Genomic DNA, 57,671 nt, shown 5'->3' on the forward strand with positions numbered 1-57,671 from the left:
AAACATCCCGAAGGGATGAAGAAACAAAATCGTTCCGGAGGAACGTCTCATGGGTAGAAAAAATAACGGCAATTTTCACGTTCCAGCGGAACGTTTTATGAAATCTGTCTAATGATAGGCTATTACTCTGTCAAGAGGGGAATCGCAAGATGCCTATGCTCAGAAAAAAAGAGAATAAAGTTTAACACATCTCCTAAATAACATGAAGAACACTCTAAAAATTTGGATCCTGGCTGCGGCAGCCACTTTTGGCTCGCAAGCGGCATCGGCACAAACAAAAGCGGGCTACACCAGCCTGTTTGATGGTAAAACCTTAAAAGGCTGGAAAAAACTGGCCGGCAACGCGGAATACAGTGCTGCCAATGGCGTAATTACCGGCACGGCGGTGCTCAACAGCGGCAATACTTTTTTGGTGACCGAAAAGCAATACGGCGATTTTGTATTGGAGTTGGATATCATGACCGAGAGCAACCTCACCAACTCGGGCGTACAATTGCGCAGCCATTACAACCCGGCCGGCCACGAAGGCAAAGGGCTTGTATACGGCAAGCAATGCGAAGTAGACCCCAGCGAACGCAGCTGGACAGGCGGCATCTATGATGAAGGCCGCCGCGACTGGCTATATCCTATGGGGCTGAACGCCAAAGCAAAAATGAACTGGAAACCCGGCGTATACAACCACATTAAAGTGGAGTGCATTGGCAACGCCACCAAAACCTGGATAAACGGAACTGCTACCGCCTACGTAGTAGATACGGTAGACGCTAAAGGTTTTATTGGTTTGCAGGTGCATGCCATCAGCGATGCGGGGCAGGCGGGCAAAAAGATCTTTTTTAAGAACATCAGGATAAAAACCACCAACCTGAAACCACAGCCATTTGCCAAAGATGTATATGTGGTTAACTTGGTGCCGAACCTATTATCTGCTTACGAAAAGCAGGAAGGCTGGAAACTGCTGTTTGATGGTAAAAGCAGTGCCGGATGGCGCAGCGCAAGCAGTATGAACTTCCCCGCTAAAGGCTGGGAAGTGAAGAACGGAATGATCAGCGTGCTTGGTTCGGCAGGCGGCGAGTCTACTAATGGCGGTGATATTATTACTAATGATCAGTTTAAAGCGTTCGATTTATCGTTTGAGTTTAGGATGTCGACAGGTGCTAACAGCGGGGTGAAATACTTTGTTACGCTGAGCGAAAAAACAACCGGCTCGGCCATTGGGCTGGAGTACCAGGTGCTGGATGATGCGGTACACCCCGACGCAAAACTGGGCCGCGATGGCAACCGTACCTTATCTTCGCTTTACGATCTGATCCCCGCCAAAAAACAACCCCGCTTTGTGCACCCCATTGGCGCCTGGAACACCGGTCGCATCATCGTTTATCCAAACAACCACGTAGAACATTACCTTAACGGCATTAAAGTGCTGGAGTACGACCGTGGCTCGCAAGCCTACCACGACCTGGTAGCCATCAGCAAATACAAGGTTTGGAAAAATTTCGGCGAAGCTGTGCAAGGTCATTTACTGCTGCAGGATCATGGTTTTGATGTGAATTACAGGAATATTAAGATAAAGGAATTGAAGAAGTAGGAGAAGAGAATCAAGAGGCAAGATACAAGAGGCAAGATACAAGAAACAAGAAATAGGGTAAAAGAACGGCCGTGGGGATGAACTCTCCACGGTCATTTTGCTAATAATAAGTTGCGCCCCCGCCTATAACCGAACACCGCACCGTCCGAATACGAACAACCGTTCACTTTTAAATCTATATAAACATTTGATTGTCAAGTAATTATATAATTGGCATACATCTTATACATTGATGCTATAGCAAGCTTGCTATTACTACAATCAGCGTAATCAAGAGAATCATTAAAATCAGCGGTCCATGATAAAGAACTATTTAAAAATTGCCTGGCGTAACCTTATCAAAAATAAGGTGCATTCCTTTATCAATATCGCCGGGCTTTCGGTTGGTATGGCGGTAGCCATGCTTATAGGCCTTTGGATGTGGGATGAGCTTTCCTTTGATAAGGTGCATCAAAATTATAGCAGCATTGCGCAGGTAAAACAAAACGTTACCAATAACGGCGAAGTGCAAACCTGGGACGGGCTGCCATACCCGCTTGCCGGCTCGCTGCGCAAAAATTACAGCGGCGATTTTAAATATGTGGTAATGGCCGCCGGATGGGGCGACCATCTGCTGGCCCTTGATAATAAAAAGATCAGCCGCTTTGGTTTATTTATGGAGGCCCAGGGCCCTGATATGTTTACGCTGGATATGGTAAAAGGTAGCCGCAACGCCCTGGCCGACCCATCATCTATCATCATCTCTGCGGCAACCGCCAAAGCGTATTTTGGCGATGCCGACCCGATGGGGCAAACGCTTAAAATTGATAACCAGATCAACGCCAAAGTGGCCGGTGTTTACCAGGACCTGCCGCAAAACTCCACTTTGGCCAATGTGGGTTTTATTGCGCCATGGCAAATGATGTACGTTGCCAACGATATGAAATCGATGACGGAACCCTGGAGGCCAAACTTCTGCACCGTATGGGTACAAATGGCAGATAACGCCAGTATAACCTCCGCATCACTAAAAATAAAAGACGAGAAACTGCGCAACGTAAGCGCTACACTGGCCAAAAAGAAGCCTGCGCTGTTTTTACAGCCCATGAGTCAGCTGCATTTATATGATGAGTTTAAAGACGGTAAAAACACCGGCGGCCGCATCCAGTATGTATGGATGTTTGGCATCATCGGCGTATTCGTGCTGTTACTGGCTTGTATCAATTTTATGAATTTAAGTACCGCCAGGTCGGAGAAGCGCGCCCGCGAAGTTGGGATCCGCAAGGCGATAGGTTCGTTGCGCGGGCAGCTCATTTACCAGTTCTTTAGCGAATCGCTGCTGTGCGTGGCGCTGGCATTTTTGGTGGCGTTGTTGTTTGTACAGCTTGGTTTGCCCTTCTTTAACGAAGTGGCCGATAAACAAATGGCCATACTTTGGAGCACGCCAATATTTTGGGTACTCACCCTCGGCTTTAGCCTGCTTACCGGGTTAATAGCCGGTAGCTATCCCGCGTTCTACCTATCTTCCTTCCAACCGGTAAAGGTGCTGAAGGGGACGTTCCGGGTGGGGCGTTTTGCAGCTATCCCGCGGAAGGTTTTGGTAGTGGTGCAGTTCGCGGTATCGGTGGTACTGATCATCGGTACCATCGTAGTTTTCCGCCAGATCGAGTTTGCTAAGGACCGCCCCGTTGGCTATACCCGCGACGGTTTGGTGGCAGTACAGATAGGCGGGGAGACCATTCATAAAAGCTTCGCCTCCGTAAAAGATGAATTGCTGAAAACCGGCACGGTGGTATCCCTGGCCGAAGGCGATGTGGCACCTACCGGCATGGCAGGGAGTACCAGCGCCATCGAGTGGAAAGAGAAAGACCCTAATCTGAGCGTGGATTTTCAGCAGGCGGGCGTATCCGCAGGCTATGGCGAAACAGTGGGCTGGCAATTTAAAGGCGGCAGGGATTTCTCTAATGCGTACCCCTCAGATTCGCTGGCCGTGGTCATCAACGAGGCAGCCGCCAAATTTATGGGGATGAAGAACCCTACCGATGAAAGCATCACCTTTTATGGTAATACTTTTAAGATCATCGGGCTGATCAAAGATATTGTGGTTAACTCGCCCTACGCTCCTGTAAAACCGGGCGTGTTCTTCCTCAACAAAGGCGCGGGCAGCACAGTCGTACTAAAAATAAACCCCAAAATAAGCGCGGGCACCGCGGTAGAGAAAATAGAGACCGTGTTTAAACAGTTCAATCCCGAGCAGCCTTTCCAATATAGTTTTGTAGATGAGGTTTACGCCCGCAAATTCGGCAACGAGCAGCGCGTAGGCAAACTGGCTGCATTTTTTGCCAGTCTGGCCATCTTTATCAGTTGCCTTGGCTTGTTTGGTATGGCATCGTTTATGGCCGAGCAGCGCGTAAAAGAGATAGGCGTGCGTAAAGTATTAGGCGCATCCATATTCAACCTGTGGCGATTGCTCTCCACCGATTTTATTATATTGGTAACCGCATCGCTGTTGATAGCCGCGCCAATTGCCTGGTACCTCATGAGCAACTGGCTGCAAAATTTTGAATACCGCTCCGGCATTTCCGTTTGGACGTTCATTATCACAGGCGCAGGTGCAATTACCATTACATTGTTAACCGTAAGCATCCAAACCATTAAAGCTGCTTTGATGAACCCGGTGAAGAGTTTGAAGAGTGAGTAGGGAGTAGTGAATGGTGAGTAGAGAGTGGTGGGTAGTTTTATTTCGAATTTCACCTTCTCATTTAGGATTTAGAATATAGAGTTAGAATTTAATCAGCATGATAAAGAATTACTTAAAAGTTGCCTGGCGCAACCTCATCAAAAATAAAATGCATACGTTCATTAACGTATCAGGGCTATCTGTGGGAATGGCGGTGGCCATGCTCATTGGGCTATGGATATGGGACGAGCTGTCGTACGACCGCTCCTTTGATAACCACAACAGTATTGTGCGGGTAATGCAGTACCAAACGTTCAATGGTAAAATTAACAGCCAGATCTCAATGCCTATCCCGCTGGGTACCGTATTGCGGAACGACTACAAAAGCGATTTTAAATACGTGGTGCTCTCCAGCTGGAATTACGACCATATACTGGCCGTTGGCGATAAAAAGATAAATCAGCAGGGCAGCTATATGCAGGCCGAAGCACCAGAGATGCTAACGCTCACCATGCTGAAGGGTACGCGCGCCGCTTTAAAAGATCAATCATCTATCATGTTATCTGCAAAGGTGGCCAAAGCCATGTTTGGCGATGCCGACCCCATGGATAAAACAATTAAGCTGGATAACAAAGTGTTGGTGAAAGTTACCGGTGTGTATGAGGATATCCCACATAACACCAGTTTTAGCGAGGTGAATTTTATTTTACCATGGGACCTTTACCCCAGCACTCAGGCATGGATAAAGCGCGCGGCAACGCAGTGGGGTAACAACTCTTTCCAGATATTTGCGCAGCTGAACCCGAAGGCGGATATAGCCAAGGTGGGTGCCCGCATCCGCGATTTGAAAAAGAAGAATATAGCCGCCCAGGGCGATAAAGTTGGCGCATCGTTTAACCCGCAGGTGTTTTTGCACCCCATGAACAAATGGCATTTATACGGGGAATTTAAAGATGGTATCAACACAGGCGGCGCTGTGCAATGGGTGTGGTTATTTGGCATCATTGGTGTTTTTGTGCTGCTGCTTGCCTGTATCAACTTTATGAATTTAAGTACAGCGCGATCTGAGAAGCGGGCGAAAGAAGTAGGTATCCGCAAGGCGGTGGGTTCGGTACGCGGGCAGCTTATCGCGCAGTTCTTCAGCGAATCGTTACTGGTGGTGGCCTTTGCCTTTGTATTTTGCGTGGTGTTGGTAATAGTAACCCTGCCCTGGTTTAACCAGGTGGCCGATAAAACTATGCATGTGCTTTGGGCAAACCCTGTTTTTTGGCTCATGGGTGTAGGCTTTAGCATTCTTACGGGTGTAGTGGCCGGTAGTTATCCGGCGTTTTACCTCTCGTCGTTCGAACCGGTGAAGGTTTTAAAAGGCACTTTTAAAGCGGGGCGATATGCTGCTTTGCCACGTAAAATATTGGTGGTGTTCCAGTTCTTCTTTTCGGCTACGCTTATCATCGGCACTATTATCGTTTTCAGGCAGGTGCAATTCACCAAAAACAGGCCCATAGGATACGAGCGTACCGGCCTGGTGCAGCTGAGCATGAAAACAGACGATATCCACAAAAATTTTACAGCCGTACGTACCGAACTGATGCAAAACGGCGCGATATTGGAAATGGCCGAATCGGGCAGCCCGCTAACGGATGTGTATTCTAACAACAGCGGCTACACCTGGAAAGATAAAGCGCCAGATCTGCAGGATGATTTTGCCTATATCCCCGTTACGCCCGAATTTGGTAAGACAGCCGGCTGGAAACTGATAGAGGGCCGCGATTTTTCGAGGGATATCCTGACGGATTCCTCGGCGATGATCCTGAACGAGGCATCGGTAAAATTCATGAATTTGAAACACCCGGTTGGCGAGATCGTAAAAAGCGGCGATTATAAATATACAGTAATAGGCGTGGTAAAGGACATGGTGATGTCGTCCCCGTACGAGCCGGTAAAAACCACCCTGTTTGTGCGCAAGACAGATGGAGGCGATATGGTAGATATCCGCCTGAACCCCAAATTAAGCACCTATGATGCTTTGGCCAAAGTGGAAGCCACCTTTAAACAATACGACCCGGGCAGTCCCTTCGATTATAAATTTACAGATGAGGAATACGCCCGCAAATTTGCCACAGAAGAGCGCGTAGGTAAGCTGGCTGGCTTTTTTACCCTGCTGGCCATCTTCATCAGTTGTATGGGTTTATTCGGCATGGCATCGTTTATGGCCGAGCAACGTACCAAGGAGATAGGCGTGCGCAAAGTGCTTGGTGCATCGGTATTCAGTTTATGGCAACTGATGTCGAAAGATTTTGTGATGCTGGTATGTATCTCGCTGATGTTCGCCATACCGGTGGCCTATTACTTCATGGGCGGCTGGCTTAAGGATTATAAGTACCACGCCGAGCTTTCCTGGTGGATATTTGGCGTTACAGCCTTGGGTGCTATAGGTATAACGATGCTTACCGTAAGCTACCAAAGTATAAAAGCGGCTATAAGTAATCCGGTGAAGAGTTTGAGAAGCGAGTAGATTATAGGCTGGAGATAGGAAATTAGATTCAGGAAGCTGGAGGGTCGTCCCTTTAGCTTCTTGTTAACTACTCGGTGGCTATTGAACTTTAAGTTCTACCGGTTTGATTTTACGAACATCAAAAAATACATTGTTAAGATGGTCGAAATCGCTATCGGTGGTAATCAGCGTTAACCCAAGCAATGCTGCAGTTGAAGCAATCCAAAGATCATTTTTGCCCATGTTTCTCGGTGTTTTATGTGGGAAAGTGGTAAATGATGGATTCCTGCATTGCGAGTAGGCATCGATTTGAGCATAAGTATCAATCAGATTTTCATTGATATCAACTACTACAATTTCCTCTAATAGTAAGTCGATAATGTCAAGCCTTCTAACATTCCAGTTGTTCTGCAAAGACAGCGATCTTAATTCTGCAATTGTCGCTATCGATATGAATACCTTATTACCCTCGGGGTTAATTTTTTGAAGTAGATTTGACCGTTGGTCTTTCGTAATATGAAACAGGATGTTCGTATCGAATAAGAATTTCATTTGTTATTCCTTAACATTTCCAACGCTGCGGTGGCTTCCTCCTCGGTTAAAAAAGCTTCTTTGGGAAGAGCTTTGAGACGGGCTATAAGCTTTTGAGGGTCTTTTCCCATTTTCGTGGCAAAAGCCATAGCACCTCCGGCAGCCATGATTTCTGAAACGGAATAAGATTTGATTTTGGAAAAGGAATTTTGTTCTTCTGTGCCTGTTTTGATAACTGCTTTATCCATTTCTTTTTCCTCCTTCTAACAAATTTACAATTTATTATTATAAATAACGCTGACCAATCCCCACCTAATATTGTTTAGTAAAGGCTGAGGCGATTTTATTTACGTAAAAAGCCCGGCGAAACCGGGCTTTTATAGTTTTTGACAGGGAGGGCAACTAATCTCTTACCTCTACCCTCTAATTAGCAATATTCGTCAAATGCACCCATAAGGTTATCAGCAATCATTTGTGCTGGGCGGCCTTCAATCTGGTGGCGCTCGATGATGTGCACCAGTTTACCATCTTTAAACAAAGCCATTGATGGCGATGATGGAGGGTAAGGCAGCATCAGGTTACGGGCGGCGTTAACAGCTTCGGTTTCCATGCCGGCAAAAACGGTCACCAGGCGGTCCGGGTGTTTTGCGTTGGTTGACGCCATACGTGCAGCAGGGCGTGCATTGGCCGCAGCGCAACCACAAACCGAGTTAACCATCACAAATACAGTGCCTTCGCTTTTTATGGCTTTGTTAACTGCATCGGCATCTTTTAATTCTTCAAAACCAACTCGGGTTAATTCTTCCCGCATTGGGGTAACTAAATATTCTGGGTACATATGTATGTTAGCTTAATTCTAAATTTTCATACAAAAATACCAAATCATTTAACAAAAAATATACGTACAAAGAATAAACCCGATTAATTGACGTTCGGGTTATAATAGCAGTGTTAACCGCCAATTAAAAATTATTTTTATATTGCGTTGTCGGTTTACGCTGACCCCTAACTAATTAACTAAAGAAAAAACTTAAAAACAGAACATTTAGGTAATGGGAATATTTACGCAAAAAAATCAAAACCAACCCCGGGTAGTACAGGTAAGAGCAAAACACTTTAACAGCCTTAAACTGGCCATGGCCGCAGGCTTTATCATTGTAATGGTGTTAATGACGGCCATTATGAGGCTTAACAGCCAGGTGGCTGAGCAAAGCCACGAAAACACAAGGTTACATTCACAAATAGCGACTCTACAAAACGAAGTAGATAAAACCACCGAGGATGCCTTGCTTGCCAACGCCGAAAAAGATGGTAACCGCAGCCAGGCGGTTGGGTATATAGAAAGCATCCAATCTAAATTAAAAAGCATTAATAACTACTTAAGCAAGCGCGGGTTGAGAAGCATTGGCTTTAAAACCGTGAACCTGAGCAGCAGCAAAGCGAAAAGCGACACCAAAATGTACAGCGAATTTAACGGCTACCTGGATAAATTGGTGAACAACATTGCCTACATGCCTATGGGCTACCCACGTATCAGTTCGTTCACTTCGTTCTTCGGGTACCGTGGCAACCCATTTGATTTTGGGAACAGCGAGTTTCACCCCGGGCTTGATTTTAAGGGTAATAAGGGCGATGCTGTAAAATGCACCGCCAGCGGCAATGTAATATACGCGGCACGCGCCGGCGGCTATGGAAACTGTGTGCGTATTAAACACCCCAACGGACTGGAGACCTGGTACGGCCACCTCTCAAAAATAAACGTACGCGAAGGGCAGCGTGTTACCGTGGGCGATGTAATTGGCAAAGTAGGCTCTACGGGCCGCTCAACCGGGCCGCATTTGCATTACGAGATCCGCAAGAACGGCCGCCCCGTTAATCCAAAACAGTATTTGAGCCTGAATATGTAGGGTGAATAGTGAGTGGTAACACAGGAGAGTGATTACCTGTGACGATATTAAAAGCGATGGGTTTACTGGTCGCTTTTTTATTTGGCGGCGATTGGGACGATTAATTAATTGTAAATGTAAGAGTTAGCGTAATGTTAATTTGATTATTTGAAGTACGTTGATTACTTTGCAATCCCAATTAATTAAACTGATGACCCCGAAGACATCTGATGTAAGTACTATTGTGATATTAAATCGCAGCCAGCAAACGCAGTCGTTGCAGGTAAAAACCAAACATCTTAAAAGGCTTAAGCATTATGCCGCCGGTATAGCGGGCATTTTTGTGGTACTGGCCGGTTCCATTTTTTACCTGCGGGCCCAAAACGCCAGGCAGGAAAAAGAGAAAATGCAACTACTATCGCAAATTGTAAAACTCAAAGGCGAGATCCCCGCCAACCTGCAAAAGGCAGGGGAAGAGCATTCCGCTCAAAGCTACATCCAGCAAATAGAAGGCAAACTTAAAACCATAAACGATTACCTGCGCCGCCGCGGCCTTAAAGGCTTCAGCACCAAGGGGACAGGCGGCGATAATAACGCCGAAGGTAAAAAGCTATCTGATAAAGAAGTTTATAGCCTGTATAACGATTACCTGAACCAGCTGATGGGGAACATCGCCTTTACGCCGATGGGTTACCCCCGGATAAGCGGCTTCTCCTCTTTTTTTGGCTACCGCAGCGATCCATTCAATTCCGCCAGCGCCGAATTTCATCCCGGGATAGATTTTAAAGGCAGCCGGGGCGATGAAGCTAAAAGCACCGCTAACGGTAAAGTTATTTTTGCAGGCTGGTTTGGCGGCTACGGCAAATGCGTGCGCATACAGCATGGCAATAACTTCCAAACGTTGTACGGGCATTTGTCGCGCATAACGGTAAAGGTTGGGCAAGAGGTAAGCGTTGGCGAGAAAGTGGGCGAAGTAGGCTCTACGGGCCACTCTACCGGTACGCATTTGCATTATGAGGTGCGCAAGAACGGCCGCCCGGTAAACCCTGTTAACTTTTTAACGCTTAATAAATAGGGTGGTGAGCGGTGAGGAGAGAGTGGTGAGTGGTTCTTCGAAGCTACCAATAACTTTTAATTCAACCACTCTCTACTCACTATTCACCACTCACTATCTTCCCCCATGGCAATATTCAACAAAAAAGAAAAAGTGGCTTTAGACTTGCAAGCCATATCAACCCTCATCAGCGAAGGTTCGGTACTCGACGGTAACCTTAAAGCCCCCGCCTTTGCCCGCATAGACGGGACGGTAAACGGCAATATCACCGTAGATGAAGGCCTTATCCTCGGCGAAAAAGGCCTGGTGAAAGGCAACATTGTTACCAAAGAGATCATTGTTTACGGCAAGGTTACCGGCAATATCAATGCGGCTTCCCTGGAGATCCGCAGCACCGGCAACATCACCGGCGATATTAAAACAGGTGTGTTGCAGGTAGAAATGGGTGGTGTGCATAACGGTAGCTTAAGTATGGCACCGGTTGTAGCCGGAAAGACGATTGGGGAGAAAGCGGCGTAGGTTTGTGCAATGAGAATTTAGGTTCTGTTGTGCTTTTTGTGAGCGTTAGCCTGCTCATTGCCGCAGGGGCTACTTCTTTTCTCTTGAAAGAAAAGAAGCAAAAGGTCAATCAGTAATTAGGCTTCTTTGCCGCACGGGCCTTTCCTCTGCAAATCGGGCATAACCACGGGCTGCAAAATCTTGCGCCTGCTTCGCCCCGCAAGCCCCACCCTTCTGCAAGTATTGCTATGCCCTTCCCGCCGCACTGCCCACCACGTTCTGCCCGCTTTCGCCCGAAGCTGAGCTGCTGAACCGGGTTTTATGAGATTTATACGATTAACAGGATTTGATTTGCAAGCGGGAACAACCTTAACGAAGCCCGCTCCTAAATCGGCCTCGGGAATGCACGGATGGCACAGGCTCTGAAAACTCACTAACTTTAATGGGGCTTAACCAAGCCGAGAGTTTCTTTTGGTTACTTTTCTTTGCGGAAAAGAAAAGTAACATCCACAGGCTTGGCATAACTTACACCCGCACCTAACGAAAAACTGCAAAGCTCTCATCGGCCCTAAAAAGGACAGCCATAGAGAGAACCCGCATTAGGGATGGGCGCGGATACCGGCCTGTGGCTAATGCCAGTGCAGTATGAGCCCGGGGCCGAAGGCAATGCCGTTCCAATTGCCCTATGGCAATAAAACCAAGCCTCCTTTCATTAAAAAAATTATATTCTTTACTTTTGAAGAAAAAATTAGGAAAGCTATGTCGACAGTACAAACTGCATACGTTAAAAGCAAAGTGAAGGATCCTTCGCTGGCGGCCTGGGGCCGTAAAGAGATTGAGTTGGCCGAGGCAGAAATGCCGGGCTTAATGGCATTACGCGCCGAGTACGGAGCTGCACAAATACTAAAAGGTGCACGTATAGCCGGTTGTTTGCACATGACCATCCAAACCGCTGTTCTTATCGAGACGCTACAGGCATTGGGTGCAGAAGTTACCTGGTCCAGCTGTAACATCTTCTCTACCCAGGACCACGCTGCTGCTGCAATTGCTGCTGCTGGTACTTCTGTTTACGCCTGGAAAGGTTTGAACGAAGAAGAATTTGACTGGTGTATTGAGCAAACGCTTTTCTTTGGTGAAGACCGCAAACCGTTGAACATGATATTGGATGATGGTGGCGATTTAACCAACATGGTTTTCGATCGTTTTCCTGAGCTTGCCGCAGGCATCCAGGGCTTATCAGAAGAAACCACCACTGGTGTTCACCGTTTATACGAGCGCATGAAAGCCGGCACTTTATTGGTGCCTGCTATCAATATCAACGATTCGGTTACTAAATCAAAATTCGATAACAAATACGGCTGTCGTGAATCATTGGTTGACGCTATCCGTCGTGCTACCGACGTGATGATGGCCGGTAAAGTAGGCGTTGTTTGTGGTTATGGCGACGTAGGTAAAGGTTCTGCAGATTCTCTGCGTAATGCTGGTGTACGTGTTATTGTTACCGAAATTGACCCTATCTGTGCTTTACAGGCAGCTATGGAAGGTTTTGAAGTGAAAAAATTAGGCACCGCTATTGCCGAGGCTGACATCGTTGTTACTGCAACCGGTAACAAAAATATCGTTCGCGAGCAGCATTTCCGCGCGTTGAAGGATAAAGCCATCGTTTGTAACATTGGCCACTTTGATAACGAGATTGACATGGCCTGGTTAAACGGTGCTTATGGCGATACCAAAATTGAAATTAAACCACAGGTTGATAAATACACCATCGACGGTAACGACGTTATTGTTTTAGCCGAAGGCCGTTTGGTAAACCTTGGTTGCGCTACAGGCCATCCAAGCTTTGTAATGAGTAACTCATTCACCAATCAAACCTTGGCTCAAATTGAGCTTTGGACAAACGCTTCTGCTTACAAAAACGAAGTTTACACTTTACCTAAACACCTCGACGAAAAAGTTGCCCGTTTACACCTTGCCAAAATTGGTGTTGAACTGGAAGTTTTAGACCAGGACCAGGCTGAGTACATCGGCGTAACTGTAGAAGGTCCGTTTAAACCGGAGTACTACCGCTACTAAGATTTATAAGTTTTGAGTCTTAAGTTATAAGTCTCGGAAAAAGAGAAAAGGGATATGGCGATGAGCTGTATCCCTTTTTTGTTGCGTTGGTGCGAGAGAGGTAGCCTTGCTGGTGGTTTTCCCCGTTATTATACCAGCCTAAATAAGGGTGTTTTCACTGCGTGGGATATAAGGCTGCTGCTATAACTTTATTATAAACGATTAAGTTATGGAGAGCAAAAATTCTACAGTGAAAACCCTGATACTATCGGGTTTTTTTGCCGTACTCGGCACGGTCGTGGGCGGCGTGGTGCAGGGATACTGGACGGTGCGGTTGGCCGAGCAAAAGTACCAGTCGGACCTGGTGCTGAAGGCATTGGAATCCACTTCCGCGCAAGAACGACTATTGACATTGAAGATGCTGGTTCACACCAATTTGTTAACGCTATCGGGCGTTCGCGATAGTGTAAGCAGTTACATTATTGAGAAGGAGAAGGACCCGGAGAGCATCCCGCAGGTAAAATCCGTATCAGGGCAAACGCTTGACGCACCTATAGTTGATAATGCGCGGGTGTACCTGCTTACCGGGGATAAAGCAAAAACAACCAGCTTTGCCGATCTGGGCGTGAAATTGAAAACAGCCGGGTATACGGTAATGAACGCGCGCTATATTGTTGACCCGGGACGTAAGGACCCGCCGGAAATAAGATACTTTAACCCAAGCGACAAGGAGCAAGCAGAAAGACTGGCCGAATTTATGCGTTTTAATTATGACAAGGCCTACACCGCCAATATGCTGCCCGACGCTAAAGCTAAGCCTGGGTATATAGAAATATGGCTGGGTAGGTAGGTGTTTAAAAGCCAGAATATTAAGGCAGAATAAAAAGAGAAAAGGGATATGGCGATGAGCTATGTTCCTTTTTTGATATGCCTAATCGCCATCCCGAATTTATTTCGGGACCCCATTTGCAAGGTGGCGAACTTTGCAACCGGTTTTGCATGTGGGGTGCTGAAATACGTTCAGCATAACTTTGGGGCTTCTCTTTATTTCTTTTTCCTATACCTTATCGTTATCAGTTCACTGGTTAGGGTGAAATAGCGTTCGATGCTTTCATCAGATAGGGCGGTTATAGTTTTGGTGCGCTCTTCTCTTACGGTTGATTCATCCCGTGTGCTGGGTTGTTCCTTAGAGTTTTCGGCAAATGCCTTGCGATCCTTTAGTACAAATGCTTTGGTAGAATCCGCAAGTTTGTTTTCTGCTAATAATTTGTTTAGCAGGCTGTCTCCGCGGTTGGTACTCAATATATTTAACACAACGGTAGCATTGTGCTTGCCGGTCGCGTTGCCGTTTCCAATTATGTTGAACAGGTTATTTTCGGCTGCTTTAATGCTCATGAGGTTGTATAGGAATATGCTGGCATCAATAGCACTCAGGTCTATAGCGTGCTGAACAAGATATACATGTGCTTTTGGCGTGCTGATCAATTTTTCAGCCAATGCGCTGATATCCTTCCCTTTTTTTCCTAAAAAGAAGGCAACCCTTAAATACGGCTCTCCCTGTAAGTCTGCAAGGTCGGCTTTTTTCACCGCCTCTAAAACTACATCGAGGTATTGTTCTTTTTTGTCAAGCGTTAATATAAGCGAAGCGGCATCGAAACAAAAATAGGGGTCCCTGTTTTCGGCTGTGACCATATCCTTTAAGCATGGCAATGCAGCTTCTGGGTTGGTTTTGGCAAGGTTCCAAAACTTGTCGAGCTGTGCCGATTTGGCATCGGTTTGTTTGGAATTGAGCGACGAGGGATTGAAACCATAATACTCCGTTTTTAGCTTTGCCAGTTTTTCGCAAAAGGTTTGTGCCGAACAAATGGAGGTTGAGCATAGAAGTAAAAAAGCAAAAAGGAAACGAGCCATGTGATAACGTTTGGTTATGATTTTTAAATATAGTGTTTCGCAGGGAAATGTAAAGCCTGTTTTGGAACATAAGTATCTCACAATAACTCATAAGAATCCCTCACCCAGCTAAACAGCTTGGGGCGTAGCTCGCTTACATCGCTGAGGCGGATGTTGTTTTGAAAACGGCCGGCGGTGGCTATGCTTTTGGAAATTGGCGGGCCTTCCAGTTTATCGGCAGAATAAAACTTAATATCCAGCACCTTTTGCATGGGGCGGATAACAAAGAAGGTTTGCCGATGCACAAAGGTGATGCAGTTTGGTGTGGTGCCAACCAACACATCGGGCCAGTCGGCAACTTCGGCAAGGAGTTTATCGAACAGGAGAAGCAAGTCGGGAGATTTGCCTTTAAAAAGGCTATCCAGACTTACTTTGGCGCAATAATGCCGCTGGCTTTCGCTGGTTAACTCACGTTCGCATTTGGGGCAGGTGAAGGGCATGGGATAAATTTAGCATATATCATGCTAAACTGCAATGACGGAGAGGGTTCCTTTAAAACACTATCGTAAACGTGGTTCCCACATTAGGCTCGCTTTCTACGGTGATCTTTCCGCCGAAGGTTTCTATCTGGGTTTTGGTCATAAACAGGCCTACGCCTTTGCTGTCATAACCTGTGTGGAATACGCTGTTCAGCTTAAACATATTTTGGCCGTGGCGGCTCAGGTCTATACCAAGCCCGTTGTCGCTAAATTGGAGCACTACGCGGCCATCAACAATTTTTGAGGAGATGTTTATTTGGGGCGCAACATCGGGTTTGCTGTATTTAAGCGAGTTGCTCACCATATTATAAAATATACTTTCGAGGTACATTTTAGGGAATTTCATGTTGGATATCTGCAGGTCGGTAGTTATGGTGGCTTTTTTTGCAGCTATCTGTCCTTTTAGCATGGCGTCGGTAACGTTCACCATTTCGGGCAGGTAACACAGGTCGTACGTCATGTTTTTATTATTACGTACTTCCAGCACCTTCATCAGTTCGTTCAGGGTTTCGTTGAGGGTGAGGCTGCTGGTTTTCAGCATACATAAAAGATTCTCTTTTTCGGCGGCGTCATCTTCCCCGGCTACCATATCCAGCAGCATACCAATGCTCCCCGCCGGGCCGCGCAGGTTATGGGCAATAATGCGATTAAAATCTTCAAACTGGCTTATCTTACTCTCGAGGTTAAGCGCGCGTTTATATTCATCTATATCCGTGCAGGAGCCAAACCATTTTACAACTTCGCCTTTGTCGTTCTTCATAGGCAGCGCACGCGACAGATGCCAGCGGTAAACCCCGTCAGATTTGCGCCTGAACCTCACCTCCGATTCGTAGGGGGTACCCGTTGCCAGGCAATGATGCCAATCGTTACCGTCTTTCTCAATATCATCCGGGTGCAGTACCGTTGGCCAGCCAAAAGCTTTGGTTTCTTCCAGGGTAAGGCCGGTATAATCAAACCAGTAGCGGTTGTAATAATCCGTGCTGCCATCCGGGTTAGATGTCCAGATGATCTCGGGGATAGAATCTGCTAAAAACTTAAATTCCTGGATATCCTGTATGGTTTTATCCTGCTTTTGCACCAGGCTTGCCTGCACCTTCAGCTCTTCGTTTAGCTGCTTTTCAGTATTTATTGCATCATTCAGGGCCATTTCGAGCTTGATCTTTTCGGTAACATCGCGGCCAATGCCAAAAATATTACCGGTGGATGCCTCCGGGGTTGATGTCCATTGGATGGTTCTGTATTCGCCGGTAATGCTTTTAAAGCGTTGCAAAAAGTTAACAGTAGGCTCGCCTTTGCTTAGCTTCTCCAATTGCGTAATCGTGCCCTCAATATCGTCCGGGTGAATAAAATCAAAGGTGGAGTTATGTAAAAGGTGGTCTTCTTCCCAACCCAAAACGCGCTTAAACGCCGGGTTTATTTTTTTAAAAAAGCCATCCTCGCCGCCTACAAAAACCAGGTCGTTTGATAGGTTAAAGATCTTTTCGAAGCTTTGCAGCTGTTGTTTTTTTCGGCGCTCCACAATCAAAACAATTACCTCTTCGGCCAACAACTGCATGGCCCGCTTTTGTTTTGCGTTAAGTTGCCTTGGCTCACGGTCGATAACACAGAGGGTACCCAGTGCGTGGCCGTTAGGGTCTACAAGCGGGTAACCGGCATAAAAGCGAATATCAGGGGCACCGGTAACCAGTGCGTTGGCTTTAAAGCGGAGATCTTTTGTCGTGTCGTTTATCTCCATCAGGTTGGTATCCATAATGGCATAACGGCAAAAAGAAATATCGCGGGAGGTTTCTCTTACATCAAGCCCCAAAACAGATTTAAACCACTGGCGTTTTTCGTCAACCAATGATACCAAAGAAATAGGCACATCGCAGATGATAGAGGCCAGTTCGGTAATACGGTCGAACTCGTTCTCACTCAGGGTGTCTAAAATCTCGTAATCATCAAGCGCTTTAAGGCGCTCTTTTTCATTAACAGGAACTGGGCTATTGGTCACAGGAGTATCTGGGTAATAATTATTACGAATATATTAAATAAATACTTTCTTAAAAGCATGAATTTCAGTTAGTAATGAAATTTATTTTAATATTTGTAACAAATATTGCTGTTGGTTTAAAATGCAATCGGTTGTGAAACTACAGGTATGTAAACTCGCCGCATGGTTATTAAGTGCTTTTTGCCGTGGTGTTACTTATTGCCATATGTATTAACTTTGCGCCATGGCCCGTTTATCTGTAAATATCAATAAAATAGCTACACTGCGCAATTCGCGGGGTGGCAATAACCCCGATCTGTTACAAGTAGCAAAGGATTGCGACCGTTTTGGCGCGCAGGGAATCACCGTACACCCCCGGCCCGACGAAAGGCATATCCGTTATAACGATGTGTTCGAACTGAAAAAGATAGTTACTACCGAGTTTAACATAGAAGGCAATTGCGAGGAACAGAAGTTTGTGGACCTGGTGCTGGCCAGCAAGCCAGAGCAGGTTACCCTGGTGCCCGATATTTTGGGGCAAATAACCAGCAACCACGGCTGGGATACCATAACTAACCAGGCTTATCTGCAGGATATTATCAAGGTGTTTAAAGATGCAGGTATCCGCGTTTCGATATTTGTAGATCCGGTAATAGAAATGGTAGAGGCTGCCGCCACAACCGGTACCGACCGGATAGAACTTTACACCGAGGCCTACGCTACGCAATATACCCAAAATAAAGAACAGGCAATTGCGCCGTATGTAAAAGCGGCAGACGTAGCGCACAAACTCGGCCTGGGCATAAACGCCGGCCACGACCTCGACCTACACAATCTTAAATATTTTGCCGAGAACATCCCCGCGTTAGATGAGGTGAGCATTGGCCACGCGCTGATAAGCGATGCCCTGTATTATGGTTTGGAGAACACCATACAAATGTACCTGCGCCAGCTGGCTTAGCGAAGAATGGTAACGTTACCAGACAGTATATCGCCCCGTTTTAGATTGATCATGTAGTAGTATACGCCAGCGGGCAGTGGTTTGCCATTATAGGTGCCGTCGAATGGCTTGGCGTACCCCGTAGACTGAAAAACAGATTTTCCATAACGGTTAAATATATTTACCGTGGCATCGGGATAAGTATCGAGACCTTTGATCACCCAGTAATCGTTTATCCCATCGCCATTGGGGGTAAATGTGTTTACTATATCACCTGTTAGGGCGCTTAAAAATACTTTAACTTCCGTACGGTCGCTTTCGCAATAACCATAGGTTAGGGTTATGAAATAACTTCGGCTTTCGGTTACGGTAACGTTAAACTTGCCGCCGCGAACTTCTGCAATAGCATCTGGGCTGGTTTGAGTATCGTACAAACGGTAAATGGCCGTTTCGAAAGGAGCGGTTACTACAATAGTCCCGCTTCCGTTACCATAAACTTTAATGTCTTTTGCTTCGGGAGTAGTAGGGGTAACCGATTCTTCTTTTACCTCGAAATCGAGGTCGCCGGGGGCGCAGGTGCCGTCTTCTATATGCAGGCGATATTTGCCTTTGGCTACATTGCTTATAGACGACTGTGTTTGGCCAGGGAGCGCGTTACCCGCCTCATCAAACCATTGGTAAGCATAACTTGCCGAACCGCCTGTAAACACTGAGGCACTTATGCTGCCTGTACCCACACCACACCGGATGTTGGTTGGCGTGCCTGGCTTGGCCACCAATTGTGGATATTCCCCAACTGTAAACTCTTCCGGATACAAGTAGGGGCAGTTGTTTTGGTTGGTAAGGATAACCTTATACTTGCCTGGTGAAAGGTTGTTAGCTGTTCTGGTGAAGGCCACGTCTTTACCCTGCGCGTTTACCCAGCGATAGGTAAATGGTTGCTCGGGTGCATTATCGGTGTTGAGCGATATACTACCATTATTAAGCGCATAGCACGATTTGGTAGGTGTTGCAATGAAACCTGTAAATATGGTGGCCTCGCCGGAAAGTATTTCGAAATCTGAATAATTGCTGCATGTGGCGTTGCTATAGGTTAACCTGTAGTGGCCACCTGCTACGCCTACCAGATTGAGGTTGTTGCCGGCTGTTGTGTTGTTATCGGTATTAATCCATAAAAACGTAGTGGCGCCTGGAGTTTCCAACCCAGTGATCTCGCCCGTGTTTTTACCGCAAAAATCTGTTTTCTGTTTATAATTCGCACCTCGTATTAACTGCACACCGTCATCGCTGCCAACAACAATAGGATCGCTTTGTACAGCAGTACACAGGCTGCCTCCACTAACAGTAAGGGTATAAGTGCCCGCCTGCACAAAAGAGAGGTCTTTTAAGTTACCCTTTACTTCGTTCCGCTCATTGGTCCAAACGTAAGTAAAGGGAGCTCCGGTTGGTGTAACGGTAACGTTTTTAATGGAGCCGTCGCCGTTTTCACAGGTGGCATTCTTCACGACTTTATTGGCGATATTGATCGTGATGTCATTTAATAGCGGAATGGTAATAGCCGCCGTAGAAACAGGGTCGCATTGTGTTTCATCCGTTACTGTTAAAATGTAATTGCCCGGTGGTTGGTCGGTAAGATCGGCACGTGTTCCTACTTCTGTATTTTGTTCGTTCTTCCAGCTGTATATTAGAGTGCCTGTGCCGGTTGCTGCGATTCCTGTAATACTACCGGTAGTTTTGCTGCAGGCAGAAGGATTAACCGCCTGGTTAGCTTGGATTATGGCGGGGCCGTTGGAGTTTGTTAGCGTGACAGGGCCGTAGATTTTTTCGCATCCATTAGCGCCTTTCACATGCATCGAATAAGTGCCCGGGCCCATACGTTCTAACGATATGGAGTTTGATGCTACCTGCCCCGTGTTATCATTTATCCATTGTATGGTAACGAGGGCACCCGACGGGGTATTTACGAGAACGTATCTAACGTAGCCGTTGGCAAGTCCGCAAGAAGGGTCAACTATAGTCGGGCGGCTCCCGTCGATAGAAAAACTATTATCCCTTACCTCGTAAAAACCCGTAACCGAAGAGCAGGTGCCGTTATCAACCCTTAGCCTGTAATGCCCCGGCGGTACGTCAACCAGGTCTATATCTGTCCCAACAATAGCGCCGTTAATATCAAGCCATTGTATGTTTGTGGCATTTGCATAGGCAAAGCCCGTTATAGAGCCATCCGCCCCGCACTCCGCAGGGCTTACCACTGCATCTTTGGTGATTACGTTAGGTGCAGAGAAAGGCGAGGTTGCGCCCCGGCTGGTAGCCGTGCCAACCACCGCGCCGGCCAATGGGCCTGTATAGCTCCAGTTGCCGGCGGCATCTGCTGTAACGGTAGCTATATATGTTTTACCCTGGCAAAGCTGGCATTCGTCGGTATAAAATAACTCAATATCTGCGTTCGGCGTGGCCGTGCCCGATATTTGTGTTGAGCTTTTATTGGTTACATTGATAGCAGGTATGGGCACCGGGCTATTTTGGATACTGATGGGTTCTTTAATATTGCAGAAGAAACTGTTTTGCGAAAGCGTTACGGGCTGGCTGTTGACCATAATTACGCCGTTTTCGTTATAGGCAATAATGTTATTGCTTATAGTCCCTTTTGCTGTAGCATTATAAATAGAGATAGCAACCCTATTGTTTAAATTTGCGCCGGACGATACGCCCACACCGAGGCGGTTGTTGGATATAATATAATCGGTTTGTATGCCAAACACTGCAATGGCGTAACCCAGCCCTGATAGTACATTGTTTGTAATGGTGAGATTGTTGGTCACATTAGCAGATATGCCATAGGCCGAAAAAAAGTTTCCAATAAAGGATGGCCCAACAACGGCATTTCCGGTATAATCTGTCCCTAAAAAGTTGCCCAGGATATTTACGGTTTGGCACCTGGTCAAGAATATCTCCCCTTGCCCGTAATCTGTAAACACGTTACGCTCGCCGGGCAAAGTGCCGCCTATGCCTATATTGGTGCAATCCGTAAAATTACTGGCTGCGTAGTTTTTATAGGGTGTAAGGCCGTCGTATTTTAAACCTGCCATATTGCCCCGCAGGTAAATACCGGCACTCCCGGTGGCTATAATACCGTTTCTTAAATTGCCGAATAAGTTACCGGTGCCTGAACCTCCGATGGTAATTGCGCTTGAGTTTTGTATCGAAATACCGTCTACATCGTTAGGGGGAGTACTGTTTAACCAATTGCCTTTGAATGATACACCAAATATTTCAACGTTGCTTACATTGATAAGTTTAAGCAGGGCGCGTAAGGGGTTATCAACATTTAACGATAGGATGACAGAGGCATCGCTCACACCAAAAGGCCCACCCAACTGCGTTGCAGCGTTTATTTCCAGGTTAGATGATACATTTGGTAATTCGGTTTGCAGTATTATCGTCCGTCCCGCCTCGCTCACATCAGGCAAATTAAAATAGATAAAATCCTTTTCGGTGCTCCCATTCGCTGCCGCCAGCGTTAAAGCCTCCCGCAAAGTCCCTGGGCCGCTATCGGCATTGCTGGTTACGGTAAACACCGCAGCCTTTGCACTGAAAGCACATAAAAAGAGAATGATAAAAGTAAAAAGCCGGTTATAGTACATTAATTATTCAACCTGCAAAATAAGGATTACAGGAGCAATAAAATAATTTAATGCAGAATAGTTAGATTGCCGCTTATTTTGTCAAAACATACCTGCTGCCTAAGGTCTATCATGTAATAGTAAACACCAGCTGGCAGCTGCCGGCCCTTGCTTTGCCCATAAAATGGGCTGCCGTAGCCAATAGAGCTAAAGACCATTTGGCCATATCTGTCAAATATCTTAATATCGGCGTAAGGAAAGCTTTCTATACCGGTGATTTTCCAATAATCGTTTACACCGTCGTTGTTGGGAGTAAAGGTGTTGGGGATATTAACCGGGAACACTACGGTTTCAACTATTTTAGTACGCTCGCTTTCGCACTCGCCATGTTTGCGTGAGATATAGAAATCAGTTGTTTTAGTAATGGCGCGGTAAAATTCACCCGTGGCGTTACTGTCTATCGCTACACTTTCCTGTTCGGATGCGTAAAGTTTAAAAATGGCGGCCGTATCGGGGTTAGTAACTACGATGTGAACAGTGCCCGGCAGGCAAAGGGTAGTGCCGTCTGCCTTTGGCGGTATAATAGCCCACGAGGTATTAGTAATGGTAAATACGTGCCTGGCAAAGCAAGTAGGTGGCAGTTCCACAACAAATTCATACCGGCCTTCAGCAGCATTTGACAATCTTTTTAACTGGCCTACAACCTTGCCGGTTGCAAGATTGGTCCAGGTGTAGGTTATTCCTTTCGGAGCGGCGGACGGGAGGCCAATTAAAACAGGGGTCACACTGCCGCGATGTTGATTACAGCGGTCGTTAAAAACGCTGCTCTTTTCAACGTCTATGGCTAATTCGGTTACAGTTTCGGGAAACGAAGCCAATTTTATCGGACATCCCCCGTCTGTTTTTTTTACATAAAGGCTGTAGGCACCCGGGGGGGCGTTTTTGAGTTCGGCTGTGATTGGGCTCATATTGCCGAACAATCGTCCCTCTGATGCTATTCCAATGTTATCGGTTAAGCCGTAATACCAGGTAAGTTCTGGCCCACCCAAAGTAACGCGAAGTTTAACAGCAATGTTAGCTGTTTGGCTGGAGCAATTAGGAGCGGCTATTGTAAAATCGATAATATCAGGAAGCTCAAAATCAGGTCTTATGATGTATGGCTGGGTCATTTTGGCACAAGCAGCTTTGTCGTTAGATGCCGTAAGTATATAAGTACCAGCCGGGCTGTTAAAAAGATCAGGCGTGATGGTTGATGTGTACTCTTTGTTGGTTTCGGTGTTTTTCCAGGTGTATAGCGTTGCGCCGGTAACTACCAGGCCTTTAATAAAACCATCGCTGTTACAGGTAGATGAACCTACTTCTGCATCGCCATCAAATATTTTTATGACGTTTAAACTCTCCAGTACAAAATCTCTCGAATACACAGGGTCGGTACAGCCGCTGTTATCGGTAACCTCCAGCCGGTAGGTACCCTGGCCAACGCCCGTAAGGTTAGAGGCTCGCGAAACTATATTGCCCGCCTTATCGCGCCAGATGTATGACGGTTTAGTACCTTCGGATTGTGCTGTAACGCCCAAAATACTCCCATCATTGTTTCCGCAATTGGGTTGCACTATATTCAGGTTATCATACAAGATAACGGGGCAATCAAAAGCTTTTATTTTGGGCGCGGCGAACGTGTTTACCTGCATAAAAAGGCACCATATACATAACGAACCCATTGCGTAGTTTGCCGCTTTCATAAAACTCTTGCGAAGTTAAATATACAATTCTTTAACCATTGTAAATGCCTTGTCAATATCATGTTACTCAATTGTTACTAATGACTAAAATTGTACCTTTGCACTAAATTTAAGGGACACCCATTTGATGAAGCTGAACGTAGATTACCAGGAAAAATTCCAGCACAGGCATATAGCGCCAAACCAGGCAGATACCGATAAAATGTTAAAAACTATTGGTGTGGAAACGCTTGACCAACTGATAGATGAAACCGTACCGGCTAAAATAAGGCTGAAAGCGCCATTGAATTTACCTGCCGCCAAAAGCGAGTTCGATTACCTGAATACGCTAAAAGTAACGGCATCAAAAAATAAAGTTTTTAAATCGTACATCGGCCAGGGTTATTATGACGTGATCGTTCCGGGTGTGATACAGCGTAATATTCTGGAAAACCCGGGATGGTACACCCAATATACACCCTACCAGGCCGAGATAGCACAAGGCCGCTTACAGGCGCTGCTGAATTTCCAAACCATGGTTATTGATTTGACCGGGATGGAAATTGCCAACGCATCCCTGTTAGACGAAGGTACCGCCGCTGCCGAGGCCATGTTTATGCAATACAGCCTCCGCAAAAACCAAAAAGCCAACGTGTTTTTTGTGAGCGAAGAGGTGTTCCCGCAAACCATTGATATTTTAAAAACCCGCAGCGAGCCTTACGGTATTAAGCTACAAATAGGAAACCACAGCAATGTGGAATTAACCGACGATATGTTTGGTGCTATTGTACAGTACCCTGCCGGCAATGGCGAGGTGTACAATTACAAAGGCTTTGCCGATCAGTTGCACGAAAAAAATATAAAATTAACCGTTGTTGCCGATATTATGAGCCTTACCCTGCTCACCCCTCCGGGCGAATGGGGAGCGGATATTGTAGTAGGCAGCACCCAACGTTTTGGCGTGCCAATGGGGTTTGGCGGCCCGCATGCTGCTTACTTTGCTACTAAAGAAGAGTACAAACGCTCTATCCCGGGCCGTATTATTGGTGTAACCATTGATGCCGCCGGTAACTACGCCCTGCGCATGGCCCTGCAAACCCGCGAGCAGCACATCCGCCGCGATAAGGCAACCTCCAATATTTGTACCGCGCAGGCTTTACTGGCTATTATGGCCGGTATGTATGCCGTGTACCATGGCCCTAAAGGGGTTAAATTGATAGCGGAGCGTATCCACGGCTTAACCGTGCTACTGGCTTCGTCGCTTAACGAATTAGGTTACGAGCAACTGAATAAAGTTTATTTTGATACCCTGAAATTCAACCTTAGCGTATTAGCCGGTCCGATACATTCTGAGGCGTTAAATAACGAATCGAACTTCCATTACAACGGTACTGAGGTTACCATCTCTTTAGATGAAACTACTTCGCCTGAGGATGTGAAAAACATTGTGCGTTTCTTTGCTAAAGTGAAAGGCAAAACATTAACTGATGCCAATTTCGATGGGCTGAAGGAAAACGTTGAATCGGTGATCCCTGCAGATCTGCAGCGTACATCGGCTTACTTAACACATGCCTTATTTAATTCGCATCACAGCGAGCACGAGATGCTGCGTTATATTAAATCATTAGAAACCAAAGATCTTTCGCTTTGCCACTCGATGATAGCACTGGGTAGTTGCACCATGAAACTGAATGCCACTACCGAAATGGTACCCGTTACCTGGGCGGAGTTTAGCAAAATGCACCCCTTTGCACCAACCGACCAGGTAGGCGGTTACATGCAATTGTTTGATGAACTGAACAAATGGCTGAGCGAAATTACCGGCTTTGCCGCAATGAGCTTACAACCAAACGCCGGTGCGCAAGGCGAATATGCCGGCTTAATGGTTATCCGTGCTTACCATAACGATAGGGGCGATAGCCACCGTAACATTGCTTTAATACCATCATCTGCACACGGTACCAACCCTGCATCTGCAGCGATGGCCGGGATGAAGATCGTGGTAGTAAAATGCGACGAGAACGGCAACATAGATGTTGAAGACATGCGTGCCCGCGCCGAGCAATATAAAAACGAACTAAGCTGCCTGATGGTGACTTACCCATCAACCCACGGCGTATTCGAAGAGTCTATCATCGAGATCTGCGAGATCATTCACGCTAACGGCGGCCAAGTATATATGGACGGCGCTAACATGAACGCGCAGGTAGGCTTAACCAGTCCCGCCAATATTGGTGCCGATGTTTGTCACTTAAATTTACACAAAACGTTCTGCATCCCACACGGTGGTGGTGGCCCGGGCATGGGCCCAATTGGTGTTGCAAAACACCTGGTACCTTACCTGCCGGGCCATGCTGTGGTTGATATTGATAATGGTAAAGCTATCCACGCGGTGTCATCGGCACCATGGGGTTCTGCATCTATCCTGATCATCTCTCACGCTTACATCGCTATGATGGGCGGCGACGGTTTAACCAACGCTACCCGCTACGCCATTCTGAATGCTAACTATATCAAAACCCGCCTTAAAGCACATTATAACGTGTTGTACACCGGCAGCAAAGGCCGCTGCGCGCACGAGATGATCCTGGATTGCCGCTCGTTTAAAGCTTACGGCATCGAGGTAGTGGATATAGCCAAACGTTTGATGGATTACGGTTTCCACGCACCTACAGTATCTTTCCCGGTTGCGGGTACGGTGATGATAGAGCCAACAGAATCGGAACCAAAGCATGAGCTCGACCGTTTCTGCGATGCGATGATCTCTATCCGCCACGAAATTGCCGATGTGGAAAGCGGGCTTTCAGATAAAACAGATAACCCGTTGAAGAATGCACCACACACCTCTGCCGTAATTACCGGCAACGAGTGGGAACATTCATATACCCGTCAAAAAGCAGGTTTCCCGCTGCCATACGTAGCCGCTTACAAATTCTGGCCATCGGTTGGTCGTGTAAACGATACCTACGGCGACCGTACATTAATATGCTCATGCCCGCCGCTAAGCGATTACGAGTTTGAAGAAAGCGAAGTAACCACGCCGGAATACGGAACGTGAGAGTAGATGTGCAGATGTGTGGATAAAATGCTTAGATTGAGGCTCCTGTTTTAGGGGCCTTTTTTATAGGCTACAAATGAGTTGTTATTGATGCAACATAGCAAGAAAACGATAGTCTTTTGAATAATAGCATGGCAGATATTGAAGATATTTATATAGCAATTGAATTTTCGAAGCGAAATGAAACTGTAGAGGCATTTACTCAAAAATATTTGAAAGGATTTAAGGAGTCAGCCACTTACTACGAATACCCACGTTACAAAGGTGAAACCGAATTTGAAACAGACGACTACAAATTAATGATGTCATATGTATTAAAACGGGAGAATATTGAATTCAGATTTTATTTTGAAAATAAGACTAATAAAGAAACGTCCTTCGCCATGATTTTTTTTAACAAAGATGGGTCGGTGTTTTTAGGGCTCGGGGTTGAACGCAAGTTTATGTCGAAATATGAACATCAACTTAAACATGACTTTAATTCATCGTTAATTATGTTTTGTTATCATACTGTGCCGCCTGATAATTTGGCTGAGTTTAAATCCTTAATTCTAACTAAATGAACGGCTATATTACGGGTGATCTGTTTATTCTATTTGCCGACGTTATTCTGCTAATCCTCAAATCCTGTAAATTCTGATTCAGACATTTTATCCCAACACAGTCATCATAAACTCCACTGCCCCATCCGAATGTAAAGCCGCTGTAGATTGCATCGTCATATCCGCTGTTTCGCTTGCGCGGACAAGCATTTGCTTTTCGTAGATCGAAATGGCAGACAAGGTATCCGCAAAATCCTCACTCAACAAGCATTGCGACAATTCCAAGGCATCCAGCATAGCCATGTTTACACCTTCGCCGGCATAGGGCGGCATCAGGTGGGCAGCATCGCCCAGCATGGTGAGGTTTGGGAGGGTTTCCCAGGTTTGGTCTAACGGCATACAGTATTGGGGGCGGGCAAAGAAAGGGCCGCTGGCGTTTTCGAATAGTTCCAGCCAAATCTCGTCCCAGCCTTTGTATTCGGTTTTAAACCAGGTAAGCACTTGTGCTTTGTCTGTAAAATCTATCCCGCAATCGCTCAGCCAGTGCTCATCACAATTAAAGCCGGGATAAAATACCAGGCTGCCATCGCCTTTGCTGCTTACAATAAGCGTTTTTGCATCGCCAAAGGCGAAGACCTTCCCCCCGTTTAGCAGTTTGTGCATGTTCGGTATCGTTTCGGCAGAATTATAAACCGCGCCTTCTATAGCGGTAACACCGGCGTAAAAGGGCTTAATAGGGGTAAGGTACGGGCGCAGTTTGGAGGTAGCGCCGTCTGCCGCTATTACCAAGTCGGCATAGATGGTATCGCCATTTTTAAAGGCTACATTCCAACCGTCGCACTGTGCAGACAGATTTACAAATTGGCTGTCCCAAACCACCGTGCCCGGCAATAGCGATTCAAGCAAAATATTCTGTAAAGGGCCACGGTCTATTTCGGGGCGCACGGTGTCTCCGCGCGGGCTTGCGTCATCGTCGTGCAGCAGGTTGGCGTGTTTATCTGCAATGCGCAGGGCATCCGCACCGGGGCGAAAGTTGGCCCAAAAGGCTTCCATCAGTCCGGCTTCATCCAAAGCCGCCAGGCCCGATTCTTCGTGCAAGTCCAGCGTGGCACCTTTGGCCCGAGCATTTTTGTGCGCGTCGCGTTCGTAAACTTTAATATCAGCGCCATTCATTTGCAAAAGGCGTGCAAGGGTTAGCCCACCGGGACCGCCTCCTATAATGGCTATTTTTTTATTGTTGATGTTATTCATGTTTTAAAAGCGGTCTGTTCATCCGCTTATCAGGGTAGACGAGTAAGCAAGAGAAACATTTTAAATAATCTGCAGAAAACAAATTTCAGATGTGTAAAACAATGTCGTTTACTTAAGCTATTTAGTAGCCTCACCTAAACCCTCTCCAAAGGAGAGGACTTAAAGCCCTTCTCCTTTGGAGAGGGGTTGGGGTGAGGCTATGCAGCAAACCAACCCTTAAGTAAACGACATTGATGTGCAAATGCTTGTGGTCATCGCCTTAGATTTTTCCATCTGAAATCCGCACATTTGCATATCTGCAGATTAATACATTATGATAGCTCAAACCCCGCAACCGCCTTATTATGCTGCTATATTTACTTCGATACGAACCGCCGGTGATGACGGCTATGGAGATATGGCCACCGAAATGGGTGAGCTTGCCGCCCGGCAGGACGGTTACCTCGGCATAGAATCTGCCCGTAACGAAACCGGAATCACCGTTTCTTATTGGGCCAGTTTAGATGCTATTAAAAACTGGAAAGCCGTAAGCAGGCACCAATTGGCACAAAAATACGGTCGCGATAAATGGTACGAAAGCTATAAAGTGAGAATTTGTTTGGTAGAACGTGATTACGAATTTTAACAAGCCCGTTCATTACAAATAGCGAGATGTTCGCGATGATAACCTGACTGGAGTTTTAACCAATCAGCCATATTTAGTACAACAGATTTTTGCCTGTTTTTAGTTCAATTCACGGGTGGATTTTTTGCCAAATTCATAATAATGCCCGAATTTGTAACATGCGGTGCCGCACACACGTAACATTCCTACTATTAATGCTATACAACTGTAAGTTTTAATTACTTTGCACTACTTCCGGAAAGTTTGTAATAAATGTATATTTACAACTATTAGGAGTAAAACCTTTTTAATTTTATTTCCGTATAAGGAACAGATATGAGCCCTAATAATACCAAAGCCGTAAGCGTTTTGTTAGTTGATGATGATGAAATAAACAACTTCATCTCCATTAAACTGATAAAGAAAGCGTTAACTAACACAGACATCATGGCATGCCTGAATGGGAGATTTGCGATCGATCAGCTCGCAGAAATTCAACGGAAGGACCCAAGCAAATTACCCGACTATATTTTGCTGGATATTAACATGCCTATAATGAATGGCTGGGAGTTTTTGGACGAATACAAGCGCATCAACCTCGATCCGCTGGGCAAAAGTAAAATTTATATCATTTCTTCATCCGTTTTCAGCAACGATATCAACAAGGCGCGCTCATACCCGTTGGTAAAAGATTTTGTTTCGAAGCCGCTTAACGTGGAAAAAATAAAAGAACTTTTTGGGGTTAAAGAAGAGGCGTAACCGTAAACTGTTCGTCCTGGTAACTTATATTGCCAATCGCGTTAGCCCTTGCGTGGTAAAACAGGCATGTATATCCTTCAGCTGCTGCTTTTTTTCCATATTGTATCCGCAGTTCTGCCGATCGGTGCCCATCGTAATCGTATTTAGCTACAAATTTTCTGATCAGTTGCTCCGGTTCCGGTAGTTCGTCTCCGCCAAAAAAAACTTTGCTGCCTTCTGTATCAAACCAAAATACCTGGTGGAATTTGCTATGTCCACCGCTCCATTCATAAGTGATGCCGGGCTTAAACTCGCCAGCGCCTTCTACCAGCGTCATTTTTACTTTATCCTTCAGCCCTTCAAAAATATCTTTATGGTAGGATGATGACGCGCCCGTTAAAGCAAACTCCCATTCCTGTTTATTAATAACATGCTCTGCATCCGGGAAACTTGGCTCCAGCTTACCCCCGCGCTCTGCTACCAATCCGCCGGAATGGTCGTAATGCAGGTGGCTCATCAGCACCAGGGTAACTTCCTCTGGGTCGAACCCGGCGTTGCGGATATGCTGATGAAGCAAAAGTTCGTCGCGGGTATCTTTATAGCCAAGGCCTGCGTCAAGCAAAATGAGGTCGGTATTGGTTTTGATGAGGAAAGGGTTCACATGGATAAACAGCGAACCGGGGCGGTCGCGCTTGTTATCCGTCTCCGGGTTAAAAGGGATAAATTTTTTGGTACTATCAACCGAATATGAGCCCTCGCCTAAAGCAAAAATTTCCATGTGCAAATATAAAGGGATAATTGTAACGGTTTAGTCATAACGTGTGTCTATTAGATGGCGGGTAATTTGTAGCTAATTATAGCCAAACAGTTAAAAACTGTTAAATTTTTTATAAAACACTTTGATATACGAAAACTATCGTAGATATTTGTACGAAGGAATTCGTAATAAAGAGAACATGGAACTGAAACCAACAGAAAGCGAGCTGGAAATTTTACAGGTAATTTGGAAGAAAGGCCAGTGTACAGTACGCGACGTGCACGAGGAGCTTGCCAAAAGCAAAGAATCGGGCTATACCACTACCCTGAAACTGATGCAGATAATGCACGAAAAAGGCCTGGTTGAACGTAACACCGACGCCAAAACTCATTTGTATAAAGCGGTGATCACCCGCGGCGAGGCGCAGCAGGGCGCATTGGATAAGATCATATCCACCGTGTTCAAAGGCTCCACTTCCGACCTGGTTATCCAGGCGCTGGGGCAGCACCGCGCATCAAAGGATGAGATAGACGCCATTAAGAATTTCCTCGATCAGTTTGATAACAAAGCGTAGAGGTTGGAGGTAAGAGATTAGTCGGAACTGTCAGCGTTAGTTTTTAGGATTTAGAGCTTAGATTTTTGAATTTAAAAATATGGAAAGCCTTTTTTATAACATCAGCCAGGTTTTAGGTATCGCCATTCTGCATTCGTTATGGCAGGGGTTGGTGATTTGGTTCCTGTTACGTGTGGTGTTCAGCACGATGCCATCACTGTCAGCCGTAAAAAAATACAATATGGCTGCGGCGGCTATGCTGGGTATTGTTGCCTGGTTTATGGTAACCTTGTTTAACGAGGCCGGCAATTTTAACTGGTCGCCGGTAGCCAATGTGCCATCTGCAGGCTTTGTGCCGCAGGCGGGGCTGGTAAACCAGCTTTCGCCTTTTAAAGCGGAGGCAGATAGGTACTATTATGTTATAGCAGGTTACTTGCCCTACATTTCTGTACTCTACCTAACGGGTTTAGTGGTAAACCTGCTTAAGTTGAGTTATTGCAGGGTAAAGTTGTTCCGTATTAAAAAAGCACTGTTCCCGGCGGGGGACATGCAGTGGCTGGTTGACGATTTTTCGGAAAGATTGAATATCCGCCGCTATGTTAGCGTAAATTTCAGCTCGCTTGTTGATGTGCCCTGTATGATAGGTTACCTTAAACCCATCATCCTTTTACCAATTTCTTTATCTGCAAACCTCTCTGTGGCCGAAACAGAGGCAATTTTACTGCACGAACTCGCCCATATTAAACGTAACGATTATTTGGTAAACCTGCTGCAGCAGGCAATAAATTCCTTATTGTTCTTTAATCCTTTTGCCCAAATGGTTAACCGTTTAATAAGCGCCGAGCGCGAAAACTGCTGCGATGACCTGGTAGTGGAAACTACCAATAACCCATTGGTATACGCCCGTGCATTGTTAAAACTTGAAGAAAGCAGGCACGCAAACCTACAGCTGGCTCTGGCCGCCAGCACCAACAAACATTATTTATTAACCAGAATTGAACGCATCATGAAAACCCAACAAAAAATAGGCAATATACGCCACCTGGTGCTTGCCATATTACTTTTAGCCGGCAGCTTAAGCAGCATTGCCTGGTTAAACCCCGAAATTAAGAATGGTAAAGTAACCGTTAACGCGGTAAAACCTGTAGAAGTTATTAATAAATTAAATAGCCTGTTTGCAGATACTACCCGTAAAAAAGCTGTTAAAGCAAAAACTGCAAAAGCCAAAGCAACAAAACTTTATAAGGAGAAACTGGACAAGGAGCAGGACGGCTTTAATTTTAATTACGGCCCCAGCGACCCTGAACTGGAGCGCCTGAGTGCCGATATACAAAAGCAAAGCGAAATACTGAACAAGTATTACGATAGCCCCGAGTTTAAGACCATAACAGACGATATGGAAAAGCGCGGAAAAGAAATAGGCGATTTTTATAACAAGGACGAAATGAAAACGCTAAGCGCCGATATGCAAAAAATTGGCGAGGAGTTTAGCAAAAAGTACAGCCACAACCCCGATGTTGAAAAATACAGCCAGGACATGGGCGACCTGGGTAAAAAAATAGAGAAGTATTTTAGCTCGGCCGAATTTAAGGATATGAACGCAGCGCTGAAGAAAAAGTACAGCATCACCAAGGATTATAACGACAGCCGTGACGAGAACTATAAAAAATACCAGGACGAACTGCATAGCAAACTCCCTACAGAAGTAAAGCAACAAACCGAGCAGATGCGTACCCTCGGCGAAAAAATGCGCGGCTTTTACCAGTCGGACGATTATGTTGCATCGCGCGACAAAATGCGTACCGTAAGCGATAGCATGCGGCAGGCGTATAATAACCCGGCTATTAAAGAGCAGCAGGCAGAGATGCGTAAGCTAAGCGAAAAGATGCGTAGTTATACTAATAGCCCCGAGCTTGAGCAGGCCAAAAAAGCGATGCGGGCCGCTTCAGCACGTATGCGCGCTTACACGCAATCGCCGGCTTTTAAGAAAAAGATGGAATTGTACCGCAAAAGCATGAAATCGTACAACTTCAACTATAATTATAATAATGACGAGCGCGTAGAAAAGCCGGAGAAACCTGAAAAGCCGGAGAAGCCTGAAAAACCGGAAAAACTGGAAAAGCCAGAGAAACCGGAAAAAGAAAGTATTGAGAAGCCTGAAAAACCGGAGTCGCCGGAGAAACCATAGGCGTCGACCTTAACGCCATGCTGACTTTATTTCAGCATCCCACACGGCGGGTTGTGAACTGTGCTATAGAACAGTGCATAGTAGCTGCCTATATGATGGGGTGCCGAAATAAATTCGGCATGAACTGTGTTAGGCTGAAACTGCAAACTGACAAAAGCTATTTTTTTTAGCATTTTAACACAAAACGCATACAGGTAAGTATCTTTTTGTAATTTAGTACTTTCAAAAAAAGAGGGTACTTTTTTTATGCTTCAAAAGCTAACCATCCAAAATTACGCGCTGATAGATAACCTGGAGATCAGGTTTGATAAGGGCTTGAATATATTAACCGGCGAAACCGGTGCCGGTAAATCTATCATTTTAGGGGCATTGTCGCTGATATTGGGGCAGCGTGCCGAGAGTCGTTACTTTTTTAATCAGCAAAAGAAATGTGTGATAGAAGGCTCGTTTAAAATTGCGGGCTTCCACCTCAATTCATTTTTTGAAGACAACGACCTCGACCACGAGGACGAAACCGTGCTGCGCCGCGAGATCTCCAGCGATGGTAAATCCCGGGCGTTTATCAATGATACCCCTGTTAACTTAACCCAGATAAAAAACCTGGGAGAGCGCCTGATAGACATCCACTCGCAACACGCCACCCGTGACATAAACGACCCTGAATTTCAGCTTTTAGTGGTTGATGGCGTGGCAGGGCACCACGAGTTACTGGCCGACTATCAAACCAAATACAAAGCTTACCGCAAATCGCTAACCCAATTACAAGCTTTAATTGAGCAGAACGATAAAGCAAAAGCTGATTTAGATTACTACCAGTTTCAGTTTGATGAGCTGGAGAAGGCGGGCATTGCCACCGATGAACAGGAGGGTTTAGAGAAGGAACTCTACGCCCTCAACAACGCCGAAGAAATAAAGCGCAACCTGAATGGCGCGCATTTTCTGATGCATGAGGGCGAAACCTCGGCCATTATTCAGCTTCGCGAAGCCGGGCAACAGCTATCTGTAGTGGAAAAATATGATAGCGAAGTAGAAGCACTGCATGAACGCCTGAAAAGCACGCTCATTGAATTGAAAGATATCGCTGCCGAGATAGAAATTATTGAACAGCGCACCATCACGAACGATGCCCGTGCCGAAGAAGTGAACACCAGGCTGAGCCTGCTTTATAACCTGCAAAAAAAGCACCGGGTAAACAGCAACGAAGAATTGCTGACCATACAGGCAGATCTGTCCGAAAAAGTAGCGCAGGCTGTTTTTGGCGACGAAGCGGTTGAAAAATTGCAGAAACAAATAAGCACTGCACAGCAGGAGCTTGAAAAACTGGCGGCTCAACTATCGGCTAACCGCAAAAAGGCTATCCCGGTGATCATTCAAAAAGTGCTGGTCAACCTCACCGAAATGGGTATGGGAAACTCGGCGTTGGAGATAGAGCAAAGCGCCATAGCCCCCCAGCCCCCTAAAGGGGGAGCAGGAGTTGGTATTGGGTTGGGAGCAAACGGGTCGGACTTGATCCGCTTCCTTTTCTCTGCCAACAAAGGGCATGCTTTGGCCGATATGAGCAAAGTAGCATCTGGCGGTGAGTTGAGCAGGTTAATGCTCAGCATCAAATCAATTATTGCGGAGTATACTGCATTGCCGACTATTATTTTTGATGAGATAGATACAGGAGTGAGCGGTGAAGTAGCCAATAAAGTTGGCCAGGTGATGGAACGCCTTTCGCAAAACCTGCAGGTAATTACCATAACTCACCTGCCGCAAATTGCAGGTAAGGGCAACAGCCATTACTTTGTTTATAAGGACGATTCCGAATCGGCTACCAAAACCCGTATTAAAAAATTAAGCGACGACGAGCGCGTGATGGAAATTGCCAAAATGCTCAGCGGCGATAAGCCGGGTGAAAGCGCGCTGCAGAACGCAAGGGAATTATTAAATTTATAATCTGTTATGCGTAAATTGATCATTATTTCTGCAATTGCATTAGCCGGCTTAATAACTGGCGTAGTGGTCATTAACAATACGCACCCTATTTTATTGAGCCTTGCATTGGGCACAGCCAGAAGCCTTGGAAAGCCGATACCTGCCAGTGTTTATACGGATGGCCGTTTAGATAAGGGTATATTGGTTTACCGGGACAAGGATAATGGTTATGTGCTAAGCTTAAAAGACTTCGATAACGACGGGATGTTGCATTATATCCAAATACATACTAAAGAAAACTGGGTTGGCAGACCCGTTGGGAGTAATATTGAATGTTATGACGTGATAGGCGCCCGCCTTATTCAAAGCGAAGTGGGACAAAACTCGGTGGATTTTAAAGACGATATGAAAGGCTTTGATATGGACCCGCATTTAACGGTTGCCGGTAACACAATTGCATTTACAGTTCCGTACAGGTATCTGAAGTATAATATGATTAAGGTAGCACTTAATTAACTACCGGCGTTTAGTACACTTTTTGCTGTTAAATTTACATGAGCTGCGATAGGGATAGGAGCGGAAACCCCGGAATGAAGCCCCCACTTCTATCAGTGGGGACGAAATGAGGAGTTGCAGCGCAGAGCCCGGGCCGCAGGCATCGCCATTGTTTGTCTGAATCAGAATTCACAGAATTAAAGAATTTTCAGAATACCAACCTTCCTAAATCCGCTACCGTGAGTTTCCAACTCTCCTGCTGCCGCGAGTTTCCAATTCGTGGTGCCTTAGTAGGGCAGCTTTCAGCTGCCGTTGGGCGAAAGCAGGATGCTTTCGCCATGCCATACCACGAGATACGCTTCGCTAATCTCGCGGCAGCGGTATGGTGAAGAGAGATAGTCGCCTTACATTAACCACTCCAAATTCACAATCGAAACTTTCCAACCCCTTCAACCACTACAACTTTTATAACTTATTACAACCCTTTCCAACATTTTCAACCTCTCCAACACTTTCCAACAAAAAAATATAACTTTGCCCCATTATAAAACCAAGAAAACAATGGCTTACAATTTATTAAAAGGTAAAAAAGGAATTATTTTCGGAGCGCTTAACGAGCAGTCGATAGCCTGGAAAGTGGCTCAACGCTGCGTTGCAGAGGGTGCCGAAATAGTTTTAACCAACTCGCCGCTTGCACTGCGCATGGGCGAACTGAATAAACTTGCAGAGGAATGTAATGCCCCCGTTATACCTGCTGACGTTACCAGCAACGAGGATGTTACCAACCTCATCACCAAAAGCATGGAGCATTTTGGCGGCGGTGTTGATTTTATCCTGCACTCGATAGGGATGAGCGTAAACGTGCGTAAAAACATCCCATACACCGATAATAACTACGATTTTACCCACAAAGGGCTTGATATATCTGCACTAAGTTTTCACCGCGTAATGCAGACAGCCATGAAACTGGATGCCGTAAACGAGTGGGGGTCGATCATCGCGTTAACCTACATTGCCGCGCAACGCGTATTCCCGGATTATAATGATATGGCCGATAACAAGGCGTACCTGGAAAGCATTGCCCGTAACTTTGGCTACCAGTATGGTGTTAAAAAACACGTGCGTGTAAATACCATTTCGCAATCGCCAACCCGCACTACTGCCGGTAATGGTGTTAAAGGTTTCGACGGTTTTGTAAACTACGCCGAAAAAATGAGCCCGCTTGGCAACGCTGATGCCGACCAATGTGCCGACTACGTTGTAACCCTGTTTAGCGACTTAACCAGAATGGTTACCATGCAGAACCTGTTCCACGATGGTGGTTTCTCTTACACAGGCGTTACCCAGGCTGTGATAGAGCAGATGGAGAAATAGTAAGCCCCACCCGGGGAGGAGATAAAAGGAAGGGAAAGCAGAAAGAACAAATGCCCGTAATTATATGCTTGGCATTCTGAGAATTCTAAAATTCTGTAAATTCTGATTCAGACACAAAAAAGGCACCCAACCGGTGCCTTTTGCATTTGAAAATTTATTGATCTATTTGGAAACCTCCTTTTGAAGGGAGATTGGAGGAGCTTATTGATTGGAGTCTACCAGCACTATCTTCACGTTGCCACTGCCCGGGTTGGGAGTGGTTAGGTTGCCGCTGTAAGCTTGCGCGTATATGGTAAGTAAACCGCGTTCGTGGATGTAGCTGTAACTAACACCGTTAAAAACTTCAGGGATCTGCTCGTAAACGCCGGCGGTGAACGAGAGGTAAACCAATACGCCGGCATTGTCGTTGGCGTAACTGTCCAATTCGGGTACGCTAATGGATTGTTTCCAGGTTTTGCCGTTATCCAGTGTGCTCCACCCGTTGGTGCTTACACTTGTAAGAATAGTAAGGTTGTTATTCGGCGCAACCGAGTTTTCCGTTTGGCAGGATGATGCTGTCAATATTACGATTGCCAGGCATAAAATAGATATAATTCGTTTCATATTATGGTGTGTATATATCAGTAGGAATATTTTTAAACGCAAAGGTTTAACAGCCCCGGCAATTATTATATTTGGGTAAAACGCCATCAATGAAAAAACTGCTTTACCTGCTTTTATTCTTCGCTATACCTTCCCAGGCCCAAACATTTCGCATCACTATCGACGTGTCGTTACACACAGGTCCGCTGGATGGCCGGTTGTTACTGCTATTTGCTAATAACGACAAATCCGAGCCGCGTTTCCAGATAGGGGATAACCTGCAAACGCAACAGGTTTTTGGCGTGGATGTAGAAGGTTGGCAGCCAGGCACCAGCTGTTCTGTAGATGTACAGGCATTTGGTTACCCGGTAGAACGGTTGAAGGATATGCCAGCAGGCGATTACTATGTGCAGGTACTGCTGCATAAGTACGAAACTTTTCATTTAAAAACCGGGCAAACGGTAAAGCTGCCGATGGACAGGGGCGAGGGCCAGCATTGGAACATAGCTCCTGGCAATATCTATTCGCAAACGGTAAAATTGCATATCGACCCGATGGCGAATAACGAAATTGCGTTAACCATCAGCAAGATCATCCCGCCGATAGCATTACCTGCCGATACTAAATACATTAAACACATCCGCATCCAAAGTAAACTGCTTACCGAGTTTTGGGGCAGGCCGATGTATTTAGGCGCGAATATTTTGTTGCCCGGTGGCTTTGATGAGCACCCGAATGTAAAGTATCCGATGGCCATTTTCCATGGGCATTTCCCGGCAGATTTTGAGGGTTTCCGCACTACGGTGCCAGATGCTAATTTAAAGCCCGATACCTCGGCACGTTTCCACATCACGGGTTATAACCGGATTGAACAGCAGGAGGCTTACGACTTTTACAAACAATGGACCGGGCCAAAGTTTCCCCGCGTGCTTGCGGTAGAGATACAACATGCCAACCCGTATTACGACGACTCCTACGCGGTGAATTCCGCCAACCTTGGCCCCTACGGAGACGCTATCACCTATGAACTGATCCCTGAGATAGAGAAACGCTTCAGGGGTATTGGTAAAGGCTGGGCGCGCTTTGTTTACGGCGGCTCTACCGGTGGCTGGGAAGCACTGGCCGTACAGGTTTTATATCCCGATGAGTATAACGGCAGTTACGCCGCCTGCCCCGACCCGGTGGATTTCCACCATTATACTACCATGAACATCTACGAGGATAAGAACGCCTACTATCCCGAAAGTGATTTCAAGAAAACGCCCCGCCCCGGCGAGCGCGACTACCTTGGCCATATACAGGCTACGCTAAAAGAAATAAACCAGCGCGAACTGGCCTTAGGAACCCGCAGCCGCAGCGGCGACCAGTTTGATATTTGGGAGGCCGTGTTTTCGCCGATGGATAAGGATGGTTACCCTAAACGGATCTATGATAAATACACCGGCGCGATAGACAGCAGCGTGGCTAATTACTGGCGCGATAACTTCGACCTTACCCATATCATCAAACGCGACTGGCCCAAAATCGGCAACAAGCTAAAAGGGAAGATCCATATTTACGTAGGCGATATGGACACCTATTACCTCAACAACGCCGTTTATACAGCAGAGGACATGCTGAAGAACCTAAGCAACCCGCAGTGTAATTGCCAGGTAGATTACGGCGACCGTGCCGAACATTGCTGGAACGGCGACCACACCCAGCCCAACTACATTAGCCGCCTGCGCTATCACCAAATGTTCATCAAAAAATGGGCGGGCGAAATAGCCGGCCGCGCACCGAAGGGTGCCGACTTAAAAAGCTGGCGGTATTGAGCGTGTTCGCGTTCGCGGATGGGTGCGAACATCCCGAACAAGCCCGAACACGCGTGATTTGCATGCCGCTGGGTCCGAATAAGGACGGCCATCGGCTTTTAAAACCGAGGTTATTAAACCTTTATAGTGATCTGTTAGTCTGAACTAAAAATGAAGTACCACCTGCTGCTCCTTTTCCTTTTGCCGCTTGCCGGTTTCGCACAAATAAAAATTACCGGTAATGTGGTAAATGCTGCCGATGGTAAACCCGTTGCCAACGCCAGTGTGTTTTTAAGTAATGCCACCGTGGGCAGTAAAACCACTGATGATGGCGCGTTTGTGCTGAATTATGTAAAACCCGGGCAGTATGAATTTGTGGTTTCTGTGGTAGGCTTTGAAACCTACCGCCAAATTGTAATGGCGGGTAACGAAAATATCAGCCTGCCCGGCATCAAACTATCACCCAAAACCACTTCATTAAAAGAGGTGAAAATAGTGGCCAGCAGCGATTGGGAAAGTAATTATGCAAAGTTTAAGCAGGAGTTTCTCGGTACATCTGTTGCCGCCGAAGATTGTAAAATAACCAACAACGATGCGCTTACGCTTGAATATGATAAAGAAACCCACAGGTTAACAGGCTCATCCACCGACTTTTTGGAAATCGAAAATAAATACCTCGGGTACAAAATAAAATATATCCTGAAAACTTTCAGTAAAGATGAAAACACCGGGATGCTTTATTTTGACGGTGCTGCTTTGTTTGCAGCAATGGATGGCTCGTTATCTCAAAAACGCAGATGGCAAAAAAGACGTAAGCAAACTTACGAAGGGTCGAGTATGCATTTTTTTAGATCATTACTACAAGATACAACAGAATTGGAAGGTTTTACGGTGCATAGCATGATCAGAAAACCTAATCCGTTGTGGATAGGTGAAAGCGCCTTTGCAAGTAAATACATTCAAACATTTGGTAAAAATAAATTAAAAGCCGTCGACTTGTTGCAGCGAACAGATCGGGACGGCTTGTATGCAATAGCGTTTGGCGACTTTTTACATATTAAACATAGCAGCGCTCAACGGGGCTCTGTAATGAGCATCAACGGTCCTTACGCCTATTTTGATACCAACGGCATCATCGTTAACCCTGCCATGGTTATTTTTGAAGGTGTTTGGGGACGCAACCGAATGGCTGAGTTGCTGCCGGTAGATTATGAACCGGTGGTAGCGGCAGATAGATAATAGTCCATTAACTTATATTTACATGATGCTTTTAGCTTTTGATTCTTACTACTATGCCGACAAGGCTAAGACTGTGTGTTTTATATTTGACGAATGGACAAGTGTTGAGCCTAAAGATGTAATAATCGAAATAACTAATTCTGAAGCCGGTTATCAATCGGGCGAATTTTATAAAAGGGAACTGCCATGTATATTAAATGCGCTAAAAAGGGTTGACTTAAATGATATTGATGCCATAATTATCGACGGCTTTGTTGTTCTTGACGATTTTGGGAAATTGGGATTAGGAGGCCATCTTTATGAGGAAAGGAATAGAAGCATCCCCGTAATCGGAATTGCCAAAAATGATTATAAGAGCCTAATAGACAATAAAAGAGCTGAATTAAGGGGTAAGAGCACGAAGCCCTTGTATATAACAGCGTTGGGTATAAATATTGATGAAGCAGCGGCCTATGTTAAGATGATGTCTGGAGAATATAGGATTCCAACCTTGCTAAAACAGCTTGATATTTTAACTAAGCAAGATTTAACCATTAAGTAATGAACACATCATTTGCACAGCTTCAAGATGCTGAAAAAGAATTAAATGCCTTTTTGCAGTCTCTTAATTCACGACAGGTTGACCTTATTAAGCGTGAGCATTATAAGTATGTGTATTCAAAACGTGTTAAAACTCCGGCCTCCGTGTTGGATGTTTTTGAAGGAGCTCATCATGTAAAATTGCCTGAGGATTTTCGTTATTATTTGAAAGATATAGGCACTAAGGGAATTTACTATTTTAATCATGCCAGTTTTTTATACTGTCTTAAATTAGCCGACCCGACCTCAGCTTATGAAAGCCCGATAGAAGCTTTTTTAACTACCAAATTTTTAGAATTATTGGTAGCCGAAGGCTTTAGTGTAGAAGAAGTTGAAGAATGTAGTTATGACCATATAACTAAAACGTTCGAGAATGCAAAAATTGGAGAAATCTATCGGACCCAAGAGAATAAAGAGTATTTATTGACCTTTGCATTGATACTTGAACAGGGTGGCTGTGGTGCATTTGTATACCTTGTACTTAACGGTCTTGATGCTGGGAAGATCGTTTATGACCAGGGGCCTACTTATAACGACAGGGTAATTGGAGACACAGAAATTAGTGTTTTTGGGTATATTATTCAGAATGAGAATATTTTTGAGCTTTTAACACATTATGTAAAATATACGATTATAGGTTTGAACAAGATAATTGGTGATTCAAGTATCGATGAAAGCTTGAACATCAAAATCGATGATATTGACCTTGATCAATCTACAAAAAAAGCCCCCGGATTTTTCCGGAGGCTATATGATTTATTTAAAACTTAGCGCTTATTGTTGTTGCTCTTCTTCGGGCGTTTTGTCTTCGCCGGCGGCTTTGTTTTTGGCTACAATTTTCACCTGGTCGGCTTCTTTGTCGTAGTCTACCTCCATAGTATCGCCTTCTGTTAATTCGCCTTTCAGGATCTCTTCTGCAATTGGGTCTTCCAAATATTTCTGGATGGCGCGTTTTAACGGACGTGCACCAAACTGCGAGTCGTAACCTTTTTCGGCAATGAATTCTTTGGCGGCTAAGGTCAGCTCAATTTTGTAACCCAGGCTGTTCACTCTGCCAAACAGGAAGCCAAGCTCGATATCGATGATTTTGAAGATCTCGTCTTTACCCAATGAGTTAAACACGATCACATCATCAATACGGTTCAAAAACTCAGGAGCGAAAGCGCGTTTTAACGCGTTCTCTATCACACCACGTGAGTGCGAATCTGCCTGTGTGGTTTTTGCAGCGGTGGTGAAACCAACACCCTGGCCAAAATCTTTCAACTGGCGTGCGCCAATGTTCGAGGTCATGATGATGATAGTGTTCCTGAAATCAACCTTGCGGCCCAAGGAATCGGTCAGCTGGCCTTCATCCAACACCTGTAACAGGATGTTGAATACATCCGGGTGGGCTTTTTCAATTTCATCAAGCAATACAACGGCGTATGGTTTACGGCGCACCTTTTCGGTCAGCTGTCCGCCTTCTTCGTAACCTACGTAGCCCGGAGGCGCGCCCACTAAGCGTGATACCGCGAATTTCTCCATGTACTCGCTCATGTCTATCTGTATCAGGGCATCCTCAGTGTCGAACATAAAACGGGCAAGCTCTTTAGCAAGCTCGGTTTTACCAACACCGGTAGGGCCTAAAAATATGAATGAGCCAATTGGTTTTTTAGGATCTTTCAATCCAGCGCGGGTACGCTGAATTGCACGGGTCAGCTTTTTAATGGCTTCATCCTGGCCTATGATCTTAGTTGCAATAGTGTCGCCCATGTTCAGCAGTTTCAGGCTGTCTGCCTGGCCAACGCGCTGTACCGGGATGCCGGTCATCATGGCAACTACCTCTGCAACGTTATCTTCAGAGACGGTGTAGCGTTTAGATTTTGTTTCGGCTTCCCAAACAGATTTCGCCTGATCGAGCTCCTCTAAAAGGTGTTTCTCGGTATCGCGCAGTTTGGCTGCTTCTTCGTATTTCTGGCTGCGTACAACCTTATTTTTCTCAATTTTTATCTGCTCTATCTTCGCCTCAATATCCAGAATCTGTTGTGGTACATGGATATTGGTCAAATGCACACGGGAGCCCGATTCATCAAGCGCGTCGATCGCCTTGTCAGGTAAAAACCTGTCGGTAATATAGCGGGTGGTTAAGGTAACGCAGGCGTTGATGGCTTCATCGGTATAAGTTACACCGTGGTGCTCTTCGTATTTCTCTTTAATGCGGTTCAGTATCTCTACCGTTTCGGCAGGAGTTGCAGGTTCTACCATTACCTTTTGAAAACGACGATCTAAAGCGCCATCTTTTTCGATGTACTGGCGATACTCATCTAAAGTTGTTGCGCCGATGCATTGAATCTCTCCACGGGCCAAAGCCGGTTTAAACATGTTGGATGCGTCAAGCGAACCCGAAGCGCCGCCTGCGCCAACAATAGTGTGGATCTCATCGATGAACAGGATAACATCCGGAGATTTTTCCAACTCGTTCATTACAGCTTTCATACGCTCCTCAAACTGGCCGCGGTATTTAGTACCGGCAACCAATGAAGCAAGATCCAGAGTAACTACGCGTTTGTTGAACAGCACGCGCGATACTTTGCGCTGTACAATACGCAAGGCCAAACCTTCGGCAATGGCACTCTTACCAACACCAGGCTCGCCTATGAGGATAGGGTTGTTCTTTTTACGACGCGACAGGATCTGCGATACACGCTCAATTTCTTTTTCGCGGCCTACTATCGGGTCAAGCTTGCCTTCTTCGGCAGCTTTTGTCAGGTCGCGGCCAAAATTATCCAGCACCGGGGTTTTAGATTTAATATCTGATACCTTTTTAGGCTGGGTAAAGTTGTCGTCTTCCTTAAAATCGTCGTCGCCACCAGTTGATGAACCCGGCATTTCGTCGGTAACATCGTTTTTATGCGATTCCACTTCGCTTTTAAATACTTCGTAGTTCACGTTAAATTGCATCAGTATCTGCGAAGCGATGTTGTCCTCATCACGAAGGATAGAGAGCAGCAGGTGCTCAGTACCAATAACATCGCTTTTGAAAATTTTCGCTTCCAGGTAAGTGATTTTTAATACTTTTTCGGCTTGTTTGGTTAACGGGATACTGCCTATATGTACGTTGGTGCCAATGGTGCCTTTCACAGCATCTTCCACGGCGCGGCGTAATTTGGCGGTATCAACAGTTAGCCCTTTTAATAGTTTAATTGCCACGCCATCGCCATCGCGAATAAGGCCAAGCAAAAGGTGCTCCGTTCCAATATAATCGTGGCCAAGGCGTAAAGCCTCCTCCCTGCTGTACTGTATCACATCTTTAACCCGCGGCGAAAATTTAGCTTCCATATATACCTTTCTGATTATGATCGTCCTAATCTATAAAATTGTTTCTATTAGTCAAGGCGATAGTTTTTACATTTATCAACAATGTTGCCAGTTTTCTGCCTTTATTGTAAACAGACAATTTGATGATATGCCGCCTGTTTAAAAGGAATAAAATAAACCTGCCTTTTGTTTTTTAAACCTGAGAACCGCCTGATTATTACTATAAATACGACAAAAACTTAATATTTAGATGAGTTTTTGTGAGATTAGTTTAAAACACTGAGAACTAACCCGGCCTTTTAATATAAGCAGGGCAAATAGTCATTCCCTGTATGACAATACGGCATAAGCTATTTTGCTTGCTGTAGTTGTCCTCTATCGAAAGCAAACCAAAACATTTGCATTGTAATATACAAGTTATTGAATGAATTTTAAATGAAAATTATGGAAATGCCCTTGTATTGGGCAGAGACGCAATATTTTGCATCTTTACGGTGCATCAATGTGGGTTATATTTCCTCAACCTTACTACACCGCCCTGCCCTGCACATAAACGGTCCTTGCCCTGCCCAACCGCTCTTTCACTATTTCCACATCCCGCACATACAAAGTATTGTGCTCGGTATTCAACTGTGCATCTTTCAGTTCGCGGTTAAAGGGTGAATAGCGCATGGTTCTAAAGCCTTGGCTCAGGAGTAAGCGGTGGATATCCTGATCATCAAACCCGTAGCGATTGCCGGCTCCGTTAAGTTCAATAATAATTGCCTTAAGCCCCAGCGAGGCGAGCGTATTAGCAGCGCCATTTAAAACTTCCGTTTCAAAACCTTCTACATCTATTTTTATAAGTGCCGGAGTTTCACCGGCCAAAATGCTGTCCAGCGTATCTACAGGTACTTCGGTAACATCGTGGTCTTCATCGGTTGCTACATGATTGCCGGTATCGTGTGCCCTGGTGAATTTTAAAATGCCTTTTTTACTGCCGATGCCAATGTTCAGCACGTTTACCTTATCGCCAATATTATTGAGCTGGATGTTTTGCACCAGGTTTTTAAAAGTGGCTGGCAGGGGCTCAACAGTTACCGACCGGGCACCTATTTCGGCAGATGCGAGCATGGTGTAACTGCCAATGTTGGCACCTATATCGGCGAACAGATCGCCGGGGCGCAGGAAATGCAGCAGGAAGGCCATATCCTCAAACTCGTGCAGGCCGCAATAAATGTTGCCTGTAGCGCCGGTAAGCCCTTTCCAAACCATTAGCTTGCTATTTTGAGTGAACTGAAACTCGACAGGTTTTTTATGCAGCCGCGAGGTGAGTTGCCACTTCAACAGTTTAGCTATCCCGGCCAGCCTGTGCCCTTTGGTAAACGGATGGTTAAGCACAAAGCTTAAGGTTCGCTGCATGGCGCAAATTATAAATTATAGTGTTATATAAATTCAAACATCTTGTGTTAATTTCTCTTTTTAACAGATATTTGCCACCACTAATTATAACGCTACATGGCTGACGAAAAGATCATATTTTCTATGGCGGGGGTAAGCAAAGTTTACCCGCCTCAAAAAACCGTACTAAAAAACATTTACCTCTCGTTTTTCTATGGCGCCAAAATTGGCGTTATCGGTTTAAACGGTTCGGGTAAATCGAGTTTGCTGAAGATCATCGCCGGTATCGACAAAACCAACATCGGCGAGGTTGTATTTTCCCCGGGCTATACCGTAGGCTACCTGAGCCAGGAGCCGGAACTGGATCCCAACAAAACAGTAAAGGAAATTGTGGAAGAAGGCGTGGCCGCAACCACAGCTTTACTTAAAGAGTACGAAGACATTAACGAGAAATTCGGGCTGGAGGAATACTACGGCGATGCCGATAAAATGGATAAGCTAATGAGCCGCCAGGGCGAATTGCAGGACCAGATAGATGCTGTGAACGCATGGGAACTGGACGTGAAACTGGAGCGTGCTATGGATGCCTTGCGCTGCCCCGACCCGGATGCCAAAATTTCGGTGCTATCGGGTGGTGAACGCCGCCGCGTGGCTTTATGCCGCTTGCTTTTGCAGGAACCTGATGTTTTGTTGTTGGATGAGCCTACCAATCACCTGGATGCTGAATCTATCGACTGGCTGGAGCAACACTTAAAACAATATAAAGGGACGGTAATAGCCGTAACACACGATAGGTACTTCCTGGATAACGTTGCCGGCTGGATACTTGAATTGGATCGTGGCGAAGGTTTACCATGGAAAGGGAATTATTCCTCATGGCTTGATCAAAAATCTAAACGATTGGCCCAGGAAGAGAAAGGCGAGAGCAAACGCCAGAAAATATTGGAGCGCGAGCTGGAATGGGTACGCATGGGGGCCAAAGGCCGTCACGCAAAATCAAAAGCCCGTTTATCTAACTACGATAAATTAGCCTCCGAGGAAACAAAGGACAGGGAAGAAAAGCTGGAGCTGTTTATCCCACCGGGCCCGCGTTTGGGTAATATCGTTATCGAAGCTAATAACGTTACCAAGGCCTATGGCGATAAGGTATTGTTCGAGAACTTGACCTTCTCCTTGCCCCCTGCAGGTATCGTGGGAATCATCGGCCCGAACGGTGCGGGTAAAACAACCTTGTTCCGTTTAATAACCGGGCAGGACCAACCCGATGCAGGTACTTTCCGGGTAGGGGAGACCGTTGCCTTAGGCTATGTTGACCAGATGCATGACGACCTCGATCCCAATAAATCTGTTTGGGAAAACGTAACCGGCGGGCTTGAAACCATTATGGTGGGTAACAAACCACTCAATTCCCGCGCCTACGTATCGCGCTTTAACTTTAACGGCGCCGATCAGCAGAAAAAAGTTGGCGTACTATCGGGTGGTGAGCGTAACCGCGTGCATTTATCCATCACGCTTAAAAAAGGATCGAACGTTTTGTTACTGGATGAGCCTACCAACGATATTGACGTAAATACACTGCGTTCCTTAGAAGAAGCTTTAGAAAACTTTGGCGGCTGTGCGGTAGTTATTAGTCACGATAGGTGGTTTTTAGATAGGATCTGTACCCACATCCTGGCGTTTGAAGGCAATTCGCAGGTTTACTTCTTCGAAGGTAACTACAGCGATTACGAGGAAAACCGTAAGAAACGTTTAGGCGATGTAGCGCCGAAACGCATCAGGTATAAAAAACTGGTAGAGTAGAAGACACAAGACTTTTAGAATCAAGAAGCAAGAAAGAAGTATAACTACAAAAGCCCGGCAACCGCCGGGCTTTTGTAGTTTATTACCATCCCGTCATTGCTGTAAGCAATCTCTGAACTTTGCATGACCGCAAGACAATCGCCGATCTGTCCTATCGGGAGATTGCTTCGTTCCTCGCAATGATGGTTTTTTATAACGTAGCTGTTGCCGGCGGCACCACTACGAACTTTTTCCTATAAACCTTATACATCATCCACAACCCAATTCCTATCAGTACAAATATCCAAAGATTGGCTAAGCCAAGTATTAACTCTGTAAACATCAACCAGCCGTTGACGATAGCCATCCCCAGGCGTTTAAAGAACGGTAATTGGTAGCTCGAGGGGTCGTCATTGGCAACCATCTCCTTTACAATGGTATTGCTTTGGTAAAAGTTAAGGCTGATGTTACTGTATTTCACAGCAGCGTCTATCCGCTGGTTATTTATCTGGCCGTCAACCAGGTCGTCTTTCAGCCAAAGGACGGCTTCCGGATTTTTGATTTTGATCTGGCCACTTTTTTGCTGGGCAACCAATTCCCTGCGATTGTTCGTTTTCATTTTTTCTGAAAGGAAATCGAGCGATTTATCTTCGATATCCATTTTGCGCGAGGTGATGTACATGCCCATATGGCTCACTCTGATCATAAAATCCTCCAGTTTGTCTGATGGCACTTTCACAGTCATATCGGCATTGGTATTAAATGCAGAAACATGCATCACCGAGTCATCGCTCAGGCGGATGTCCTGGCTGTTTACAATGTTCGAGCTCATTTGGTGGTGCATCACCATGCCGCCATACCGGTTAGTGAGGGCAGAGACAGAATCGCCGGTTCTCTGCACATTTTTTACTTTGAAGGTCATGTCGGCAGTTTTTACCAGCTTGGCAGCTTCCGCAATGATTGTATCAGCTGCTATTCCTGCTGTATCCGCTGCAGCGCTCTTTGCATTAGCATATTCGTATTCGCCAGGGTGTGATTTTCCTTTACAGGCAGCCAGCAAAGCCAAGCCCGCCAGCACAATTAAGATTTTTATTTTCATGATGATTTATTTGGTTTAGTATTGATACCCATCACCACGAAATAGTAACCCTGCTTTTATAAATTTTATTTTATTTAAACGATTGATTATCAAATAATTAATTAAACACAGAAGGCCCCCGGCTAATTTGCCGGCGGCTAAAAATGAATACCTGTCAACAGAGCTTTAATACCTCTTTTAAAATTGAAGCCGATAACGCTGTAGTTTGATTTTCCTGATGATTTAATTGGTTTAGTATTGATACCCGTCATCCATAAATAGTAACCCTGTTGATAGGCTGATAATTAAAATGTTACAAACGAGGAAGAGAAGCAAGAGATAAGAATCAAGGGACAAGACAAACCATCGCAAATGTCTTAGCGGGCTTGCCAGGCATTATCGGCTTTGCATAGTGCATGGTCTTCGACAAGCTCAGACTGACAAAACTTTAATAAGAGGAGTGGATGAAGCTTTACTCCGGGCAGTTATCCTTACGGCGTGTATCGATGATGTACACGATTTTCCAGCCGGTGGCAGTTTTCATCAGTTGGAAAAAGTCGATACCGCAGTGACTAAACGTTTTGCCGAGGTAGAATTTGTAGGGTGTCCATACACTCGCCAGCGGGCCATCTACTTTAATATCGCCAAAGGTGATACGTTCATCCCAAATTTCTTTGTGAGGTGTGCCCACGGCTTTTATAAATCCATCAGGTTTTTCATTCTCAAGCACATTTGTACCATCAGGTTTTGTATTTACACCCTGGAAAGCCAGCCCATCCGCGAAAACTGATTTCAACATGGTACTGTCGCCTTTGCGCATAGCATCAAACATGGTGTTGATGGCTTTCTTGATGTCGTCTTTATCGGTTTGGCAAAAGGCGGGGATGGAAGAAAGGGCCAGAATTGCAACGATAAGCAGTTTTTTCATGGTGGTAAAAATTAAAATATCAATTACTAAGATATTCAAATTATATTCAACCTGTAAAACCTTATCATGAAAAAACTGGCAATCCTAATAGCCTTCCTGTCTATATACTCCGTAACCAAAGCGCAGGGCGACTACGAACCCAAAATGGTGATATTAGCGCCGTTTGCCACCACTATAGACCCGAACCTCAAAGCGGAAACCGACAAGCAAACCGAGGCGCTAAAAAGCTCACCAATGGCAACAGGACAACTACCGGCAGACGGTGGCAAGCCCGAAAATATAAAATTGATGGCCAAAAGCACCTTCAGCTTTTTTAAACGGGTAAGTTTTTCTAAAACGATATCACTGACAGCACAGGATTACCTGATCTACAAATTTTATGAGCATTTCGAAAACTGCCTGATATTGCTGGGCAGTGAAACCTCGGGCGGAGAACTGGCCGACCTGCAAAAAATAGCCGTTAAAGAAAATACCACTTATGTGTTGAATTTCCCCAAGGTGTCATTTTACAAAGAGAACAAGCAAACGGTTTGCAAAATACAGGTGCAATTGTACGATGTGCAATCCAACCAAATATTGTTTAACAAGGAATACACCGGCGGGTGGAACAACCCGGGGTTTGAGTTTGCCTGCGAAACAGGCACCATTGGCTGCACCATAAACAATGCTTTGGCCCCGGCTTTTCAGGAGGTTATTCGCGGGGTGGCCAGCACCAATAAAACGATAGTGCGTGCAAGAGAATTGGCAGAGCAACGGGCAGCATATATAGAAAAAAGTGTTTATCCGAAAACCTTTGACGCATTGTTGGTTAAAGATGTTGTTAAGGATTCCACCGTTAACTTCAATAACCTTTATCAAAATTTTTACAGCCCGGATAGAGCTAAATTTGTAGCATTTTTTATCACTACGCTCGATAAAAAAGATGCAAAGCCGCTATTGGCTGCTAAAAGTGACAACAATGTTAAGATCATTACCTCTAAGAATATTAAGTATTCCGGGTATCTTGATCAACGCCCTCAAACGTACGCTTATATAGTAACGGGGATAAACTACCTGGGAAAATGGTATTACAAAAAATCTGAAGCAACTTACTTTGACGCTGATGACGCTAAAGCGGGAAAGCTGGAGTTTTTAAACAACTTGCAGGGCTGGGATTACTTTGCAGATAATTCCGCCGAACCAAGCGACGGCTTTTGGGACGGGGAGCTGTTTAGAAAGGTACAAGATAAGCGCAAGGACCCCGATTGGGAGAAATATAAAAAAATGTGGGCCGATGACGAAAAAGAGAACCGGGAATACGTGGGGCAGTACGAGTTGATTGCGGATGAGTTAAAAGCCGGGAAGCGAGAGGCAGAAAAGAAATTCAGGCAGCGATTGGTTGACCTGATACTGCCGCATTACGAAAACATGGTTAAATCCAAATTGAATCACTTCGCTAAATTGGGGGCCAATTATCAATTTCTTAATTTGATATATCCGGCGAGCGGCGATGTTGTTTTAAATCCGTTTAAGGTTGTTGATGAAAACGGAGTAGCTCGCATTCGGTTCTTCGTACTTATTCCTAAAGATAACCAGTTGTACGAATGGACGTTGCCAAAACCATATGTGTTGAAAAAGGGAGAGTATACGGATGAACCTATTACCAACACCATAAAAGCGTTTACGACCTGGAATTTCGCAGACGAAACTTTGGAAGATGATGCTTTTTGGAAGGAAAAGATTTTATTGAAGGATGGCGGCAGCTATAAATATTTAAAGCTGATTCGATAAACCAAAAAAGCCCCGCATTCGCGAGGCTTTCAAAATATGTTTTCGTGTCGGTTTACGACATTTTCAGTTTCTTTTGTATATCGGCTACGTAGCCTTTGAATTTTTTATCGGTATCAATAAGGTCTTCTACAGTTTGGCAAGCGTAGATCACGGTAGAGTGGTCGCGGCCGCCAAAGAAGTTACCGATTGATTTTAGTGAGCTTTTGGTGTGTGCCTTGGCCAGGTACATCGAGATCTGGCGGGCCTGTACAATTTCGCGTTTGCGGGTTTGCGATTTTACCATCTCAATAGGTACCTCGAAGTATTCGCAAACCAGGCTCTGGATGTATTCCATAGAAATTTCCTTGGCTGAATTTTTTACAAAATTCTTCAGCATTTGCTTGGCCAGGTTCAGGTCAATCTCTTTTCGGTTGAGGGTAGACTGTGCCAGTAAGGACACCATGGCGCCTTCCAGCTCACGTACGTTGTTATCAATATTGTGGGCAACGTATTCTATTACATCGTTTGATAGTTCGATTCCGTCCTGGTAGATCTTGTTTTTCAGGATAGCCATACGGGTTTCCAGATCAGGGATCTGCAGATCAGCAGAAAGGCCCCATTTGAAACGCGATAGCAAACGCTCTTCTAACCCGGCCAAATCCTTAGGGGCTTTATCTGATGTGATGATCAGTTGTTTGCCGCTTTGGTGCAGGTGGTTGAAGATATGGAAGAAGAAATCCTGTGTTTTTTCTTTACCGGCAAAATTGTGTACATCATCCATAATGAGCACATCTATCGCCTGGTAAAAATTCACAAAATCGTTAATGTTGTTATGCTTTAGGGCATCTACAAACTGCTGGGTGAATTTTTCGCAGCTTACGTACAGCACCAGCTTATCTGGCAGGGTGCGCCTTATTTCGTTACCAATGGCTTGTGCCAGGTGGGTTTTACCCAAACCTACGCCACCGTATATCATTAAAGGGTTAAATGAAGTACCGCCCGGTTTTGCGGCAACCGCGTAACCGGCAGAACGTGCCAAACGGTTACAATCGCCCTCAACAAAGTTTTCGAAGGTGTAGTTACGGTTAAGCTGAGGGTCTACATTCAGTTTCTTCAATCCCGGTATAACAAAAGGGTTTTTGATGTCCTTGTTAATAGATATAGGTATTGGCATCGACTGGTTTTTTGATTCGGCGCCATTTCCGTTAGAGGGCATATTGGTAGTATACGGCTTTGGTGAAGATTGCTCCACAACAATGTTATACTCCAGCCTTCCTTCGTCACCCAGTTGCTTCTTTATGGTTTTACGCAGCAGACCAACATAATGTTCTTCCAGCCACTCGTAAAAGAATAAACTTGGTACCTGTATGGTTAGCACGCTTCCTTCCATCCGCAAGGCCTTTATCGGCTCAAACCAAGTCTTAAAACTTTGGGCCGGTATGTTGTCTTTGATGATCTGCAAGCAGCTATTCCAAACGTTAGTACAAGTTTTTTCCATAGTAGATAGTAGTAATTCTTTGATTTTCAGCGTCCCGGCAAGCAACTTTTTAGCCCGTTTCGGAACATCGAATATTCATAAAAAAAGCGGATTAAAAAAGATATTTTGAGAATATTTCCGAAATATATTTATCTAAAGCTTACCTTTTTTTAATGTGTAATTCATATTTAATGTTATCTTTCGCAAGCAAAAATATAATAACCGCCCGTACGCAACGTATGGGCATTTTTGTAAGTTTAAACAGCAATCCACTTCGCTTTTTTGGCAAAATATCCAGGCGTGCTTACTTCAATTTGCTCTAAGCTTATTATAAATTTTAACTGGTAATATTTTATTAATATTCCCCGAAAATATCGCGGAGCGTATCAGCTATTTCGCCCAAAGTAGCGTAGCATTCTACAGCGGTTAAAATGTAAGGCATAAGGTTATCGGTGCCTTTTGCGGCGGCGGCTAAATTTTGCAGCGCCACGCTTACCTCTGCTTTATTTCTTTCTTCCTTTAAACGAATTAATTGGTCGGTTTGTTTGCGCCTGATGGAATCATTTACACGAAAAACACTATCCGCCACAACCTCAGCCTGAATGAATTTATTTACGCCAACCAGCACCCGCTCGCCACTCTCAATGTCATTTTGGTATTGATATGCAGCTGCCGCAATTTCCTGCTGCATGTAGTCGTTTTCTATAGCTTTTACCGCCCCGCCCATCGCATCTATCTTATCAATGTATATCTGTGCGCCGGTTTCTATTTCGTTTGTCAGCGCCTCAATAAAATACGAGCCTGCCAGAGGGTCAACCGTATCGGTAACGCCGCTTTCAAAAGCAATGATCTGTTGGGTACGGAGGGCTATTTTTGCGGCGGCTTCGGTGGGAAGCGAAAGCGCCTCGTCGTAGCCGTTGGTGTGTAAAGATTGTGTGCCGCCAAGTACCGCGGCCATGGCCTGCATACCTACGCGCACAATATTATTCATGGGTTGCTGCGCGGTAAGTGTAGAGCCGCCCGTTTGGGTGTGGAAGCGGAGTTTTTGAGCACCGGCATCCGTAGCGCCAAGCTCTTTGGTAATGTGCGCCCACATGCGCCTTGCCGCCCTGAACTTGGCTATCTCTTCGAAGAAATTGTTATGACAATTGAAGAAGAACGATAGCCGTTTGGCGAATACGTTAATATCTAAACCTTTATCAAGCGCTGCCTTTAAATAAGTTTTGCCATTGGCCAGCGTAAAAGCCAGTTCCTGCACGGCAGTTGAGCCTGCTTCGCGGATATGGTAGCCCGATATGGATATGGTGTTCCATTTTGGTACCTCCTTGCTACAGTATTCAAAAATATCAGTAATGAGCCGCATGGATGGGGCGGGCGGGTAAATATAGGTGCCTCGTGCCGCGTACTCCTTTAATATATCGTTTTGGATGGTGCCCGAGATCTGCTTTAGATCTGCCCCCTGTTTTTTTGCTAACGCGATGTACATGGCCAGCAGGACAGAGGCCGTAGCGTTGATGGTCATGCTGGTGGTGATATCCTTTAGTTGAATGCCATCAAATAAGGTCTCTATATCCTTTAGAGAATCTATCGCTACACCCACTTTGCCTACTTCGCCTTCGGCCAATTCATGGTCGCTGTCATAGCCTATCTGTGTAGGCAGGTCGAAGGCCACCGAAAGGCCCATGGTGCCCTGGCTTAACAGGTAATGGTAACGCTTGTTGCTTTCTTCGGCGGTGGAAAACCCGGCGTATTGGCGCATTGTCCAGGGTTTGCCGCGGTACATATCTTTTTGGATGCCACGGGTATAAGGGAACTCGCCCGGCAACTCGGTCATGCCCGAAGGTTCGGTATACAGTTCCTTTACTTCAATACCAGAACTATTAGTGATCTTTTTACCAGCCATACGCGTTAAAACAAGTCCTCCAGGTCTTTCCTTAACAGCGTGATGGCAATATCGTAGGGGTTATCTTCCAGCTTGCTGAGGTGGTTTAGGATGATGCGCCCCAAATCAAGTCCGTTGGCACCTTCAGGCAGTGCTTTTACAGCGCTGTTCACTACGGCCAGCGTATCTTCTTTCACCCGCTTGATCACCGCCCAGGCACGGTCGCTCACATAAATTTGCTGCGTTACGTTATGCTGGTACTCGTTGCGTACCTCGTTCACAATAATAATATTCAATTCGGCAGCTGATAGGCTGTTGCCGTTTAGGCGAATGAGCAAATTTGCAGGATTTACGCGCTCTACCAACAGCACCAGGCGCTCATAGGCTTGCAGGCGTAATGGGAGCGTTTGCGCGCTAAGGCCTTTTTTTAACTCCAAAGCCTGCAGGTTTTGGGTTTTATCTAAGTAAGGCTTAAACAGATAGAACGCAACATAAACAACGCCAATACCGGCCATTGTATATTTTGCAATATCCATTAATATGCTGTAAAGTACCATGTTTTTTAAATGTTAGGCAGAGGTCATAAATAATAGGACCGCAACAAAAATCCGCATTTTACCTTATATTTGTATAGTTAATTAAAAATAAGATGAGCGCTATTGTTGAAACCCTAACCGCACCTGTTACTTTTACCCAGGGTGCCGTAAAAGAACTTTTTAAACTGAGAGATCAGCAGGAATTGAACGATGACTTTGGCTTACGCATTGGCGTTGAGGGTGGTGGCTGCTCGGGTATGAGCTACGTTTTAGGTTTCGACCAGAAAAAAGATGGCGACCAGGAGTTTTTAATTGAAGGTTTGGTAGTTTATATGCACAAAGCGCACGGCTTGTACCTGGCCGGTATGCAGATAGATTTTCAGGACGGACTAAACGCCCGCGGCTTTACTTTTAATAACCCTAATGCTGCAAGTACCTGCGGTTGCGGTACTTCGTTTTCGGTGTAAATTTCAGACTCAGAATTTCAAGATATTTAAACCCCGTCCCCATTGGATGGGGTTTTTTATTTTTGGGCCTTTAATTGCTTTATGGTTTTATCTATCCAAAATGGTACCGAACCTTCATTGTAGCCAAGGCTGTTAAATACGATAACGCCCGTTTTATCTACAACAATGCTGGCAGGGCAGGAGTCTACTCCGTAGTAACTAAAAAGCGGCATCGATTCGGGAATTACCTTGTATTTAAACGGTGAGACTTTTAAAAAGCGCTTCACGTCTTCTTTCTTGTCAAATGTGATTGCTAAAAAAACAATATCACTGCTATTTTTATAGCTATCTACAATGCGGTTTAATTCGGGCATCTCATAGCGGCAGGGCGGGCAGGCAATAAACCAAAAATTCACAACAACTATTTTGCCTTTTAAATCCTCGGCAGCTATTTTGTTGCCATTGGCGTCTTCCATAGTAAGCAATAAAAAGCTATTGCCTTTTTTAAAGAACGATGCGGGTGTTGGTGTCAGCGCTGCAAAGTCCTTGTGTTCGGTTTTCTCGTTTCTTAGGGTAAGTATAAATGCCGTACTATCGCTTTCTTCGTGTACCGGCTTAAGCTTGTACTTACCGGTAGCAAACAGGCTGTGCCACTCGGCGTATTTATAGGGTACACCGCCTGCATTGGTTACCACAGTGTTTTTATTGAAGCTGTACTCTTCTATAGGTTTAGTTATTTCTATCTGGGACAAGGCCCCGAAGTGGAGTATTAATGTAAGACTGGTTAAAAGCAGCAGTTTTTTATAAAATGTTGGCATACGGATAAGGTGCGTTGAATTTAAATAAGGTTAGTTTTCTGCTGTTACTTCTTCAATGGTTTTTTTGAGATAAGTTAAGCTTCCACCACCAAAGCCGGATGAGCTGTACCGGGTAACTCCTTTTTTATCGATCACTACATTGGTAGGGTAGCTGTTGATGCCATAGCGGTTGCAATCTTCTCGGGCATCATAAATTTGGCGGTAATTGAAAGGTGTGACTTTCAGGAAGTCTTTTATCTCGTATTTCAGGTCGAGCCCTATGCCTATAAATACCACATCGGGGTTATTGGCCACCAATTTATTCAACTCCGGTATTTCCTGTTTGCAGGGTTCGCAGGCAATAAACCAAAAATTCAGTACAATAACTTTACCCGCCAGCGCTTTAAAATCGACTTTGTTGCCGTCTACATCTTTAGCACTAAACAGCTCTTTTTTTTCGCCTATCGGGAAAGCAGGGCTTGGCGGAAGCATTACTGCGGGTAACCTGCTTCGCATGTTGTTGCGCCTCGCAATATCTTCGGCATTCATTTTTACCAGTGTCATGGTATCTGAATTTATCCCCTTGCTCCGTAGTGTATACCCGCCCGATATCATCATCTGGTGCCATTGCGCGTATGGAACTATAGCGCCGGTAGAATCCTTTACTATTTTTTGCTCCATGCTGCTGCTGCGAACCACCACGGTTTTGGAAACAGCGGTTTGTTCCTGCGCTTCGGCGCTAATTATTGATGCAAAGGTTAAGGTTATCAGTAGTACTATCTTTCTCACGGGAGCGGTGTTTGTAGCCATGAAATTACTACAAGTTTTTTATCCGCACAAGCTGTTTTGAAGTGCCGCATTAAATAGTGCGCCGGCTTGTAACAAATTGTGCTGTGCCATAGTCAAATGCAAACGAGTTTCTTAATTTTAAGCCATGCCGGTAAAAACTACCTACAAAGAAAATATAGCTATAGCGTTACAATCCATCAGTGGCAACAGGCTGCGTACATCGCTTACGGCCCTTATCATTGCCATAGGTATTATGGCGCTGGTGGGTATATTAACCGCAATTGAAGGGATAAAGCAATTCACTAACGATGCTTTTGCCGGGCTTGGCGCAAACTCATTCACTATACAAAACCGTGGCTCGGGCATTAGCTTTGGCAACGGCGGCCACCGTAAAATTTACCCGGCCATCAGCTACC

47 protein-coding genes (1 of these 47 running past the window's edge) are annotated in these 57,671 nt (G+C 45.4%); 27 read left to right on the forward strand and 20 right to left on the reverse strand.

Annotation, left to right across the window (positions count from 1 at the left end; genetic code table 11):
- Positions 1-202 precede the first annotated feature (202 nt).
- From ABIX36_RS13015 to ABIX36_RS13025, 3 genes are all read left to right on the forward strand, one after another.
- Complete coding sequence (locus ABIX36_RS13015) at positions 203-1,585, forward strand: DUF1080 domain-containing protein (protein WP_348082596.1); 1,383 nt, start codon at positions 203-205, stop codon at positions 1,583-1,585.
- Between the two features lie 298 nt (positions 1,586-1,883).
- Positions 1,884-4,265, forward strand: coding sequence for an ABC transporter permease (locus tag ABIX36_RS13020; protein WP_348082597.1), 2,382 nt, complete (start codon positions 1,884-1,886; stop codon positions 4,263-4,265).
- A 97-nt stretch (positions 4,266-4,362) separates the two neighbouring features.
- Positions 4,363-6,759, forward strand: a complete 2,397-nt coding sequence (locus ABIX36_RS13025) for an ABC transporter permease (protein WP_348082598.1) — start codon at positions 4,363-4,365, stop codon at positions 6,757-6,759.
- 78 nt (positions 6,760-6,837) lie between these two features.
- Here the strand turns inward: ABIX36_RS13025 and ABIX36_RS13030 are convergent, their stop codons facing one another.
- The 3 genes from ABIX36_RS13030 to ABIX36_RS13040 form a co-directional block, all read right to left on the reverse strand.
- Positions 6,838-7,290, reverse strand: coding sequence for a type II toxin-antitoxin system VapC family toxin (locus ABIX36_RS13030; protein ID WP_348082599.1), 453 nt, complete (start codon positions 7,288-7,290; stop codon positions 6,838-6,840).
- Complete coding sequence (locus ABIX36_RS13035) at positions 7,287-7,517, reverse strand: hypothetical protein (protein ID WP_348082600.1); 231 nt, start codon at positions 7,515-7,517, stop codon at positions 7,287-7,289. The genes ABIX36_RS13030 and ABIX36_RS13035 overlap by 4 nt, the downstream gene beginning before the upstream one ends.
- Positions 7,518-7,696: 179 nt before the next feature.
- Positions 7,697-8,107, reverse strand: a complete 411-nt coding sequence (locus ABIX36_RS13040; RefSeq protein WP_348082601.1) for a BrxA/BrxB family bacilliredoxin — start codon at positions 8,105-8,107, stop codon at positions 7,697-7,699.
- Between the two features lie 214 nt (positions 8,108-8,321).
- On the opposite strand from ABIX36_RS13040, the gene ABIX36_RS13045 reads away from it, so the two are divergent.
- The 5 genes from ABIX36_RS13045 to ABIX36_RS13065 all read left to right on the forward strand — a co-directional run bounded on the left by ABIX36_RS13045 (position 8,322) and on the right by ABIX36_RS13065 (position 13,612).
- Positions 8,322-9,176: a M23 family metallopeptidase gene (locus ABIX36_RS13045; RefSeq protein WP_348082602.1), complete on the forward strand. Its 855-nt coding sequence runs from the start codon at positions 8,322-8,324 to the stop codon at positions 9,174-9,176.
- Positions 9,177-9,366: 190 nt separating this feature from the next.
- Positions 9,367-10,230 carry a M23 family metallopeptidase gene (locus ABIX36_RS13050; RefSeq protein ID WP_348082603.1) on the forward strand — a complete coding sequence of 288 codons (864 nt, stop codon included), beginning with the start codon at positions 9,367-9,369 and terminating at the stop codon, positions 10,228-10,230.
- Positions 10,231-10,335: 105 nt separating this feature from the next.
- Complete coding sequence (locus ABIX36_RS13055) at positions 10,336-10,728, forward strand: polymer-forming cytoskeletal protein (protein WP_348082604.1); 393 nt, start codon at positions 10,336-10,338, stop codon at positions 10,726-10,728.
- 738 nt (positions 10,729-11,466) lie between these two features.
- Positions 11,467-12,783, forward strand: a complete 1,317-nt coding sequence (ahcY, locus tag ABIX36_RS13060; RefSeq protein ID WP_348082605.1) for an adenosylhomocysteinase — start codon at positions 11,467-11,469, stop codon at positions 12,781-12,783.
- Between the two features lie 208 nt (positions 12,784-12,991).
- Positions 12,992-13,612, forward strand: coding sequence for a hypothetical protein (locus ABIX36_RS13065; protein ID WP_348082606.1), 621 nt, complete (start codon positions 12,992-12,994; stop codon positions 13,610-13,612).
- A 194-nt stretch (positions 13,613-13,806) separates the two neighbouring features.
- Here the strand turns inward: ABIX36_RS13065 and ABIX36_RS13070 are convergent, their stop codons facing one another.
- The 3 genes from ABIX36_RS13070 to ABIX36_RS13080 form a co-directional block, all read right to left on the reverse strand.
- A complete protein-coding gene (locus ABIX36_RS13070; RefSeq protein ID WP_348082607.1) occupies positions 13,807-14,673 on the reverse strand; it encodes a hypothetical protein in 867 nt (288 codons plus the stop codon).
- 77 nt (positions 14,674-14,750) lie between these two features.
- Positions 14,751-15,152 carry a DUF5655 domain-containing protein gene (locus tag ABIX36_RS13075; protein ID WP_348082608.1) on the reverse strand — a complete coding sequence of 134 codons (402 nt, stop codon included), beginning with the start codon at positions 15,150-15,152 and terminating at the stop codon, positions 14,751-14,753.
- A 52-nt stretch (positions 15,153-15,204) separates the two neighbouring features.
- Complete coding sequence (locus tag ABIX36_RS13080; protein ID WP_348082609.1) at positions 15,205-17,184, reverse strand: PAS domain S-box protein; 1,980 nt, start codon at positions 17,182-17,184, stop codon at positions 15,205-15,207.
- Positions 17,185-17,407: 223 nt separating this feature from the next.
- Between ABIX36_RS13080 and ABIX36_RS13085 the strand changes: the two genes are divergently transcribed.
- Positions 17,408-18,124, forward strand: coding sequence for a pyridoxine 5'-phosphate synthase (locus ABIX36_RS13085; protein ID WP_348082610.1), 717 nt, complete (start codon positions 17,408-17,410; stop codon positions 18,122-18,124).
- Here ABIX36_RS13085 and ABIX36_RS13090 read toward each other — a convergent pair.
- Both ABIX36_RS13090 and ABIX36_RS13095 read right to left on the reverse strand, forming a co-directional pair.
- On the reverse strand, positions 18,121-21,747 hold the full coding sequence (locus ABIX36_RS13090) for a gliding motility-associated C-terminal domain-containing protein (protein ID WP_348082611.1): 3,627 nt from the start codon (positions 21,745-21,747) through the stop codon (positions 18,121-18,123). The genes ABIX36_RS13085 and ABIX36_RS13090 overlap by 4 nt on opposite strands.
- Positions 21,748-21,794: 47 nt before the next feature.
- Positions 21,795-23,468, reverse strand: a complete 1,674-nt coding sequence (locus tag ABIX36_RS13095) for a gliding motility-associated C-terminal domain-containing protein (protein WP_348082612.1) — start codon at positions 23,466-23,468, stop codon at positions 21,795-21,797.
- Between the two features lie 127 nt (positions 23,469-23,595).
- On the opposite strand from ABIX36_RS13095, the gene gcvP reads away from it, so the two are divergent.
- Entirely contained in the window at positions 23,596-26,505 is a 2,910-nt protein-coding gene (gene gcvP / locus ABIX36_RS13100; RefSeq protein ID WP_348082613.1) for an aminomethyl-transferring glycine dehydrogenase, read from the forward strand.
- A 131-nt stretch (positions 26,506-26,636) separates the two neighbouring features.
- Positions 26,637-27,068: a hypothetical protein gene (locus tag ABIX36_RS13105; protein ID WP_348082614.1), complete on the forward strand. Its 432-nt coding sequence runs from the start codon at positions 26,637-26,639 to the stop codon at positions 27,066-27,068.
- 87 nt (positions 27,069-27,155) lie between these two features.
- On the opposite strand, the gene ABIX36_RS13110 is transcribed toward ABIX36_RS13105, so the two are convergent.
- On the reverse strand, positions 27,156-28,298 hold the full coding sequence (locus tag ABIX36_RS13110) for an NAD(P)/FAD-dependent oxidoreductase (protein WP_348082615.1): 1,143 nt from the start codon (positions 28,296-28,298) through the stop codon (positions 27,156-27,158).
- Positions 28,299-28,611: 313 nt separating this feature from the next.
- On the opposite strand from ABIX36_RS13110, the gene ABIX36_RS13115 reads away from it, so the two are divergent.
- The gene (locus ABIX36_RS13115; protein WP_348082616.1) at positions 28,612-28,923 is read left to right on the forward strand and encodes an antibiotic biosynthesis monooxygenase; all 312 of its coding nucleotides are present in this window, start codon (positions 28,612-28,614) and stop codon (positions 28,921-28,923) included.
- A 315-nt stretch (positions 28,924-29,238) separates the two neighbouring features.
- Positions 29,239-29,661: a response regulator gene (locus ABIX36_RS13120; RefSeq protein ID WP_128535516.1), complete on the forward strand. Its 423-nt coding sequence runs from the start codon at positions 29,239-29,241 to the stop codon at positions 29,659-29,661.
- On the opposite strand, the gene ABIX36_RS13125 is transcribed toward ABIX36_RS13120, so the two are convergent.
- Positions 29,645-30,418, reverse strand: coding sequence for an MBL fold metallo-hydrolase (locus ABIX36_RS13125; protein ID WP_348082617.1), 774 nt, complete (start codon positions 30,416-30,418; stop codon positions 29,645-29,647). The genes ABIX36_RS13120 and ABIX36_RS13125 overlap by 17 nt on opposite strands.
- A 148-nt stretch (positions 30,419-30,566) precedes the next feature.
- On the opposite strand from ABIX36_RS13125, the gene ABIX36_RS13130 reads away from it, so the two are divergent.
- From ABIX36_RS13130 to ABIX36_RS13155, 6 genes are all read left to right on the forward strand, one after another.
- Entirely contained in the window at positions 30,567-30,971 is a 405-nt protein-coding gene (locus tag ABIX36_RS13130; RefSeq protein ID WP_348082618.1) for a BlaI/MecI/CopY family transcriptional regulator, read from the forward strand.
- A gap of 79 nt (positions 30,972-31,050) precedes the next feature.
- The gene (locus ABIX36_RS13135; protein WP_348082619.1) at positions 31,051-33,138 is read left to right on the forward strand and encodes a M56 family metallopeptidase; all 2,088 of its coding nucleotides are present in this window, start codon (positions 31,051-31,053) and stop codon (positions 33,136-33,138) included.
- Between the two features lie 246 nt (positions 33,139-33,384).
- A complete protein-coding gene (recN, locus tag ABIX36_RS13140) occupies positions 33,385-35,076 on the forward strand; it encodes a DNA repair protein RecN (protein WP_348082620.1) in 1,692 nt (563 codons plus the stop codon).
- A 6-nt stretch (positions 35,077-35,082) separates the two neighbouring features.
- Positions 35,083-35,571 carry a hypothetical protein gene (locus tag ABIX36_RS13145; RefSeq protein WP_348082621.1) on the forward strand — a complete coding sequence of 163 codons (489 nt, stop codon included), beginning with the start codon at positions 35,083-35,085 and terminating at the stop codon, positions 35,569-35,571.
- Positions 35,572-35,789: 218 nt separating this feature from the next.
- Entirely contained in the window at positions 35,790-35,939 is a 150-nt protein-coding gene (locus ABIX36_RS13150; RefSeq protein ID WP_348082622.1) for a hypothetical protein, read from the forward strand.
- 172 nt (positions 35,940-36,111) lie between these two features.
- Positions 36,112-36,924, forward strand: coding sequence for an SDR family oxidoreductase (locus ABIX36_RS13155; RefSeq protein ID WP_348082623.1), 813 nt, complete (start codon positions 36,112-36,114; stop codon positions 36,922-36,924).
- A gap of 201 nt (positions 36,925-37,125) precedes the next feature.
- Here the strand turns inward: ABIX36_RS13155 and ABIX36_RS13160 are convergent, their stop codons facing one another.
- Positions 37,126-37,527, reverse strand: a complete 402-nt coding sequence (locus ABIX36_RS13160; RefSeq protein WP_348082624.1) for a hypothetical protein — start codon at positions 37,525-37,527, stop codon at positions 37,126-37,128.
- 89 nt (positions 37,528-37,616) lie between these two features.
- Here ABIX36_RS13160 and ABIX36_RS13165 point away from each other — a divergent pair, with 89 nt between their 5' ends.
- From ABIX36_RS13165 to ABIX36_RS13180, 4 genes are all read left to right on the forward strand, one after another.
- Positions 37,617-39,320: a hypothetical protein gene (locus ABIX36_RS13165; protein WP_348082625.1), complete on the forward strand. Its 1,704-nt coding sequence runs from the start codon at positions 37,617-37,619 to the stop codon at positions 39,318-39,320.
- A 150-nt stretch (positions 39,321-39,470) separates the two neighbouring features.
- Positions 39,471-40,538 (forward strand): carboxypeptidase-like regulatory domain-containing protein, encoded by a 1,068-nt coding sequence (locus tag ABIX36_RS13170; protein ID WP_348082626.1) that lies wholly within the window; start codon positions 39,471-39,473, stop codon positions 40,536-40,538.
- A 22-nt stretch (positions 40,539-40,560) separates the two neighbouring features.
- Positions 40,561-41,079 carry an endonuclease V gene (locus ABIX36_RS13175; RefSeq protein WP_348082627.1) on the forward strand — a complete coding sequence of 173 codons (519 nt, stop codon included), beginning with the start codon at positions 40,561-40,563 and terminating at the stop codon, positions 41,077-41,079.
- On the forward strand, positions 41,079-41,888 hold the full coding sequence (locus ABIX36_RS13180) for a hypothetical protein (protein ID WP_348082628.1): 810 nt from the start codon (positions 41,079-41,081) through the stop codon (positions 41,886-41,888). Before ABIX36_RS13175 ends, ABIX36_RS13180 begins: the two co-directional genes overlap by 1 nt.
- Positions 41,889-41,891: 3 nt before the next feature.
- Here ABIX36_RS13180 and ABIX36_RS13185 read toward each other — a convergent pair whose 3' ends face one another.
- Both ABIX36_RS13185 and ABIX36_RS13190 read right to left on the reverse strand, forming a co-directional pair.
- Positions 41,892-44,435, reverse strand: a complete 2,544-nt coding sequence (locus ABIX36_RS13185) for an ATP-dependent Clp protease ATP-binding subunit (RefSeq protein WP_348082629.1) — start codon at positions 44,433-44,435, stop codon at positions 41,892-41,894.
- 507 nt (positions 44,436-44,942) lie between these two features.
- Positions 44,943-45,815: an FkbM family methyltransferase gene (locus ABIX36_RS13190; RefSeq protein WP_348082630.1), complete on the reverse strand. Its 873-nt coding sequence runs from the start codon at positions 45,813-45,815 to the stop codon at positions 44,943-44,945.
- Positions 45,816-45,911: 96 nt separating this feature from the next.
- Between ABIX36_RS13190 and ettA the strand changes: the two genes are divergently transcribed.
- On the forward strand, positions 45,912-47,594 hold the full coding sequence (ettA, locus tag ABIX36_RS13195) for an energy-dependent translational throttle protein EttA (RefSeq protein WP_348082631.1): 1,683 nt from the start codon (positions 45,912-45,914) through the stop codon (positions 47,592-47,594).
- A 190-nt stretch (positions 47,595-47,784) separates the two neighbouring features.
- On the opposite strand, the gene ABIX36_RS13200 is transcribed toward ettA, so the two are convergent.
- Together ABIX36_RS13200 and ABIX36_RS13205 are read right to left on the reverse strand one after the other, a co-directional pair.
- On the reverse strand, positions 47,785-48,672 hold the full coding sequence (locus ABIX36_RS13200; RefSeq protein ID WP_348082632.1) for a DUF4349 domain-containing protein: 888 nt from the start codon (positions 48,670-48,672) through the stop codon (positions 47,785-47,787).
- A gap of 451 nt (positions 48,673-49,123) precedes the next feature.
- Positions 49,124-49,579, reverse strand: a complete 456-nt coding sequence (locus ABIX36_RS13205; protein WP_348082633.1) for a nuclear transport factor 2 family protein — start codon at positions 49,577-49,579, stop codon at positions 49,124-49,126.
- 66 nt (positions 49,580-49,645) lie between these two features.
- Here ABIX36_RS13205 and ABIX36_RS13210 point away from each other — a divergent pair, with 66 nt between their 5' ends.
- Positions 49,646-51,349 carry a hypothetical protein gene (locus tag ABIX36_RS13210; protein WP_348082634.1) on the forward strand — a complete coding sequence of 568 codons (1,704 nt, stop codon included), beginning with the start codon at positions 49,646-49,648 and terminating at the stop codon, positions 51,347-51,349.
- Between the two features lie 52 nt (positions 51,350-51,401).
- Here the strand turns inward: ABIX36_RS13210 and dnaA are convergent, their stop codons facing one another.
- The 3 genes from dnaA to ABIX36_RS13225 form a co-directional block, all read right to left on the reverse strand.
- Positions 51,402-52,826 carry a chromosomal replication initiator protein DnaA gene (gene dnaA, locus ABIX36_RS13215; RefSeq protein WP_348082635.1) on the reverse strand — a complete coding sequence of 475 codons (1,425 nt, stop codon included), beginning with the start codon at positions 52,824-52,826 and terminating at the stop codon, positions 51,402-51,404.
- Positions 52,827-53,160: 334 nt separating this feature from the next.
- On the reverse strand, positions 53,161-54,708 hold the full coding sequence (locus tag ABIX36_RS13220) for a methylmalonyl-CoA mutase family protein (RefSeq protein WP_348082636.1): 1,548 nt from the start codon (positions 54,706-54,708) through the stop codon (positions 53,161-53,163).
- A 5-nt stretch (positions 54,709-54,713) separates the two neighbouring features.
- A complete protein-coding gene (locus tag ABIX36_RS13225; protein WP_348082637.1) occupies positions 54,714-55,223 on the reverse strand; it encodes a hypothetical protein in 510 nt (169 codons plus the stop codon).
- A gap of 113 nt (positions 55,224-55,336) precedes the next feature.
- On the opposite strand from ABIX36_RS13225, the gene ABIX36_RS13230 reads away from it, so the two are divergent.
- Entirely contained in the window at positions 55,337-55,690 is a 354-nt protein-coding gene (locus ABIX36_RS13230; protein ID WP_128535535.1) for an iron-sulfur cluster assembly accessory protein, read from the forward strand.
- A gap of 56 nt (positions 55,691-55,746) precedes the next feature.
- On the opposite strand, the gene ABIX36_RS13235 is transcribed toward ABIX36_RS13230, so the two are convergent.
- The gene (locus ABIX36_RS13235) at positions 55,747-56,487 is read right to left on the reverse strand and encodes a TlpA disulfide reductase family protein (protein WP_348082638.1); all 741 of its coding nucleotides are present in this window, start codon (positions 56,485-56,487) and stop codon (positions 55,747-55,749) included.
- 30 nt (positions 56,488-56,517) lie between these two features.
- Positions 56,518-57,255 (reverse strand): TlpA disulfide reductase family protein, encoded by a 738-nt coding sequence (locus tag ABIX36_RS13240; RefSeq protein WP_348082639.1) that lies wholly within the window; start codon positions 57,253-57,255, stop codon positions 56,518-56,520.
- Between the two features lie 145 nt (positions 57,256-57,400).
- Between ABIX36_RS13240 and ABIX36_RS13245 the strand changes: the two genes are divergently transcribed.
- Positions 57,401-57,671, forward strand: the 5' portion of a protein-coding gene (locus tag ABIX36_RS13245; protein WP_348082640.1) for an ABC transporter permease. It continues 968 nt past the right edge of the window; 271 of the gene's 1,239 nt are visible here — the first part of the coding sequence; its start codon is at positions 57,401-57,403; its stop codon lies beyond the right edge, outside the window.

It is taken from the genome of Mucilaginibacter sp., assembly GCF_039925265.1.
In the GTDB taxonomy this organism is placed as follows: domain Bacteria; phylum Bacteroidota; class Bacteroidia; order Sphingobacteriales; family Sphingobacteriaceae; genus Mucilaginibacter.

What these genes read in the sequence shown, in the direction of transcription:
- ABIX36_RS13015 (WP_348082596.1), top strand. Translation starts at nt 203, where the DNA reads ATGAAGAACACTCTAAAAATTTGGATCCTGGCTGCGGCAGCCACTTTT.
- ABIX36_RS13020 (WP_348082597.1), top strand. Translation starts at nt 1,884, where the DNA reads ATGATAAAGAACTATTTAAAAATTGCCTGGCGTAACCTTATCAAAAAT.
- ABIX36_RS13025 (WP_348082598.1), top strand. Translation starts at nt 4,363, where the DNA reads ATGATAAAGAATTACTTAAAAGTTGCCTGGCGCAACCTCATCAAAAAT.
- ABIX36_RS13030 (WP_348082599.1), bottom strand. Translation starts at nt 7,290, where the DNA reads ATGAAATTCTTATTCGATACGAACATCCTGTTTCATATTACGAAAGAC.
- ABIX36_RS13035 (WP_348082600.1), bottom strand. Translation starts at nt 7,517, where the DNA reads ATGGATAAAGCAGTTATCAAAACAGGCACAGAAGAACAAAATTCCTTT.
- ABIX36_RS13040 (WP_348082601.1), bottom strand. Translation starts at nt 8,107, where the DNA reads ATGTACCCAGAATATTTAGTTACCCCAATGCGGGAAGAATTAACCCGA.
- ABIX36_RS13045 (WP_348082602.1), top strand. Translation starts at nt 8,322, where the DNA reads ATGGGAATATTTACGCAAAAAAATCAAAACCAACCCCGGGTAGTACAG.
- ABIX36_RS13050 (WP_348082603.1), top strand. Translation starts at nt 9,367, where the DNA reads ATGACCCCGAAGACATCTGATGTAAGTACTATTGTGATATTAAATCGC.
- ABIX36_RS13055 (WP_348082604.1), top strand. Translation starts at nt 10,336, where the DNA reads ATGGCAATATTCAACAAAAAAGAAAAAGTGGCTTTAGACTTGCAAGCC.
- ahcY (WP_348082605.1), top strand. Translation starts at nt 11,467, where the DNA reads ATGTCGACAGTACAAACTGCATACGTTAAAAGCAAAGTGAAGGATCCT.
- ABIX36_RS13065 (WP_348082606.1), top strand. Translation starts at nt 12,992, where the DNA reads ATGGAGAGCAAAAATTCTACAGTGAAAACCCTGATACTATCGGGTTTT.
- ABIX36_RS13070 (WP_348082607.1), bottom strand. Translation starts at nt 14,673, where the DNA reads ATGGCTCGTTTCCTTTTTGCTTTTTTACTTCTATGCTCAACCTCCATT.
- ABIX36_RS13075 (WP_348082608.1), bottom strand. Translation starts at nt 15,152, where the DNA reads ATGCCCTTCACCTGCCCCAAATGCGAACGTGAGTTAACCAGCGAAAGC.
- ABIX36_RS13085 (WP_348082610.1), top strand. Translation starts at nt 17,408, where the DNA reads ATGGCCCGTTTATCTGTAAATATCAATAAAATAGCTACACTGCGCAAT.
- ABIX36_RS13090 (WP_348082611.1), bottom strand. Translation starts at nt 21,747, where the DNA reads ATGTACTATAACCGGCTTTTTACTTTTATCATTCTCTTTTTATGTGCT.
- ABIX36_RS13095 (WP_348082612.1), bottom strand. Translation starts at nt 23,468, where the DNA reads ATGAAAGCGGCAAACTACGCAATGGGTTCGTTATGTATATGGTGCCTT.
- gcvP (WP_348082613.1), top strand. Translation starts at nt 23,596, where the DNA reads ATGAAGCTGAACGTAGATTACCAGGAAAAATTCCAGCACAGGCATATA.
- ABIX36_RS13105 (WP_348082614.1), top strand. Translation starts at nt 26,637, where the DNA reads ATGGCAGATATTGAAGATATTTATATAGCAATTGAATTTTCGAAGCGA.
- ABIX36_RS13110 (WP_348082615.1), bottom strand. Translation starts at nt 28,298, where the DNA reads ATGAATAACATCAACAATAAAAAAATAGCCATTATAGGAGGCGGTCCC.
- ABIX36_RS13115 (WP_348082616.1), top strand. Translation starts at nt 28,612, where the DNA reads ATGATAGCTCAAACCCCGCAACCGCCTTATTATGCTGCTATATTTACT.
- ABIX36_RS13120 (WP_128535516.1), top strand. Translation starts at nt 29,239, where the DNA reads ATGAGCCCTAATAATACCAAAGCCGTAAGCGTTTTGTTAGTTGATGAT.
- ABIX36_RS13125 (WP_348082617.1), bottom strand. Translation starts at nt 30,418, where the DNA reads ATGGAAATTTTTGCTTTAGGCGAGGGCTCATATTCGGTTGATAGTACC.
- ABIX36_RS13135 (WP_348082619.1), top strand. Translation starts at nt 31,051, where the DNA reads ATGGAAAGCCTTTTTTATAACATCAGCCAGGTTTTAGGTATCGCCATT.
- recN (WP_348082620.1), top strand. Translation starts at nt 33,385, where the DNA reads ATGCTTCAAAAGCTAACCATCCAAAATTACGCGCTGATAGATAACCTG.
- ABIX36_RS13145 (WP_348082621.1), top strand. Translation starts at nt 35,083, where the DNA reads ATGCGTAAATTGATCATTATTTCTGCAATTGCATTAGCCGGCTTAATA.
- ABIX36_RS13155 (WP_348082623.1), top strand. Translation starts at nt 36,112, where the DNA reads ATGGCTTACAATTTATTAAAAGGTAAAAAAGGAATTATTTTCGGAGCG.
- ABIX36_RS13160 (WP_348082624.1), bottom strand. Translation starts at nt 37,527, where the DNA reads ATGAAACGAATTATATCTATTTTATGCCTGGCAATCGTAATATTGACA.
- ABIX36_RS13165 (WP_348082625.1), top strand. Translation starts at nt 37,617, where the DNA reads ATGAAAAAACTGCTTTACCTGCTTTTATTCTTCGCTATACCTTCCCAG.
- ABIX36_RS13170 (WP_348082626.1), top strand. Translation starts at nt 39,471, where the DNA reads ATGAAGTACCACCTGCTGCTCCTTTTCCTTTTGCCGCTTGCCGGTTTC.
- ABIX36_RS13175 (WP_348082627.1), top strand. Translation starts at nt 40,561, where the DNA reads ATGATGCTTTTAGCTTTTGATTCTTACTACTATGCCGACAAGGCTAAG.
- ABIX36_RS13180 (WP_348082628.1), top strand. Translation starts at nt 41,079, where the DNA reads ATGAACACATCATTTGCACAGCTTCAAGATGCTGAAAAAGAATTAAAT.
- ABIX36_RS13185 (WP_348082629.1), bottom strand. Translation starts at nt 44,435, where the DNA reads ATGGAAGCTAAATTTTCGCCGCGGGTTAAAGATGTGATACAGTACAGC.
- ABIX36_RS13190 (WP_348082630.1), bottom strand. Translation starts at nt 45,815, where the DNA reads ATGCAGCGAACCTTAAGCTTTGTGCTTAACCATCCGTTTACCAAAGGG.
- ettA (WP_348082631.1), top strand. Translation starts at nt 45,912, where the DNA reads ATGGCTGACGAAAAGATCATATTTTCTATGGCGGGGGTAAGCAAAGTT.
- ABIX36_RS13200 (WP_348082632.1), bottom strand. Translation starts at nt 48,672, where the DNA reads ATGAAAATAAAAATCTTAATTGTGCTGGCGGGCTTGGCTTTGCTGGCT.
- ABIX36_RS13205 (WP_348082633.1), bottom strand. Translation starts at nt 49,579, where the DNA reads ATGAAAAAACTGCTTATCGTTGCAATTCTGGCCCTTTCTTCCATCCCC.
- ABIX36_RS13210 (WP_348082634.1), top strand. Translation starts at nt 49,646, where the DNA reads ATGAAAAAACTGGCAATCCTAATAGCCTTCCTGTCTATATACTCCGTA.
- dnaA (WP_348082635.1), bottom strand. Translation starts at nt 52,826, where the DNA reads ATGGAAAAAACTTGTACTAACGTTTGGAATAGCTGCTTGCAGATCATC.
- ABIX36_RS13220 (WP_348082636.1), bottom strand. Translation starts at nt 54,708, where the DNA reads ATGGCTGGTAAAAAGATCACTAATAGTTCTGGTATTGAAGTAAAGGAA.
- ABIX36_RS13225 (WP_348082637.1), bottom strand. Translation starts at nt 55,223, where the DNA reads ATGGATATTGCAAAATATACAATGGCCGGTATTGGCGTTGTTTATGTT.
- ABIX36_RS13230 (WP_128535535.1), top strand. Translation starts at nt 55,337, where the DNA reads ATGAGCGCTATTGTTGAAACCCTAACCGCACCTGTTACTTTTACCCAG.
- ABIX36_RS13235 (WP_348082638.1), bottom strand. Translation starts at nt 56,487, where the DNA reads ATGCCAACATTTTATAAAAAACTGCTGCTTTTAACCAGTCTTACATTA.